At 62.9% G+C, this 57,671-nt stretch carries 51 protein-coding genes and 1 pseudogene (2 of these 52 only partly in view); 23 read left to right on the top strand and 29 right to left on the bottom strand.

From position 1 onward, the window contains the following. Together AC0KTM_RS12340 and AC0KTM_RS12345 are read left to right on the top strand one after the other, a co-directional pair. Positions 1 to 1,052 carry the 3' portion of an acyl-CoA dehydrogenase family protein gene (locus tag AC0KTM_RS12340; RefSeq protein WP_472415633.1) on the top strand. 130 nt of this gene lie to the left of the window's left edge, so only the last 1,052 of its 1,182 coding nucleotides appear in the window; its start codon lies beyond the left edge, outside the window; its stop codon occupies positions 1,050 to 1,052. A gap of 24 nt (positions 1,053 to 1,076) precedes the next feature. After that, positions 1,077 to 2,306 (top strand): CaiB/BaiF CoA transferase family protein, encoded by a 1,230-nt coding sequence (locus AC0KTM_RS12345; RefSeq protein ID WP_014384962.1) that lies wholly within the window; start codon positions 1,077 to 1,079, stop codon positions 2,304 to 2,306. Positions 2,307 to 2,565: 259 nt separating this feature from the next. Here AC0KTM_RS12345 and AC0KTM_RS12350 read toward each other — a convergent pair whose 3' ends face one another. Beyond that, positions 2,566 to 3,645 (bottom strand): CaiB/BaiF CoA transferase family protein, encoded by a 1,080-nt coding sequence (locus AC0KTM_RS12350; protein ID WP_081283834.1) that lies wholly within the window; start codon positions 3,643 to 3,645, stop codon positions 2,566 to 2,568. Positions 3,646 to 3,788: 143 nt separating this feature from the next. Here AC0KTM_RS12350 and AC0KTM_RS12355 point away from each other — a divergent pair, with 143 nt between their 5' ends. From AC0KTM_RS12355 to AC0KTM_RS12375, 5 genes are all read left to right on the top strand, one after another. Continuing rightward, positions 3,789 to 4,985, top strand: coding sequence for a CaiB/BaiF CoA transferase family protein (locus AC0KTM_RS12355; RefSeq protein WP_064939776.1), 1,197 nt, complete (start codon positions 3,789 to 3,791; stop codon positions 4,983 to 4,985). A 424-nt stretch (positions 4,986 to 5,409) separates the two neighbouring features. Beyond that, a complete protein-coding gene (locus AC0KTM_RS12360; RefSeq protein WP_014384966.1) occupies positions 5,410 to 6,000 on the top strand; it encodes a flavin reductase family protein in 591 nt (196 codons plus the stop codon). Positions 6,001 to 6,049: 49 nt separating this feature from the next. Continuing rightward, a complete protein-coding gene (locus tag AC0KTM_RS12365; protein ID WP_196771514.1) occupies positions 6,050 to 6,964 on the top strand; it encodes an LLM class F420-dependent oxidoreductase in 915 nt (304 codons plus the stop codon). A gap of 39 nt (positions 6,965 to 7,003) precedes the next feature. Beyond that, on the top strand, positions 7,004 to 8,155 hold the full coding sequence (locus tag AC0KTM_RS12370; protein ID WP_041785639.1) for an acyl-CoA dehydrogenase family protein: 1,152 nt from the start codon (positions 7,004 to 7,006) through the stop codon (positions 8,153 to 8,155). A 76-nt stretch (positions 8,156 to 8,231) separates the two neighbouring features. Next, positions 8,232 to 9,071 (top strand): enoyl-CoA hydratase-related protein, encoded by an 840-nt coding sequence (locus AC0KTM_RS12375; RefSeq protein ID WP_472415634.1) that lies wholly within the window; start codon positions 8,232 to 8,234, stop codon positions 9,069 to 9,071. A 113-nt stretch (positions 9,072 to 9,184) separates the two neighbouring features. Here AC0KTM_RS12375 and AC0KTM_RS12380 read toward each other — a convergent pair whose 3' ends face one another. Beyond that, positions 9,185 to 10,003: a TIGR03621 family F420-dependent LLM class oxidoreductase gene (locus AC0KTM_RS12380; RefSeq protein WP_041785642.1), complete on the bottom strand. Its 819-nt coding sequence runs from the start codon at positions 10,001 to 10,003 to the stop codon at positions 9,185 to 9,187. 171 nt (positions 10,004 to 10,174) lie between these two features. Continuing rightward, positions 10,175 to 11,191 (bottom strand): NAD-dependent epimerase/dehydratase family protein, encoded by a 1,017-nt coding sequence (locus AC0KTM_RS12385; RefSeq protein ID WP_238956030.1) that lies wholly within the window; start codon positions 11,189 to 11,191, stop codon positions 10,175 to 10,177. 149 nt (positions 11,192 to 11,340) lie between these two features. On the opposite strand from AC0KTM_RS12385, the gene AC0KTM_RS12390 reads away from it, so the two are divergent. Both AC0KTM_RS12390 and AC0KTM_RS12395 read left to right on the top strand, forming a co-directional pair. Then, complete coding sequence (locus tag AC0KTM_RS12390; protein ID WP_472415635.1) at positions 11,341 to 11,526, top strand: spirocyclase AveC family protein; 186 nt, start codon at positions 11,341 to 11,343, stop codon at positions 11,524 to 11,526. A gap of 14 nt (positions 11,527 to 11,540) precedes the next feature. Further along, a complete protein-coding gene (locus AC0KTM_RS12395; RefSeq protein WP_472415636.1) occupies positions 11,541 to 11,732 on the top strand; it encodes a hypothetical protein in 192 nt (63 codons plus the stop codon). Positions 11,733 to 11,748: 16 nt separating this feature from the next. Here the strand turns inward: AC0KTM_RS12395 and AC0KTM_RS12400 are convergent, their stop codons facing one another. The 4 genes from AC0KTM_RS12400 to AC0KTM_RS12415 all read right to left on the bottom strand — a co-directional run bounded on the left by AC0KTM_RS12400 (position 11,749) and on the right by AC0KTM_RS12415 (position 17,967). Continuing rightward, positions 11,749 to 12,978, bottom strand: coding sequence for a CaiB/BaiF CoA transferase family protein (locus AC0KTM_RS12400; RefSeq protein ID WP_472415637.1), 1,230 nt, complete (start codon positions 12,976 to 12,978; stop codon positions 11,749 to 11,751). A gap of 173 nt (positions 12,979 to 13,151) precedes the next feature. Continuing rightward, positions 13,152 to 14,765, bottom strand: a complete 1,614-nt coding sequence (locus tag AC0KTM_RS12405; protein WP_472415638.1) for an AMP-binding protein — start codon at positions 14,763 to 14,765, stop codon at positions 13,152 to 13,154. A gap of 883 nt (positions 14,766 to 15,648) precedes the next feature. Next, on the bottom strand, positions 15,649 to 17,175 hold the full coding sequence (locus AC0KTM_RS12410; protein WP_472415639.1) for a coniferyl aldehyde dehydrogenase: 1,527 nt from the start codon (positions 17,173 to 17,175) through the stop codon (positions 15,649 to 15,651). Between the two features lie 9 nt (positions 17,176 to 17,184). Then, complete coding sequence (locus AC0KTM_RS12415; protein WP_472415640.1) at positions 17,185 to 17,967, bottom strand: SDR family NAD(P)-dependent oxidoreductase; 783 nt, start codon at positions 17,965 to 17,967, stop codon at positions 17,185 to 17,187. 192 nt (positions 17,968 to 18,159) lie between these two features. On the opposite strand from AC0KTM_RS12415, the gene AC0KTM_RS12420 reads away from it, so the two are divergent. The 3 genes and pseudogenes from AC0KTM_RS12420 to AC0KTM_RS12430 form a co-directional block, all read left to right on the top strand. Further along, positions 18,160 to 20,604 carry a CaiB/BaiF CoA transferase family protein gene (locus AC0KTM_RS12420; RefSeq protein WP_472415641.1) on the top strand — a complete coding sequence of 815 codons (2,445 nt, stop codon included), beginning with the start codon at positions 18,160 to 18,162 and terminating at the stop codon, positions 20,602 to 20,604. Further along, on the top strand, positions 20,601 to 22,169 hold the full coding sequence (locus AC0KTM_RS12425; protein ID WP_472415642.1) for an acetyl-CoA acetyltransferase: 1,569 nt from the start codon (positions 20,601 to 20,603) through the stop codon (positions 22,167 to 22,169). The genes AC0KTM_RS12420 and AC0KTM_RS12425 overlap by 4 nt, the downstream gene beginning before the upstream one ends. Before the next feature lie 28 nt (positions 22,170 to 22,197). Continuing rightward, a pseudogene (locus AC0KTM_RS12430) lies at positions 22,198 to 23,301 on the top strand (NAD-dependent epimerase/dehydratase family protein); the annotation flags it as partial. Positions 23,302 to 23,360: 59 nt separating this feature from the next. Here AC0KTM_RS12430 and AC0KTM_RS12435 read toward each other — a convergent pair. After that, entirely contained in the window at positions 23,361 to 24,215 is an 855-nt protein-coding gene (locus AC0KTM_RS12435; RefSeq protein WP_472415643.1) for a hypothetical protein, read from the bottom strand. Positions 24,216 to 24,391: 176 nt separating this feature from the next. Between AC0KTM_RS12435 and AC0KTM_RS12440 the strand changes: the two genes are divergently transcribed. Next, complete coding sequence (locus AC0KTM_RS12440; protein ID WP_472415644.1) at positions 24,392 to 25,165, top strand: SDR family NAD(P)-dependent oxidoreductase; 774 nt, start codon at positions 24,392 to 24,394, stop codon at positions 25,163 to 25,165. 42 nt (positions 25,166 to 25,207) lie between these two features. Beyond that, positions 25,208 to 25,453 carry a CoA transferase gene (locus AC0KTM_RS12445; protein WP_472415645.1) on the top strand — a complete coding sequence of 82 codons (246 nt, stop codon included), beginning with the start codon at positions 25,208 to 25,210 and terminating at the stop codon, positions 25,451 to 25,453. 21 nt (positions 25,454 to 25,474) lie between these two features. Here AC0KTM_RS12445 and AC0KTM_RS12450 read toward each other — a convergent pair whose 3' ends face one another. After that, entirely contained in the window at positions 25,475 to 25,852 is a 378-nt protein-coding gene (locus tag AC0KTM_RS12450) for a hypothetical protein (RefSeq protein WP_472415646.1), read from the bottom strand. Positions 25,853 to 26,276: 424 nt separating this feature from the next. Between AC0KTM_RS12450 and AC0KTM_RS12455 the strand changes: the two genes are divergently transcribed. From AC0KTM_RS12455 to AC0KTM_RS12470, 4 genes are all read left to right on the top strand, one after another. After that, positions 26,277 to 27,443, top strand: a complete 1,167-nt coding sequence (locus AC0KTM_RS12455; RefSeq protein WP_472415647.1) for a cytochrome P450 — start codon at positions 26,277 to 26,279, stop codon at positions 27,441 to 27,443. Then, positions 27,443 to 28,672, top strand: coding sequence for a CaiB/BaiF CoA transferase family protein (locus AC0KTM_RS12460; protein WP_472415648.1), 1,230 nt, complete (start codon positions 27,443 to 27,445; stop codon positions 28,670 to 28,672). Before AC0KTM_RS12455 ends, AC0KTM_RS12460 begins: the two co-directional genes overlap by 1 nt. Before the next feature lie 10 nt (positions 28,673 to 28,682). Beyond that, positions 28,683 to 29,369, top strand: a complete 687-nt coding sequence (locus AC0KTM_RS12465) for a TetR/AcrR family transcriptional regulator (protein WP_472415649.1) — start codon at positions 28,683 to 28,685, stop codon at positions 29,367 to 29,369. Between the two features lie 626 nt (positions 29,370 to 29,995). Further along, positions 29,996 to 30,445 (top strand): AMP-binding enzyme, encoded by a 450-nt coding sequence (locus AC0KTM_RS12470; protein ID WP_472415650.1) that lies wholly within the window; start codon positions 29,996 to 29,998, stop codon positions 30,443 to 30,445. A gap of 11 nt (positions 30,446 to 30,456) precedes the next feature. On the opposite strand, the gene AC0KTM_RS12475 is transcribed toward AC0KTM_RS12470, so the two are convergent. From AC0KTM_RS12475 to AC0KTM_RS12500, 6 genes are all read right to left on the bottom strand, one after another. Further along, complete coding sequence (locus AC0KTM_RS12475) at positions 30,457 to 31,536, bottom strand: alpha/beta hydrolase fold domain-containing protein (RefSeq protein WP_472415651.1); 1,080 nt, start codon at positions 31,534 to 31,536, stop codon at positions 30,457 to 30,459. Positions 31,537 to 31,741: 205 nt separating this feature from the next. Continuing rightward, positions 31,742 to 32,035 carry an acyl-CoA synthetase gene (locus AC0KTM_RS12480; RefSeq protein WP_472415652.1) on the bottom strand — a complete coding sequence of 98 codons (294 nt, stop codon included), beginning with the start codon at positions 32,033 to 32,035 and terminating at the stop codon, positions 31,742 to 31,744. Beyond that, positions 32,032 to 33,195, bottom strand: a complete 1,164-nt coding sequence (locus AC0KTM_RS12485) for an amidohydrolase family protein (RefSeq protein WP_472415653.1) — start codon at positions 33,193 to 33,195, stop codon at positions 32,032 to 32,034. Before AC0KTM_RS12485 ends, AC0KTM_RS12480 begins: the two co-directional genes overlap by 4 nt. 17 nt (positions 33,196 to 33,212) lie before the next feature. Next, a complete protein-coding gene (locus AC0KTM_RS12490) occupies positions 33,213 to 34,658 on the bottom strand; it encodes an aldehyde dehydrogenase (RefSeq protein ID WP_472415654.1) in 1,446 nt (481 codons plus the stop codon). Then, the gene (locus AC0KTM_RS12495; protein ID WP_472415655.1) at positions 34,651 to 35,835 is read right to left on the bottom strand and encodes an amidohydrolase family protein; all 1,185 of its coding nucleotides are present in this window, start codon (positions 35,833 to 35,835) and stop codon (positions 34,651 to 34,653) included. The genes AC0KTM_RS12490 and AC0KTM_RS12495 overlap by 8 nt, the downstream gene beginning before the upstream one ends. Beyond that, complete coding sequence (locus tag AC0KTM_RS12500; RefSeq protein ID WP_472415656.1) at positions 35,832 to 37,127, bottom strand: cytochrome P450; 1,296 nt, start codon at positions 37,125 to 37,127, stop codon at positions 35,832 to 35,834. Before AC0KTM_RS12500 ends, AC0KTM_RS12495 begins: the two co-directional genes overlap by 4 nt. Before the next feature lie 199 nt (positions 37,128 to 37,326). Here AC0KTM_RS12500 and AC0KTM_RS12505 point away from each other — a divergent pair, with 199 nt between their 5' ends. After that, positions 37,327 to 38,454, top strand: coding sequence for an NDMA-dependent alcohol dehydrogenase (locus AC0KTM_RS12505; protein WP_472417455.1), 1,128 nt, complete (start codon positions 37,327 to 37,329; stop codon positions 38,452 to 38,454). Here AC0KTM_RS12505 and AC0KTM_RS12510 read toward each other — a convergent pair whose 3' ends face one another. After that, positions 38,455 to 39,141 (bottom strand): TetR/AcrR family transcriptional regulator, encoded by a 687-nt coding sequence (locus AC0KTM_RS12510; RefSeq protein WP_472415657.1) that lies wholly within the window; start codon positions 39,139 to 39,141, stop codon positions 38,455 to 38,457. It abuts the gene before it with no gap. A gap of 236 nt (positions 39,142 to 39,377) precedes the next feature. On the opposite strand from AC0KTM_RS12510, the gene AC0KTM_RS12515 reads away from it, so the two are divergent. Next, entirely contained in the window at positions 39,378 to 39,902 is a 525-nt protein-coding gene (locus AC0KTM_RS12515) for an SRPBCC family protein (protein WP_472415658.1), read from the top strand. Positions 39,903 to 40,470: 568 nt separating this feature from the next. On the opposite strand, the gene AC0KTM_RS12520 is transcribed toward AC0KTM_RS12515, so the two are convergent. The 4 genes from AC0KTM_RS12520 to AC0KTM_RS12535 form a co-directional block, all read right to left on the bottom strand. Continuing rightward, on the bottom strand, positions 40,471 to 41,190 hold the full coding sequence (locus AC0KTM_RS12520; RefSeq protein ID WP_472415659.1) for a FadR/GntR family transcriptional regulator: 720 nt from the start codon (positions 41,188 to 41,190) through the stop codon (positions 40,471 to 40,473). Between the two features lie 658 nt (positions 41,191 to 41,848). Beyond that, positions 41,849 to 42,088: a cytochrome C oxidase subunit IV family protein gene (locus AC0KTM_RS12525; RefSeq protein WP_472415660.1), complete on the bottom strand. Its 240-nt coding sequence runs from the start codon at positions 42,086 to 42,088 to the stop codon at positions 41,849 to 41,851. Continuing rightward, positions 42,036 to 42,746 (bottom strand): cytochrome c oxidase subunit 3 family protein, encoded by a 711-nt coding sequence (locus tag AC0KTM_RS12530; RefSeq protein WP_472415661.1) that lies wholly within the window; start codon positions 42,744 to 42,746, stop codon positions 42,036 to 42,038. Before AC0KTM_RS12530 ends, AC0KTM_RS12525 begins: the two co-directional genes overlap by 53 nt. Further along, positions 42,710 to 42,985 (bottom strand): hypothetical protein, encoded by a 276-nt coding sequence (locus AC0KTM_RS12535; RefSeq protein ID WP_472415662.1) that lies wholly within the window; start codon positions 42,983 to 42,985, stop codon positions 42,710 to 42,712. The genes AC0KTM_RS12530 and AC0KTM_RS12535 overlap by 37 nt, the downstream gene beginning before the upstream one ends. A 538-nt stretch (positions 42,986 to 43,523) precedes the next feature. On the opposite strand from AC0KTM_RS12535, the gene AC0KTM_RS12540 reads away from it, so the two are divergent. The 3 genes from AC0KTM_RS12540 to AC0KTM_RS12550 all read left to right on the top strand — a co-directional run bounded on the left by AC0KTM_RS12540 (position 43,524) and on the right by AC0KTM_RS12550 (position 47,604). Beyond that, positions 43,524 to 43,934: an aldehyde dehydrogenase family protein gene (locus AC0KTM_RS12540; RefSeq protein ID WP_472415663.1), complete on the top strand. Its 411-nt coding sequence runs from the start codon at positions 43,524 to 43,526 to the stop codon at positions 43,932 to 43,934. 386 nt (positions 43,935 to 44,320) lie between these two features. Next, positions 44,321 to 44,755, top strand: coding sequence for an MmpS family transport accessory protein (locus AC0KTM_RS12545; protein ID WP_472415664.1), 435 nt, complete (start codon positions 44,321 to 44,323; stop codon positions 44,753 to 44,755). Beyond that, on the top strand, positions 44,752 to 47,604 hold the full coding sequence (locus AC0KTM_RS12550) for an MMPL/RND family transporter (protein WP_472415665.1): 2,853 nt from the start codon (positions 44,752 to 44,754) through the stop codon (positions 47,602 to 47,604). The genes AC0KTM_RS12545 and AC0KTM_RS12550 overlap by 4 nt, the downstream gene beginning before the upstream one ends. Before the next feature lie 335 nt (positions 47,605 to 47,939). Here the strand turns inward: AC0KTM_RS12550 and AC0KTM_RS12555 are convergent, their stop codons facing one another. From AC0KTM_RS12555 to AC0KTM_RS12595, 9 genes are all read right to left on the bottom strand, one after another. Then, positions 47,940 to 49,328, bottom strand: a complete 1,389-nt coding sequence (locus AC0KTM_RS12555) for a linalool dehydratase/isomerase domain-containing protein (RefSeq protein WP_472415666.1) — start codon at positions 49,326 to 49,328, stop codon at positions 47,940 to 47,942. 222 nt (positions 49,329 to 49,550) lie between these two features. Next, positions 49,551 to 50,150, bottom strand: a complete 600-nt coding sequence (locus AC0KTM_RS12560; RefSeq protein WP_472415667.1) for a DUF3298 domain-containing protein — start codon at positions 50,148 to 50,150, stop codon at positions 49,551 to 49,553. A 224-nt stretch (positions 50,151 to 50,374) separates the two neighbouring features. Further along, complete coding sequence (locus AC0KTM_RS12565; RefSeq protein ID WP_472415668.1) at positions 50,375 to 51,109, bottom strand: DUF3329 domain-containing protein; 735 nt, start codon at positions 51,107 to 51,109, stop codon at positions 50,375 to 50,377. A gap of 11 nt (positions 51,110 to 51,120) precedes the next feature. Continuing rightward, entirely contained in the window at positions 51,121 to 52,389 is a 1,269-nt protein-coding gene (locus AC0KTM_RS12570) for an MlaD family protein (RefSeq protein WP_472417457.1), read from the bottom strand. Continuing rightward, positions 52,389 to 53,516, bottom strand: coding sequence for an MlaD family protein (locus AC0KTM_RS12575; protein ID WP_472415669.1), 1,128 nt, complete (start codon positions 53,514 to 53,516; stop codon positions 52,389 to 52,391). Before AC0KTM_RS12575 ends, AC0KTM_RS12570 begins: the two co-directional genes overlap by 1 nt. Next, positions 53,513 to 54,637 (bottom strand): MCE family protein, encoded by a 1,125-nt coding sequence (locus AC0KTM_RS12580; protein WP_472415670.1) that lies wholly within the window; start codon positions 54,635 to 54,637, stop codon positions 53,513 to 53,515. Before AC0KTM_RS12580 ends, AC0KTM_RS12575 begins: the two co-directional genes overlap by 4 nt. Next, positions 54,634 to 55,716: an MCE family protein gene (locus AC0KTM_RS12585; RefSeq protein ID WP_472415671.1), complete on the bottom strand. Its 1,083-nt coding sequence runs from the start codon at positions 55,714 to 55,716 to the stop codon at positions 54,634 to 54,636. Before AC0KTM_RS12585 ends, AC0KTM_RS12580 begins: the two co-directional genes overlap by 4 nt. Positions 55,717 to 55,722: 6 nt before the next feature. Further along, positions 55,723 to 56,763, bottom strand: coding sequence for an MCE family protein (locus AC0KTM_RS12590; RefSeq protein ID WP_472415672.1), 1,041 nt, complete (start codon positions 56,761 to 56,763; stop codon positions 55,723 to 55,725). Then, positions 56,760 to 57,671: the 3' portion of an MlaD family protein gene (locus tag AC0KTM_RS12595; protein WP_472415673.1), read on the bottom strand. The gene runs 585 nt beyond the window's last position; only the last 912 of its 1,497 coding nucleotides appear in the window; its start codon lies beyond the right edge, outside the window; its stop codon occupies positions 56,760 to 56,762. The genes AC0KTM_RS12590 and AC0KTM_RS12595 overlap by 4 nt, the downstream gene beginning before the upstream one ends.

The following is a 57,671-nucleotide window of genomic DNA, read 5'->3' on the forward strand; positions in this document are numbered from 1 at the left end:
CCGTCGGACTCCCCCGCGACCAGCTCGTCGCATTGCAGGCCAGGGCGCGCGAGCTCGGCCTGTGGGCGCTGCAGACGCCAGCGGAGTACGGCGGCGCCGGACTCAGCGTGCTCGGCCAAGTGGTGGTCGCCGAAGAAGCCGCGAAATGCCGTATGGGCGCGTTTTTTCCGGCTCTTGGGGCGTTCGGTGGCAACCCACCCAACATCATGTTCAAGGCCTCGCCCGACCAGTTCGCGAAGTACGCACAGCCGATCATCGACGGCACCATGAGCAAGGCGTACACCGCGATCACCGAGTCCTCCGGCGGATCTGACCCGGCGCGGGCCATCCAGCTCAAAGCGGTGCGGGACGGCTCGGGAGATGGGGGGTATGTGCTCAACGGCTCCAAGATGTGGATCTCCCATGCGCCCCAAGCCGACTGGGGCATCGTCTACGCGCGCACCGGCGAGGGGCGTAACGGAATCTCGGCCTTCATCCTCGAGAAGGACACCCCGGGAGTCACGTTCAGCCGTATCCCGGTCATGGCATCTTTCGCTCCATATGAACTGCACTTCGACAACGTCCGGATACCGGCCGACCATCTGGTCGGCGGGGAAGGTCGGGGCTTCGCGCTGGCCAGCGACTTCCTCGTGCACGGCCGCATCGTCTATGCCGCAGGCCCGATCGGCATCGCGCAATCCGCCTTGGACATGGCGTGCCAATGGGCGAAGGACCGCGACGTCTTCGGCGGCCGACTCGCCGACAAACAAGGCATCCAATGGATGCTCGTGGAAAGCGAAGTGGAACTGCGCGCCGCGCGACTTCTGATGTACCAGGCGGCATGGAACGCCGATCTCGGCCGCAACGTCCGCGTCGACGCGTCGGTCGCAAAGATGTACGGCACCGAGGCCGCCTACAAGGTGCTCGACCGTTGCATCCAAATCCACGGCGCCCTCGGCATCTCCACCGAACTCCCGCTGGAACGCTGGTTCCGCGACCTGCGCGTCAAACGACTCGGCGAAGGCGCGACCGAGGTCCAACGCGAAGTCATCGCCCGGTCGTTAATCAGATAGGGATGTTGATCAGATAGGGATGTCATGCAGAAGCCGATGACAGGGGTGCGCGTCCTCGAGGTCGCACAGTTCACCTTCGTTCCCTCTGCGGGTGCGGTACTTGCCGACTGGGGTGCCGACGTCATCAAGATCGAGAATCCGGTGACCGGCGATGCGCAACGCGGAATGGTCACGGTCGCGGGGCGCTCCGCGACGGCGCCCGGTGTCTCGTTTTCGCCCATGGTCGAGGCACCCAATCGCGGCAAGCGCAGCGTTGGGCTGTCCCTCGCGCTGAACCAGACGAGACCGGTGTTCGAGGAACTCGTGCGACGCAGCGACGTCTTCCTGACCAACCTTCTTCCCCAGGCGCGGGCCAAACTTCGCATCGATGTCGACGAGATACGACGGATCAACCCGTCGATCGTTTACGTCGCGGGCAGCGGGTATGGCAGCGAAGGACCACACCGAGAGACGGGCGCGCACGATGCGACGGCGTTCTGGGCGCAGGCTGGCAACGCCGCCGGCGTCACGCCGAACGACTCGGAGGTGCCGGCGGGCATGCCTGCGGGCGCGTTCGGCGACAACATCGGCGGCATCACCATCGCGGGCGCGGTGGCCGCCGCCCTCTACGGCAGGCAAGCAACCGGGCAGACGTCCGTCATCGACGTGTCGCTACTGGCGGTCGGGGCGTGGGCCAACCAGTCCAGCGTTAACCTGGCCATGCTCTACGGCTGCCCGCTGCCGAAGATCGACCATCGCACCCAGGCGCCGGGCAACCCACTCACCGGTGCCTACCGATGCGCCGACGGACGCTTCATCCAGCTGTCGATGCTGCAGCCGACCCGCTACTGGGCTCCCATGTGCCGACTCTTCGGGCTCAGATCCGCAGCCCTCGACGAGCGGTTCGCCTCGCTGGAGTCGCTGGCAGCACACGCCGACGAGGCCACCGCGCTGCTCGCCGAAGCCATCGGTGCGCGGACTTTCGACGAATGCACGCAGCTGCTGCAACATCTACACGGTCAGTGGGCGCCGGTGCAGGACGCCTGGGAGGTCGCCAATGACGAGTCGATGATCGCCAACGGGCGCATCGCCGAGGTCCGGGACGCCCAGGGCAACGAACAGCGCCTGGTGGCCAACCCGGTGAAGTTCGACGAGGCGGCCGGGCATCTGACCCGGGCACCGATGTTCGCCGAACACACCGACGAGGTCTTGCGCGAGCTGGGCATGGACGACCACGAACTCATCGAGTTGAAGATCGAAGGGGCCATCACCTGAACTAACCGTTGCCGTCGGTAAAAGCACGTCGGCACAGAGCGCTCGATGTCAGCGAAAACGGAGTCCACCCACTGTCCGAACGTCGCGGACGGGAGGTTTCCAGGCGTACGGCCGCGACCCCGGGAGGCCCACCGCGAGGATACGTAATCCGGTGCCTGACAATATAATTCCGCGACGACGAGATCCCAGCAGTCGGCGGCGTGTTCACCGCCGTACCGGAACGAGGCGGGCAGAGGCGTGGTTGCAGAATCCTGTTCCGTCAGTCAGTCCAGACATCGTCCGCTGCTTCGGCGTGCCGGGGCGGCTCCGATGGCAGGGGCTGGGGAGTCCTGGAGAACTGGGGTGCCGGCGCAGGTTGCGTCACGCCGTCGATCTCGATGAACACGCCCCGCTCCGTTAGGTGCGGGTCGGCGACCGCCTCCGCCAGGGTCAATACCGGTGTCACGCACGCGTCGGTGTTCGCGAAAAGCGCACTCCATTCGTCCCGCGTCCGCTGCGCGAACGTGTCTGACAGCAACGCGTGCATCGCGGGCCAGCCGGATTCGTCGCGCTGCGGACCGACGGTTTCGGGGTCGATGTCCAGAACCGCCAACATCTTGGCGAAGAACTCCGCCTCGAGCGCGCCGACGGCGACATAGGCGCCGTCTGCGCACTCGTAGGTGCGGTAGAACGGCGCCGAGCCGTCAAAGACGTTGGTGCCCCTGTCATCTGACCAACGGCCGTCGGCACGCATCGACCAGACGACCTGTGTAAGCTGGGCGGCTCCATTGACGATGGCGGCGTCGATCACCTGGCCGCGGCTCGAGGTCTGCCGCTCGACAAGGGCGGCCAGTACGCCGATGACGGCGGGCATCGATCCCCCGCCGTAATCACCGACCAGATTCAACGGCGGCACCGGGGGCTGTGAGGCGGGGCCGATCGCATGGAGCAATCCGGTGAGTCCGATGTAGTTGATGTCGTGGCCGGCCTCCAATGCACGTGGGCCGGTCTGTCCCCAGCCGGTCAATCGCAGGTACACCAGAGCAGGGTTGGTCGCGCAACAGACGTCCGGGCCCAGACCGAGACGCTCGGTCACACCCGGGCGAAATCCTTCGATCAGCACGTCGGCTCGATCGATGAGCCGACGGACCGCAGCGTGGTCGGCGGGATCCTTGAGGTTCGCCTCCACGACGCGACGCCCCCGCAGTTGCGGGTTTGCTCGTCCGGCGAGTTGACCGGGACGTTGAACCCTGATGACGTCGGCGCCCAGATCGGCGAGCACCATGGCTGCGTGCGGACCAGGCCCCATACCCGCCAGTTCGATGACCCGTGTGCCCGAGAGAGCGGCTGCCTGTGTCACCCCGCCACCATAGTCTATTCTGACATCTTGTACATATGCTCTATGCCGACTGTCATGCAATGACGACGCCAATTCATAGCTCCCTAGAAAGACTATCTGACGCTTATGTCATCTCGTGGCGCGACCGGGCGAAAGGACTTCTGATGGGCCCGCTGTCCGGAGTCACTGTCGTAAGCCTTGAACAAGCCGTGGCAGCGCCGTACGCCACCCGGCAACTCGCCGATCTCGGCGCCAGGGTGATCAAAGTGGAGCGACCCGACGGCGGCGATTTCGCCCGCGGCTACGACCGCAGTGTGCACGGCGACTCCAGCTATTTCGTCTGGCTGAACCGAGGCAAGGAGTCTCTGACTCTCGATCTGAAAAGCACTGAGGGACAACGAATCCTGCGCCGACTACTGACCGGCTCAGACGTGTTGGTGCAGAACCTCGGACCGGGTGCGACTACCCGATTGGGGTTGGACGCCGCATCGCTGACCACCGAGTACCCGCGGCTCATCGTCTGCGACGTCACCGGGTACGGCGGCACCGGCCCGTGGCGAGACCGCAAGGCGTACGACCTACTGGTCCAGGCCGAGGCCGGGCTGCTGTCGGTCACCGGAACGGGCGACGACGTGGCGCGTACGGGCGTGTCGGTCGCCGACATCGCGGCAGGAATGTTCGCATATTCGGGCATTCTCACCGCGCTTTACGTGCGCGCCACTACCGGGGAGGTACGCCCGGTGTCGGTTTCGTTGTTCGAGTCACTCGTCGAATGGGTGGGCCAGCCCGCCTATTACGCGCACTACGGCGGCACAGCGCCCATGCGCACAGGTGCCAGACACGCGACCATTGCTCCATACGGCCCGTTCACCGCCGGAGATGGCGGCACGGTACTGCTCGCCGTTCAGAATCAACGGGAGTGGCGCCGGCTGTGTAACGAGGTATTGGTGATGCCGGAGCTGTGTGACGACACGCGCTTCGTGACAAACCCCGAACGGGTGAGCAACCGCGACGAATTGGAGGCGATCATCCACGCCGCGATCGCGCCGATGACGGCGGACGAGTTTGCGCAACGGCTCGAGGCCTCGGGCGTCGCGAATGCGCGCATGAATGACGTCGGCGATCTGTGGTCACATCCCGTACTCACCGGACGTGACCGCTGGCGGGAGGTCCGCACGCCGGGCGGGCCGATCGACGCGTTGTTGCCGCCGGCGACGTTGGCCGGGATCGAGCCACCGCTGGGTGATATTCCTGCGCTCGCTGAGCACAGCCGAAAGATCCTGCGAGAGTTGGGCTATACCGACGAGGCGATCTCGGATTTGGTCACGTCGGGCGTGACGACCGACGGATCGGACCGCTGACTACGGGCACCGCCGTCGGTGTAGATCGTCCGACCGGTCACAAAGCCACATTCGTCGGATGCAGGAATGCGATCAGCGCCCCTGTTTCATCGGGCTGTCGCTGCCGATCCAGCACTGCGTCGAAACCGAAGTCCTCGCGCTACACCCGCTCGAGCGCGTCTTCGTAGGAGCAGGACGTTCACCATGCGCTCAGGATGCACTTCCGCCACCGTCCGATGAGCCGTCGCGTTGCACCTATGAGCCATATCTGACATTAGTGTCGTTCTACGCTGGGCGGCGTATTACCTAATAAACGCGCTATTTTCCCGCTCCTCTACGGACCTAGGCCAGAGACATAAGGCTTGATTCTGACAGTACTATGCGGTAATAATGTGGGCATACGGCTCGACGAATGCCGTGAGATCAGCCCCGAGGAGACACACATATGACGCTCGATGTCGCGGCCGCGGACAAGGTGCTGGCGGGTCTGCGCCCCTTCCCGGTGGCGGTCACCACGATCGACAACGGCTTCGCCAACGGCCTGATGTCGCTGTCGGCCGGCTCGGCCAGCATCGTGCCCGAACTACCCCGGGCCACCGTGAGCCTGACCAAGTACAACCGCACCCACGACATGCTGGTCAACTCCGGGATCTTCGTCATGCACATGCTCTCCGCGGGCCCCGAGGAGATCGACGCCTCGATGGACATCCTGATGACCCTGGGCGGCAGCTCCGGGCGCGACGGCGACAAGATCGCCAAACTGCGCACAAAGCGCGGCATCACCGGTGCACCCATCCTGCTTGACGCCCACAGCTACGTCGAATGCCGTATCAGCGGATCACTGGACAACGACGAGAACACCATCTTCGTCGGAGACGTCGTGGCCGCCGAAGTGTTCAGCTCCGCCCAACGCCTACGTATCGGCGAAGCCTGGGCCAAACTGCCCCACGAGTGGATCGAACGCTACGAAGCCAACCACGAACCACAACTCCAAAGCGCACGCGACCTACGGGCAGCCGCCGCAGCGCGGAGCTGACCTCGGGCGCGCGTATGCCCGACTGGCGCTCACAACTCAAGGATTGCCGGTGAACCTGCAGTACAACGTGATGTTTCCGATGCGCGCCGTCAAGCACTGGCAACGTTGGAGCGAGGGAGCCAGCCTGGGCGAGGTCGCCAAAGCGGTCGAAAGCGCTGGTTTTCAAGGCTTTTCGATGAGCGAGCATCCTTTCCCCGACAACCAGTGGTTGGCCAACGGCGGGCACCACGCCTTCGATCCGTTCGTCTCGCTCAGCTTCGCAGCCGCTGCCACCACCCGACTGCGACTCATGACTTACATACTGGTGTCCGGCTACCGCAGCCCTTACCTGACCGCCAAGGCCGCCGCCAGCTTCGACCTACTATCCGGTGGCCGGTTCACGCTTGGTACCGGCGCCGGATATCTGAAAACCGAGTTCGAGGCTCTCGGAGCTGACTTCCACCGTCGCGGAGCGCTGTTGGACGAGGCCATCGTCGCGTGGAAGGCCACCTGGGCGGGCGAGGAGCACCACGGGCCCGAGTTCGGGATCGCCGACCATGTGGCACTGCCCCTCCCCGCCACGGCCGGGGGACCCCCGATCTGGATCGGCGGGAACAGCAAGGCCGCGCAGCGCCGGGTGGTCGACACCGCCGATGGCTGGATTCCGATGGGCCAGTCTGCCGAGACGGCGGCGATCACGCGGACCCCGCCGCTTGAGGACATCGCCCGACTGGCCGAACTCATCTCGGGAGTGAACCAGCGACGGTCCGAACTCGGACGTGCACCCGCTGATGTGTCATTCGTTCCGTTCGAAGCCGCTCGGCTCGTGAGTGGCGACAGTGGAGATTTCGTCGAGTCAGTGAAGCCACGACTGAACGAGTACGCCGATGCCGGGGTGACTTGGATCACCGTTGAGCCGGCCAGCCGCAGCTTCTCCGACTTTCGCACCGACATCGAACTCATAGCCGGCGAGTTGATCAGCTAGATCCTTGTCCCCCAACGTAATCAATCAGGAAGCCCCGTGATCGCGCTTCTCAGCGAAGAAGAGACCATGCTGGTCCGCACGGTGCGTGACTTCGTCAATAGAGACGTGAAGCCTGCCGTCCGCGAAATCGAACACGCCAACGAATATCCCGAGGCGTGGATCGAACAGATGAAGCGCATCGGAATTTACGGCCTGGCCGTGCCTGAGGAGTACGGCGGATCGCCGGTCTCGATGCCGTGCTACGTCGAGGTGACCCAGGAGCTTGCCCGCGGCTGGATGAGCTTGGCCGGCGCGATGGGTGGGCATACCGTCGTGGCGAAGCTGCTCTCGTTGTTCGGCACCGAGGAACAAAAGCAGAAGTACCTGCCAGGCATGGCGACCGGTGAGCTGCGCGCCACAATGGCGTTGACGGAGCCGGGCGGGGGCTCCGACCTACAGGCGATGACCACGACCGCGCGTGCCGACGGGGACCAGTTCGTCATCAACGGCTCCAAGACCTGGATCAGCAACGCCCGGCGATCGGGACTCATAGCGCTGCTGTGCAAGACCGATCCCGGCGCCGTCCCACGCCATAAAGGCATCTCGGTGCTGCTGGTGGAGCACGGTCGGGGCCTTTCCGTGTCGCGGGATCTGCCCAAGCTCGGCTACAAGGGTGTCGAATCGTGCGAGTTGTCATTCGACGACTGTCGGGTGCCGGCATCGGCGGTGCTCGGCGGTGTGCCCGGTAAGGGCTTCGGTCACATGATGAAGGGACTCGAGACCGGCCGGATCCAGGTCGCGTCCCGCGCTTTGGGCGTTGCGACCGCCGCACTGGAGGACGCCCTGGCCTATTCGCAACAGAGGGAGAGCTTCGGCCAACCGATCTGGAAGCACCAGTCCGTCGGTAACTATCTCGCCGACATGGCCACCAAGCTGACGGCGGCACGCCAACTGACGCGGTATGCCGCCGAGAAGTTCGACAGCGGCGAACGGTGCGACATGGAGGCCGGAATGGCCAAGCTGTTCGCGTCCGAGATCGCCATGGAGATCGCGCTGAACGCCGTCCGAGTCCACGGAGGCTACGGCTATTCCACCGAGTATGACGTCGAGCGCTACTTTCGTGATGCCCCGCTGATGATCGTCGGAGAAGGCACAAACGAGATACAGCGCAACGTCATCGCCTCTCAACTGATTGCCCGGGGCGGCATCTAGCCCTGCGCTAAAAGCACCCGCGCGGTCGCACACCGACTGAACGACCTGATCGGGGCAACAGGAAGGACCCGGCAAAATGACCGAAAGGCCGTCCTACAGTGGGGATCACGGCGTCGTGCGCTATGAGCGCGACGGCGCGATCGCCCGTATCATCCTCAACTGGCCGGAGCGGGCGAACGCACAGTCCTCGGAGATGGTGAGCAAAGTGGATTCCTGCCTCGATGAGGCCCGCCAGGACTACGGGGTCAAGGTGGTGATCATCAAGGGCACCGGCAAGGGCTTCTGCGCCGGACATGTCATCGCCCCCGACGCCTACCCCGAGTTCGCCGAGTCACAGGCCAACATGGGGAGCAACTACCAGGGCGGAAAGGAATTGTTCCTCTGGCCCACGCTGCGATACTGGGAATTCCCGAAGCCGATGATTGCCCAGGTGCACGGCTACGCGATCGGCGGCGGAACCTACTGGGCGCTGCTGCCCGAGGTCACTATCGCATCCGAGGACGCTTACTTTCAGATGCCACTGGTCCCCGGCCTCGGCTTCGCGGGCGGGGAAACGATGATCGAGCCATGGGTGTTTATGAACTTCAAGCGCGCCGCCGAATACCTCTACACCGCACAGACATTGACCGCTGAGGACGCGCTGCGGATGGGGTTGGTCAATCGCGTCGTCACCCGCGACGAGCTCGAGCCGGTGACGGAAGCGTTGGCGGCCAAGATTGCCAGGGCCCCGCTGTCGACCTTGATGGCGACGAAGACCATGCTGGTGCGCGCCTGGGAGCAAATGGGCATGCGCCAGCACCTTCAGCTGTCGGCGGACGTGATGTCGGTGCTGGAGCACACGTCTGACGCGCAGGCGCTACGCGCCGAACTGCAGACCAGCGGGAAACTTCCCCGCGACCGGGCTCGCGATGGTTAGCGTCCATTGAGAGTGTCCTTCAGGTGTGGCCACCGTCTCCGGTCCGGCCGTGAACGCCCCGACGCCACAACGGAGCACCGACACGCTCGGACGGCGTGCAGCGCCCCGACGCCTCAACGAATTTGAGCGATCACCTTGCTGAATGCCTCGGCGTGCAACTGCGGAACACTGATGTATGTGATGCCATAGTCCTCGACGTAGCGACACAATGTATCGGCCATGGTGCGGGGCGAACCAGCAAGCGTCGTTGGTGAGGCGAGTATCTGCTCCTCGGAAAGACTCTGTCCAAAGCCCGATGTCCGCAACACTTTCGGGACCCCGCTGTCATCGTGCGGCAACGCCGTAATCATCAGGTTCAACTCGATGTCGTCGAAACGGTCTCCTGCCCGGTCGCGAATGAAACCCACCAAGTCGTCTAGCGGATCGGCCGCAGTGCTATTTGCGCGGCTGCCGCTGAGACCAATGATGTTGGCTTGCCTCGCTGCAAGTGTCAGCACTCGATCACCTGATCCGGCGATCATGATCGGCACAGTGGGGACATGCTCACGGAGATAACCTGTCATGTGGCTGAGGTGATCGACGCGGCCCCGAGCGCTGGGAAACACCAATTCCGCTGCTTCGAACTCTTCCTTCACATAACCTGCACCCAACCCAAGCTCGAATCGATGGTCGGTGAGCAGGTCGATGGCCGCGACATCGCGAGCCAGCAATGCCGGTTTGTAGAACCCGGCGTTGAGTACGAACGGGCTGAGTCGCATCGTCGTGACTTCCGCGGCGGAAAGCAACGCGGCAAATGGCGCAGGCGTGACGAGATGGTCCGGCAAATGCAGAACGTCGTAGCCGAAGTCCTCCACGCGCCGTACGGCGTCCCGCCATTGGGATCGCGACTTCAGCGTCGACAGCGCAACACCGAACCGAAAACTCTTCGCCACGAACGTCACTCCCTTCCATCCGAGGACCCGAAGCGAACGGCGCCGCTGAACTGCCTGTGGCCCGCGGTGCGTGAAAGGACCTCATTCTTGTAACACGATGCGCTTATCTGATGACTTGGCGGTGCCTTCCTGTTGGACCCCGTACTACTGCGCCGACGTATCGTCACCAGGTCAACGCCGCGAGAAAGGGTGCGGCGGCTGGCGCGCTTGGTAGAACGCCACGGCGCTACGGATCGAATCGTGGATCGGCTTCGGTTGCCACCCAAGCTCCCGCACGGCCTTGCCGTGGTCCATCGGGGACATGATGTGCATGAGCCGCACGGACAGAGTGGACAGCAGTAGGTCGCGCCGCAGCACCTTTGCGGCCACGTCTCCAGCAAAACCCAACGCGTACATAACCTTCAACGGAACCCCTAACCGCGGCGGTTTCGCTCCTCCCGCCTCGGCAGCCGTACGATAGAGCTCGCGAGCGCTGATGAAGCGCTCGGAGATGATGTACCTCTCGCCCACGCGGCCCTTCTCAGCGGCGAGTATCAACGCGCGAGCCGCGTCCTCGATGCCGACCACTTCCATCGACATGTCCTTGACGTACACCGGCATCTTGCCGCGGGCCGCCGCGGCCACCAGTGAGCCATGCGGGGTCGGCTGAAAGTCAGCGGGGCCGTAGGTGTTTGCGACGCACAGTGCAACTGCGGGCAACCCACGCTCGGCGACGTACTGTAGGACGAGCCGCTCTGCTTCGACGCGGGAACGGATGTAGCCCCCACCCTTGTCGAGCCAGTTGAACGGTTTGTCTTCGGTCACTGGCAGGCCGTCGGTACTCAGCGCGATCGTCCCGATGGTGCTGGTGAAGACGAAGCGCCGCAGATCCGCATCTGCTGCAGCATCGAGTGCGTGACGCAACCCCTCCACGTTGGTGCGGAACAACGGCGTCGAGTCCCGCAACCAGGCCCTGGTGTCGACAACGCAATAGAACACGTCGTCACAACCCGTCATCGCGTCACGCAATGCCTCATCGTCGAAGACGTCTCCATAGCGGCGTTCGACGTCAAGGTCATCGATCGCCACGGTAGGACTGGTGCGCCGCAGCAGGACTCGGACGGCATCGCCGCGCTGCACCAGTTGCCGCGTCACGTGCGAACCGAGGAAGCCACTCGCGCCGATCACCAGCTTCAGCGGACCTGCCACGTCAGCACTCTCCAGGGCCGTACGGTTCGAGATCTATGACAGTACACTGTCACATTTCTGCGCCGGTCATACGTTGCGGATCGCTTCGGCTAGTTCACCTGGCGCATCCTAAGAGTGAATCCAGAACCAGCGCGCGTGCCAGGTGATGGTTGGGCTCGATCTTCAACGGCACTGCGCACCAATTTCCGCTCATCTGGGAGGCCGCGTTGTTCGGCATCATGCTGTCGGTTGCCGCGCCGCTGATGTGGGTCGACGACACCGGACGCACCTGGTCGGAGACCGTTGCGAGGCGCACCAGGTATTCGCGAACCGCCCTTATGTCGGCGCGTTCGTGATCGCGTGGGCAGTGATGAGCGTCGTCTACGTCGGCTACGGCCTCTCCTTCGGTATCATGCGGGCCACCGGCATCGCCACCTCGACCGCTCTGCACTGGCGCTATCCCGAGACCAAAGTGTTTGATCCGCAAGGGTATTTCCAGGCCAACGGCGAGGCCGGCCCCTTTATGATCGGCACCTGGGCGGGTTGGGAACGCAAACGGTGATGGGGGTCGCAGACGCTCAGGTGATGGCACCCTCGATCTTCAGCTCGATCAGCTCGTGATCGTCCATGCCGAGTTCCCGCAGCACCTCGTCGGTGTGTTCGGCGAACTGCGGTGCACGGGTGAGGTGGGCGGCGGCTTCATCGAATTTCACCGGGTTGGCCACCAGCCGTTGATGATTGCCCTGGGCGTCCCTGACGTCGGCGATGCGGCCGTTGGCGATCAACGACTCGTCGTGGGCGACCTCCCAGGCATCCTGCACCGGAGACCACTGGCCATGGAGAAGGCTGAGCAGCCGCGTACAGTCGTCGAAGGTTCGCGATCCGATCGCGTCGGCGAGCAACTCGGCGGCTTCATCGGCGTTGGCCGCCAACGACTCGAGCGAGGCGAATCGCTCGTCCACTGCGGCCGCGTCGAGTCCGAAAAGTCGGCAAACGGGGGTCCAGTACCGCGTGGGCTGAAGCATTGAGAGCTGAATAAAGCGACCGTCCGAGCATCGGTAAGCACCGGTGAGCGGGTTGCCCGGGGCTTGCGTCCGCTGATCGATCTTCGGCAGCGGACAACCATAGAGCATGGCGAGGTTGACGCTGGACTGATTGGCCCACGCCCCGACCGCCAACAAAGACACATCGATGACGGACGTCTGTCCCGTCATTTGTCGGCCGTAAAGCGCGGCGGCGACCGCGCCTGCGATGGTGATGCCACCGATGTTGTCCCCGAATGCGCCCGCCGGCATTCCCGTTGGTACCTCGGATTCCGTCGGCGTGACTCCGTCGGCGTTACCGGCACGCGCCCAGAATGCCGTTGCGTCGTGTGCGCCTGTCTCACGATCGGGGCCTTTGCTACCGAAGCCGCTGCCCGCGACGTAGACGATGGACGGATTGATCCGCCGTACCTCGTCCAGGTCGATCCGTAGTTTCGCCCTCGCTTGCGGCAGCAGGTTGGTCAGGAAGACATCACTGTGCCGGATGAGCTCCTCGAACACCGGCCGGGTCTGCTTGAGCGCCAGGGATAGTCCGACACTGCGCTTACCGCGGTTGGGGGCTTCGACCATGGGCGAAAACGAGACTCCCGCTGTGGTCGAGGAACGACCTGCGACGGTGACGAGGCCTCGCTGCGCATCCCCCGTCACCGGGTTCTCGATCTTGATGACGTCGGCGCCCCAGTCGGCGAGGACCGCGCCCGCAGTCGGCACGAAGGTGAAATGCGCGACCTCGAGGACACGCACACCGGTCATCGGTTTCTGCATCCGCTCACCTCTGTCCTGCCGCCACGCTGCTTAGTGCCAACATAGGTTACTAGGTAAGCAATGTCGAGGGTCCACCATCAACGTGCGCTTTCCACCCAGAGACCTGCGCGCGACAAAATACTGAGTCGAACACGACCGTGTTGAGCGCGACCCGACAGTCCGGACCGACGACATCAGACGCCATAGGGAGATGTTTCGGAAGCCATGACGCCGAAATGGTCACTGCGCAGTTGCGCTTTGCGCACCTTGCCCAGCGACGTGCGCGGTAATTCGCCGACGATCGCGAGACGTTCAGGAGTCTTCTGCCTTGCCAGCCCGGATGCGACGAAGTGCGCCCGCAACCCGTCGAGGTCGAGCGCACAGCCCGATTTGAGCACCACGACCGCGGCGACCACTTCGCCGTAACGCGGATGTGGCGCAGCCACGGCCACGCCGTCGGCGACTGCAGGGTGTGCGTTGAGGACCTCTTCGACCTGACCCGAGGAGATGGTCTCACCACCGCGGATGATGACGTCCTTGATCCGGTCTGTGATGGTCAACCTGCCCTGAGCATCGACATGACCAAGGTCGCCGGTGCGGAACCAGCCATCGACGGTGAAGGCATCGGCGTTGAGCGCGGGATCCTGATAGCCGATGAACTGGTCGGGACCGCTCACGACCACTTCACCGTCCACTCCCGCGGGGCAGTCCGCGCCGTCCGGTCCGACGATGCGGATCTCCGACCCTGGCAGGGGTTTTCCATCGGTGCTCAGCCGGGCCCACTCCGGCTCACCCTCGTGTTCGCCAGTGACGGTCGGATGTTCGGTAGCGCCGTAACTGCGGAAAGTGCTGATTCCGGCTTTCGCGGCGCGGCGGCCGATCTCCTCGGCGACCGGCGCGGCGCCCACCAGAAACTCCCGCAGACTTGCCAGCTTGTTCCCGGTGTCACCCAGATCCAGGATGCCCGCGAGGTGAAACGGTGTGCCCGCGGTGCAGGTCACGCCGAAACGATGTACCACCTCGACCGCCAGGGCAGGGTCCCAGCCGTCGATGAACACGGTTCGGGTGCCGTTGATCAGTGGTCGCAGCATCGACCCCACCCCCGCGATGTGGCCGGGCGGAAAGGAAACAAGCGACACATCGTCCGGCTTACCCGCTAGTAACGCCGGCATGGTCTTCTGCTCGGCGAGAACCGTGTTGTGGCTGTGCTGAACACCTTTGGGCGCAGAAGTGGTGCCTGAGGTGTACAGCAGCAGGCATACGTCGTCGGCATCCACTGCGGGGCGCCGGTACTGCGCGACGGGGCCATCGAGTTGCGACCACGCGAGGTAGCCGTCGCCGGGCTGGGCGTCCAGCACGACGACGTGTTTTAAGGAATCGATGCGCGAAAGCTCGTGTAGCCGTTCGCTGTAGACGATCGATCCATGGCGTTCGGGCATCATCAGCACCTTCGCGCACGACTGCTTGAGAATGAACGCGACCTCGCGCACGCCGTAGATGTGCACGATCGGCACCAGCACCGCGCCGCACCACAACACCGCTTGGTAGGCGACCGCACACTCGACCCGGTTGGGCAGCTGAACCGCGACCGCGTCGCCGCCACGCACCCCAAGTCGCTGCAATGATGCCGCCGAAGCAAGGGCTCGGTCGTGGATGTCGCGGACTGTCCGATTGCATACCGCGTCCCCGGCAACGAACGTCACAGGCACACAGCCGTTTTCAGCCGCCCCGGCTTCGAAAGCGTCCAAGCAGGTGCGGTCGGAATACCAACCATCGCGATACCACCTGGTGCGGTGGTTGAAAGGCATCAGATCGAGGTTACCGTCGGGCACGGGCGCTCATCAAAGATCCGGAGGCGGGGCGATCAGGCAGACCTAGTCCCATGCGAGTGGTGTTCCTTTCGCTTTGGGGCGAGCGTGAACCGTCTGACGGCGGGCGTACGTCGATGAAGTACCTACTCGGGTTGGACGCGGATTTCGTTGCGGCGTTCAAATCGATGCTCACCTGGGCGCGACCCTCGGCGTCGGCGATGAGCGCGTCTGATGTGGCTCCGGTGACCCGGTAACGGCGATCAGGTTGCAAACGCGCGAGATGCAACACCTCGGTTGAACGCTCTCGCCCCGGACGAAGGACCAAGTGCAAGTCGTCGCCGTCGCTGGTGGCGCGGGCGACCAGGGCACCGGGATAGGCGACCTCATCGAGGATAGGACCTGAGCGGGCGGATTCCGGAGTCGGATCGATGACGGTTCTGCGCAAGAAGTCCCAGCCGGCGAGAACCGCTGAGCCCACCCGGACTGTGATCGGGCCGGTGGTCATGCCGGCACCGACCCAGGCCACTGCGCTGAGCACGAAGGTGACCAGCGAGACGACGGCAGATCCCCATCGGCGGGGCGAACAGAAAGCCCGCCCCTGGAAGGCTGAGGCCGAGCCCCACCGCCTTGGCCCGAGACGAGCGCACCAGAACCGTCGGTAGGAGTGCGACCACTTGCAGAACCGTGAACGCCCGTCTGGCTCGACGTTGCCGCCCGCGCGATACCGGGCCGATGCCTAGCGGACGCAACGGAATCAACGGAGACAGCGGATGATTCGCCACCTGGGCCGTTGTCCTTAACGCGCTGGACGAATCGGTGCCCGGACAGGATGGCGCCGAGGACGCGTCGTGCCCTAATGGGGTCTGTGCGTTACCTGTACTCACGGGTTCGTCGACTGACGATCGGCCTTACGGGACTTGCGCAACCGCCGACGTATTGACTGTCGCTCGAGGGCAGTCATGGCCCGAAGCCCGCGCTGTTTGATCCCGGTGTAGGGGGCCGCGAGCGCGGCCGACATCGAGAAACGTGGTGGGGCGTCCATTACGCCGCGGCCATGGCTGAAGGCTTCGAAACCCGAGCGTCCGCGATAGTAGCCCATGCCACTTTCGCCGACGCCACCGAAGGGCATCCCCGCTACGGTGTAGTGCAGGGTAACGTCGTTGAGCGTCACCCCGCCCGAGTACGTGCGGGTCAGGAAGCGTTGGCGCGCAGCATCATTGGGCCCGAAGTAGTAGGCCGCAAGGGGTTTCGGTCCGGAGTTGATGTGGTCGATCGCGTCATCGATGCGCTGGTACGTCACGATCGGCAACACGGGACCGAAAATCTCCTCTTGCATAACGCGCATGTCCTTGGTTGCTCCGACCACGAGTGTCGGCGCGATCTTGTATGGGGCCTGAGTTGAGAAGTCCTCTGCTGCAGGGTTGATCGTGATGATCTGCGCGCCCTTGGCGTTAGCATCATCGATCAACCTATGGATTCGGTCGAAATGGCGCTCGTTGACGATGGAGGTGTAGTCGTCGTTGTCAAGGATCCGCGGGAACATCCGGGCGACGCTGGCGCTGACGCTCTCGACGAACGCGCGTTCCTTGCCGCGAGGGATCAAGACATAGTCCGGCGACAGACAGAGCTGGCCGGCGTTCATCGTCTTGCCGACCATGACTCGATCGGCGACCACCTTCAGATCGGCCTCCCAAGAGATCACCACCGGAGACTTGCCACCCAGTTCGAGAGTTACCGGAACGAGGTTGTCGGCCGCTGCCCGCTGCACATGTCGGCCCGTTGCCGGCGATCCGGTCAGCAAGATGTGGTCAAACGGAAGCGCGCAGAACTCTGCCCCGACGTCGGCCCCACCGGTGAAGGCCCGCAACTCGTTGGCGTCGAAGCGTTTTACGATCTCTGCGCGCATCAGCTCCGAGGTGTTCGGAACATACTCCGAGAGCTTCACCATCACCGCATTGCCCGCCGCGAAGGCCTGCGTTACGGGGTCGAAGGTCAGACCCACCGGAAAGTTCCACGGACTTATCACGCCGATGACGCCCAGCGCCTGCCAGTCCACCCATGCTCGCGCCCCGACCAACCGCATCGCGCCCGCTCCGTAGCGGGTCGGCTTCATCCAACTGCGCACGTGCTTGCGAGTGTGCTTGATACCCGGCAATGGACCGAGCACGTCGGACATCATCGACTGCGTCCGGGAGCGGTGGCCGTAATCGCTGACCAGGGCATCGACCAGCGCGTCAGCATTGGAAACGATGAGCTCGATGACGCGGTCGATGCGGTCGATCCGGGTGGCCGCCGAAGGCGGCCCAGCCGTCAGGAAGGCGCGGCGCTGCTCTTTCAGCGTCGAGCGCATGTCGGTCGCGGCATCCGCACGGCCGCGGGCTGGGATTGCAGCGGAGTTGGACGCCACGACTGCCTCTCAGTCCTTATTCATCAGGTGCACAAGCCGCCAAAGCAGAGCCGGCGAGAGTCGGCGGAGCATCCAGGTAGCGCGCGCCTCGAGCCCGGGTACCAGCACCGTGGTCCCTCGCTCGAGACCTTTCTCGATGCGATCCAGAATGACATCGGGATCGGCGGCCCGCCCAGAGCTGACGGCATCCAGCAATGCCTTGGGTCCGCCCGCGACGGCCTGCTCAAGCAGCGGCGTCTTGACCGCCGAGGGCGCCGCAAGGATCATCCGCAGGTTGGTATGCCGATGTTCGTGGATGAGGATCTCGCCGTACGTGTTCACCGCGGATTTGCTCGCGCAGTAGGCGGAGAAGTTGGTCGACGACGAGTAGCCGGCGATCGACCCGAACAGCACAACATCGCCGTGGTCGCGTGAAACCATCCCCGGCAGGACGGCTTTGGTTACGTGGACCGTGCCGAAGTAGTTGATCTTCATCGGTGCCAACAACCGCTCGACTGGCGTGTCGAGGATGCGACCCGCCGGCATTATTCCGGCCGCGTGTACCAGCCGATCGATGGGACCGTGGGTGGCCTCGATCTTTTCTACCGCGTCGCTGACGGCGTCCGCGTCGGTGACATCGCATTGGTAGGGGACGATCCGGTCCCCGCCGAGCCGTTGCGTTTCCTTCATTCCGGTCTCGTCGACGTCGACGACCGCAACATCGGCTCCCTGGTTGGCGAGCCGCACCGCGGCGATCCGCCCGATACCGCTGCCGCCGCCGGTCACCATCGCCACTTGCCCGTTGAACACCATCGTTCTCCATCGTCGGAGTAGGCCGCGCTAGCGTCACACTAGCGCCACATAGATAACTTAGTTTACTTTATGAGGGAGTTCGGCACAGAAGCAAGACGAGCAAACCAACGAGCGACCGTAGCGATACCAGAGCACCGCACGGGGGGCGCACCCCGGATAGGACGGATCCAGCGCGGGTGAAGGCGGACAATGATGTCAAGACCATTGGGTGATGATCTACAGCATCAGGTCGAACTGCCCCTGTACGGAACGCGTGTCATCGACCTGACAGACGGCGTCGCCGCCTCGTCGACACGTCTGCTGGCCGAACTGGGCGCTGGCGTGGTGCTCGTCGAGCCGCCTGAGGGACTCGCGTCACGACGTGCACACCCCCGACACGACGGTGCCGGACTTTCTTTTCTCACCGCACATGCCAACAAACGGGGCGTAGTCCTCGACTTGGGTACCAACCAGGGTCGCGCCGACCTGCTGTCGCTCGTGGACGGCGCCGACATCGTCGTCGAATCCTTGCCTCCCGGAACGCTGGACGGCCTGGGTGTGGGGCCCAGTGTCATGCGAGAGCGCAACCCGGCACTCGTCGTGGTGTCGATCACCGCCTTCGGGCAGACCGGCCCCTACCGCAACTGGCGAGGGACTGAGGCAGTGCAGATGGCGATGTCGTCCGTCTTGACCCGATCCGGCGCTCCCGATCGAGAGCCCCTGCTACCCCCCGGCAACCTCGCCACCGAGGCCGGTGCCGTCCAGGCGGCGTACGCCGCGCTAATCGCCTACTACCGCGCACTCAAGACAGGACTAGGCGATTATGTCGACTGCGCCCTGCACGACATAGCCGTGCAAGGGCTGGACCCCGGCTTTGGAATGGCCGGCACCGCCGCCATGGGGCGCCCGATCTCTGAGCTTCCTCCAGGGCGACCCGACGCCCGAATGCTTTACCCGATCTTTCCGTGCGCGGACGGTCACATCCGGCTGTGCATGCTCGCGCCCAAGCATTGGCGGGCGATATTCAATTGGCTCGGCGAGCCCGATGAATTCGCGGATCCTTCGTTCGAACAACTCATCACCCGGTTCATGTCCTGGGACAAACTGCGCAAAGTGATCGCCGAGCTATTTGCCGACAAAGCTCGCGATCACATTGTCGGACGGGGCATCGAACTCGGCATCCCCATCGCTGGTGTGAACACCCCGGCCGAGGCAGCGACAAGCGACCACGCGACGGGCCGCAACTCGTTTGTCGATGCCGAAGTCGCACCCGGACTCATCGGCCGAATGGCCAACGGTTACTTGGAACTGGGCGGCAAACGTGCTGGATTCCGATTCCGCGCACCTACTTTGGGCGAGCACACCGATGAAGTGCTCGGCGGTGTCGGCGGTGGTGTGCCGGCTGGATCTGTGAGTTCACCTTCGCCCGTGCCCCGGTCTCGCCCGCTAGAAGGGCTTCGCGTTCTGGATCTCGGAGTCATCGTGGTGGGCGCCGAAACCGGACGCTTGCTCGCCGACCAGGGGGCCGAGGTCATCAAGGTGGAGAACCGCGCGTTCATGGATGGCGCACGCCAAGCCGACACCCCAGAACGGGTCAGCCACGCCTTCTCAGTAGGTAACCGAAACAAGCTGAGCTTGGGCCTGAATCTGCGGGATCCGCGTGGGGCCGAACTGATGCGCGGCCTGATCGCCAAATCGGACGTCCTGTTGACAAACTTCAAACCCGGCACGATGGAGTCTCTCGGATTCGACGACAACACTCTGCGCGAGCTGAATCCCGCCATCGTAGTGGTCGAAAGCAGTGCGTTCGGCAGCAGCGGACCGTGGAGCAAGCGCATGGGTTACGGCCCGCTGGTGCGGGCAGCAGTCGGGCTGACCACCCTGTGGCGGCACCCAGACGCACCCGAAGGGTTCGGTGACGACATGACCGTCTACCCCGACCACGCCGCGGCGCGGGTCGCTGTTACAGCCATCATCGCCGCCCTAGTGGCTCGCCGACGCAGCGGCAGGGGCACCAAAATCACTGTGGCACAGATGGAGACGGTTTTCGTCCAGTTGTGCACCGACTATCTGCGCGAATCGCTGCAGCCCGGCACGATGACCGCCCGGGGCAACGTCGGTGAGTTCGATGCGCCCTCCGGGGTATATCGCTGCCACGGTGAGGACGCCTACTGCGCCGTGACGGTCGACGGTGATGCCGATTGGCTCAATCTGGCCGCAGCGATCAGTAGAGAGGATCTCGCGCAGCGCGAGGACCTGAGCACTGCCGACGGCAGGCTGGCTCACCGCGAGGAGCTCGCCCGAGCCGTCGAGCAGTGGGCCATGCCGCTCGATCCGCAGGACGCTGCGGCACAACTGCAGGCGGCTGGCGTCGCGGCCGGCGCGGCTGCGCATGTCAAGGACCTGCTCGACGATCCCCAGCTGGCGCATCGACACGCGTTCGGTCAACTGCGGCAACCTGGTTGGGACGAGCCGCTCACGGTCGAGACCGGCATCGCGCTCTTCGATGCCATTGCGCCACCGCTATTGAACCCGGCACCAGTCATGGCACAAGACACCCGGTCGGTTTGCCATGCGGTGCTGAAACTCAGTGATACCGAGATAGATCAGCTTGCGCGGGAGGGAGTCCTCGAATTGTCCGACGAGTCAACGGGATGAGCGCTGCCATCGATCCCCGGACACCGGTGATCGTCGGTGTCGGCCAATCCAGCGAGCGGATCGACGATCCCGACTACCGAGGACTGTCGGCGGTCGAGCTGGCGGCGGGGGCCGCGCGCGCCGCCCTCAGGGACTGCGGCGCCGACGTGAACGCTGTCGCGCGCCGGATCGACACCGTTGCCGGAGTCCGTCAGTTCGAAATCTCCACCCCATGGGTGAGCGCCCCGCTGGGACGATCCACGAACTACCCGCGTTCCGTCGCACGACGCATCGGAGCAAACCCTACCGACGCCATCCTCGAAGTTGTGGGCGGCCAGGGTCCCCAGCACCTCGTCAACGAAATGTCGGGAGCCATCGCCGCCGGCGAGCGCGACGCCGCACTGCTTTTCGGCTCCGAGGCCATCTCCACTATCCGTCACCTGATGTCCGGTGACGAGAAGCCCGACTTCTCCGAAGCCATCGACGGACAATTGAACGACCGCGGATACGGATTAGAAGGCATGAGCGGTCCCGAATTCGTCACCCACGGTCTGGTCGACGCGCCATCGCAGTACGCGCTTCTGGACAACGCCCGCCGGGCACGACTGGGCTTGACCCGCGAGCAGTACCGGCAGCAGATGGCTCAGCTGTTCGCGCCGTTCACCACCGTCGCCGCTACCAACCCGTTCGCCGCGTCGCCGGTCGAACGCAGCGTCGAGGAGCTGGCCGCGATCACCACGTCTAACCGTATGATCGCCGACCCCTATCCGCGTTTGATGGTGGCGCGCGATCGGGTGAACCAGGGTGCCGCAGTGCTCCTTATGGCGGTAAGCACCGCCATGGAACTCGGCGTGCCTGTGGATCATTGGGTATTCCTGCACGGCCATGCAGACCTACGCGAACGCAATCTGCTCTACCGCCCTGATCTGAGCCGGGCGCCGTCGGCCGTGGTTGCCGCTAAGGAAGCCCTGCGCGTCGCTGACGTCGACATCGACGGGATAGCCACGTTCGATCTCTACAGCTGCTTCCCGATCGCGGTATCCAACGTTTGTGATGGGATGGGCCTTTCGGCCGACGACCCCCGGGGACTGACCCTAACTGGTGGTCTGCCCTACTTCGGTGGCGCGGGCAATAACTATTCGATGCACGCCATTGCCGAGACGGTCCGTGCGATGCGTGAACGCCCGGGTTCGCACGGGCTGGTCGGCGCCAATGGTGGGACCCTGTCGAAGTATTCGGTCGGCATCTACTCGACGACGCCCCGCACTTGGCGAGCCGACCGAAGCGCCGCCCTCCAGTCCGAGCTGGAGGCTCGGCCCGTCACCGAGGTGGCGCAGGTCCCGGAGGGAGACGCTCGCATCGAGACGTACACGGTTCGTTACACCAAATCGGGTCCCGTCGGCATCGTCGTCGGCCGCCTCGATGCGGACGACCGCCGATTCCTGGCCAACCCCGCTGAGGGCGACCATGACCTTCTCGAACTGCTCATCGGCGGCGAACCGATCGGCGCCCCGATCGTGGTGCAGCCGGACCCGACCGGCAACAAAGCGGCGCTGAGCACTGCCGGAGTTCGGGGAGTGCGTTAGATGAAAGTGCTGGTGGCCGGGGGCGACGGGACTGTTCGGCCGTGCCGTGTGTCGGCGCTTGGTCGCCGCGGGCCATGACGTCACCGCTATGGCTCGCAACAGGCCGCAGACTCTCGTCGACGGCGTCGCGTTTACGGCCGGCGACGTCCGTGACGCCCGTGCGGTGGCCAACGCGGTGTCTGGATGTGGCGCGGTGGTGCATTTGGCGTGGGTCGTCGCTCCGCTCAAGACGGAGGCCGCCACCGAAGAGATCAATCTCGGCGGGACCCGGAATGTGTTGGACGCCATGGCCGCAACGGGCTGTCAACGGCTGGTGTTCTCATCGTCAGTGCTCGCGTATGGAGCCGTGCCCGGTCATCCACCGATGTTGACCGAGACCGACGAGCGGCGACCGCCTCGCGAGCACTTCTACGCGGCGCACAAAAAGGAGGCGGAGGACCTGATCGTCCGCAGCGGTGTGGACGCGGTGATGGTGCGCGCGGGCATCATCGCCGGACGGGAAGTCGACAACACCATCTTCCGGTTCTTCTCCAGTCCGCATTACCGGTTCCCGATCCAGACCGGCACCAACAGTTCGTGCACACCGACGACGTTGCGCGTTTCACCGCAGAGGCGGTGTCGCACACCCCTTAGCAAACTGTTCTTCAACACGGCCGCCCATCCGGCGACATTCGCATCCGCGGCGAGAGCAATTGCCCGGGCTGACGACAGCGCGACCGCGCTGAAAGCACTACGGAGGGCCAACACTCGGGTCGTCATCTGCCACGGCGAGCAGGACAAAATCGTCCCTCTCGCGTCCGCAGTCGATACGGCAAGTCTTAGTGGAGCGTTGTTGGTGACGCTACCAAAGGCCTATCACTCATGGGTGCTCAACACCCCGTGGACCTTCGCCGAGATCCTCAGCGGGCTGATCGCCGAGAACCGGCTCGGCGAGGACCTACGATCGGCAATGTCACCACCGAGGCGGGGAGTCGGACCTGACAGCGGAGGTATGTATAGGCCCGGCGCGCTTGTCCACGACCTGACCCCCGAGATCAGTGTCCTTGGCCGTGCGTATCCGCAACGGCGCCGCATGTATCACCGGTATCGAATCTGGGATCCCCTGGAGGTAGCGGACTTTGCAGCGAGTTAAGCCCCGACGGTGACTGTCATCTGACTTAGCGGGATGCATTGGCTGATGGCGTGCTGGAATCAGCTATGCAGACGCCGGGCGATCGGAATGGCCACCGCCGCACACGTCACCAGCATGACGAGCCCGCCGAGTGCTTGATCCCAGGCGACAGAAATCCTCAAAGGGCCAGCGGCGCCCGGCTCGTCCCACGCACCGAATACGGACAGCAGCCCGACGAGCGCGGCGATTTCTTGCGCTGCGAGTAACGAGATACGGCGAATCCTCAATGGAAGGACTGCGGCTGTTCGGAGCACGCCAAACCAGTACGCTATGCCGATCATCGATGCGGCAATGGCGAGCCACAACGGCACGACGTTCCTTGCCCCTCCGTGGTGATGTTCTCCTGGAAGGTGGATCGCGATGAGCAGTGCCGCGTAAGCCAGCGCCGATCCCCCGGTCAACAGCATCCACGCAGCACGGCGGCAACCGGTGCGCCTGGTGTCTGCGGCGAACGGCAAGACCGTGAGTATCCAGAGCGGGACCGCAACCAACTGCACCTCGAGAACGATCATAGCGACCAAATGCGACTGCGCAGTGAGCACACGAACTGGGTGAGACGCCATGCAAATAATGGCGGCGGTGGCGCCCAACGCGGCAACGATGATTTGCCGGCGCGACACCCACCAGACGAACGCGGCTACGGCCAGCACACCGACGGTGAGCACGGGCCACGCCCATTGCACCTGTGGCGCAGATGGTTTCGGCACGTCTGGCATGGGCGCCATAGCGTGCGTCGGTGCCATGCCCTGCTCATGGCGGTGAGCCGCAGGGCGGTCGGTCCATACCAAGATGCGGGCCAGCACGAGTACGCCGATGAGCTCTGCCGCTGCGATGATCCAGATACGCGCCGGTGGAGCGCCACGCCGGTCAGTCATGCGCCGACCGGCGCCAGACCACCAGGGCCTCTTTCCCCAACCGGCCATCCATGCGGCTCAGTATATGGTGAACTAGGTTAGATAAGTACGATCAGTCGCGGTCCACTACTCCCGGCACAGAGTCCTGCTTCCGGACGCGTCGTAAAGGTGGACAATGCCCGACTTGGAGGTGGCGCGTGACGTCTCTGCAGACCCCCGGTGAGCTCTTCGATTTGAGCGGCCAGGTTGCCGTCGTGACCGGAGCGTCCAGCGGGCTCGGCGACCGGTTCGTCCGAGTGCTACACACCGCGGGTGCCTCGGTCGTCGCCGTGGCCCGGCGCTCGGATCGACTCACCGTGCTCGCGGACGAACTCGATCGCGTGCTCCCGGTCACCGCCGATCTAGCTGACGACTCCGCAGTCAAGGAGATCGTCCCGCAGACGATGCAGCGCTACGGTCGGCTCGACCTCGTTGTGAACAATGCCGGCTTCGGCTCTCCCCTACCAGCGGTTGAGGAACCGATCGATGCCTTCCGGCGCACATTGGAGGTCAATCTGGTCGGCGCCTTTCATCTCGCCAGGCTGGCCGCCGCGCCGATGATCGCCGCGGGAAGCGGCTCGATCATCAACGTCTCCTCGATCCTCGGTCTGGTCGCCGCCTGGCCGATCCCGGACGCCTCATACAGCTCCTCGAAGGGAGCGCTGGTCAGTCTCACCCGTGACCTCGCGTGTCAATGGGCACGACATGGAATACGGGTCAACGCTCTGGCGCCGGGCTTCTTCCCCAGCGAAAGCTCGGCTCCGATGATGGAGGACGAAGCAAGCCGGCGCTATCTGCGCACGGGATGCCCGATGGGACGAATGGGTGAACCCGACGAGCTCGACGGAGCTCTCCTGTATTTGGCATCGCGGGCCTCGACATACATGACCGGGCAGGTGTTGACCGTGGACGGCGGGTGGACGGCGCATTGACGTTGCCGAAATCCGCCACCCGTCCGGAGATAGGAGGCGACGATGACTTTTCTGGCTGGCTGTCGGGTGTTGGACCTGACTGACGAACGCGACCTGTTGACCGGCCGGATCCTGGCCGATTTGGGTGCCGACGCGGTGGCAGTCGAACCCGCCGACGGCTCGTCGGCGCGGCGATGCTCCCCGCGTCGCGGCGACACCTCATATGTCTGGGACACCTTCGCCGCCAACCAACGCGGAATCACCGCCGACCTCGACACCTCTGTACCGCTACCCCGCCGCGAGCGCTGAGCTGAAGATCCAATGGGTGCGCTACTCGTCGTACCCTTGGCGGTCGATGATCAGGTCGGATAACTCGACGGCCTTCAGCGACACGTAATCGCCCCTATCGAGATCTTCGAGGATGACACGCGGCTCGGACCCGCTTCTATCGAGCCACAGCCGCACAGCGGCGGCCCTGTCGATGAGGATTGCCAACTCGCGGGGCTGCCGTCGCTTCAGCTTCTCCCAGCTGCTGCGGACGGAATCGACCCGGCCGACAGTGCCATCGCGAGGACCGACGGAGAACGCCGGCGCGTCGCATCGGTAGCGACGGTCCATCGTTTCCGCCCCGACAGAAAATCTTTCCTCGGGTTGGCCGGCGGTCGCCGCATTCGGATCGATCGAGTCATCCTTCGGCACGTCTTTCATCGGCCAACCACTGTGATTCCTCCACCCGATGACGGGTTCGCTCTGTCGCCATCCGATCGATTGCGACCGTCGCAGCTCGAGCGCTCGTGGCACCGCACGTCGCCAACGGCACCACCCTGGCGTCGCACCGACATATATTACTACGTGTACCATGTAACTACTGACTTAAGCCCCTGGCCTGCGCTACGAGACCATCACTCTAGCCAGACCCAAAACCTTGCTGGCCGAGGGTGATTGGCGACCAAAACCGCCCTGCCGGGACACGTTCGCAACGGCTAACGTCGAGCCAGCTGTGACCTGGGTCTCGCCCTGTACCACTGCGCCTGATACTCTCAAGTCGGCCAGTCGCAGAAATGCGCCATCTAGCCACGAAAATCGCAGGTACCCGGAGGAGCACGTGACAAAGAGTGAGCAGGCGGCGACGGTGCCGGTCGTCACCTTCGACTACACCGCCACCGAGCCTGAGGGAACCTGGTTCGCTAAATACGACGCCCTGCGCGCTCAGTTTCCCTGGTACCGAAACGAATTCGGGCCTGGCTTCTGGACGGTCTGCAACTACGAGGGAATCCTGCAGATCATGCAGAACCCAGAAACTTTCTCCAACAGCGTGGTCACCGCGCTGGACCCGAATCCGCCGATCAAGTGGATCCCCGAGATGCTGGACGGGGACGAGCACAAGCAATGGCGGCGACAGCTCGGTCCACTCTTCTCACCGGGCGCCGTCGAGAAAATGGAATCGATGGTGCGCCAGCGCGCGATCGATATCATCGACGGGCTCGTCGACCGCGGCTCTTGCGACTTCATGGCCGACTTCGCCGCTCGCTTTCCAACCACCATCTTCCTGGAGATGATGGGTTTGCCAGTCGACGAATTAGACCAGTTCCTAGCGTGGGAGCATGACATTCTGCACGCCGGCGGCAGTGACGAAGAGAAGCTGCGACAGCAGATGGCGGCGATGATGTCGGTGATGGGCCGGTTCTCAACCGTCATCGCCGAGCGCCGTGCGGAACCACGCGACGACATCGTCAGCAGCGCCCTGAAGTACGAGATCGATGGGGAACCGGTCACTGACCAGGACCTGCTGTCGTTCTGCTTGCTGATGTTCATGGCGGGTCTGGACACCGTCTCGGTCACGCTTGGCTGGATGTTTCTTCACCTGGCCCGCAACGACGACGACCGGCAGAGGATCGTGAACGAGCCGGCCATCATCCCCACCGCGGTCGAGGAGTTCGTCCGTGCCTACGCGATCGTGATCCCCGCCCGCAAGGTGATGCGGGACATCGAAGTTCAGGGCTGCCCGATGAAGGCCGGTGACATGGTGAACATCCCGCTGGCCGCGGCGACCCGCGACGATGCCGCCTTTGCCAACGCGACGTCGGTGGACATCACTCGTAAACCGAATAAACACATCGGCTTTGGTGCCGGCCCACACCGATGCCTAGGCTCACACTTGGCCCGTCAGGAACTCAGAATTGCCCTGGAGGAATGGCACAAGCGGATCCCCGACTACGGGGTGGCTGCGGACGCGCAGATGCTCGAAAGCGGCAGCCAGTTGGGACTGGAAAGCCGGCCGCTGGTCTGGGACATCTGATGCGCAAGCCCCTCGACGGTGTCCGTGTCCTTGAGGTGGCCCAGTTCACCTTCGTGCCTTCCGCTGGGGCGGTGCTGGCTGATTGGGGTGCCGAGGTCATCAAGATCGAGCATCCCGTGACCGGCGATGCCCAACGCGGGCTGGTCAAGGTGCTCGGCGCAGCGGCAAGCAAGCCGGGCTCCTCGTTCGCCCCGATTATGGACGCGCCCAACCGCGGTAAGCGCAGTGTCGGGCTGGCGCTGGACAACGCCGAGGCGCGACCGGTCTTCGATGAATTGGTCCGACGGAGCGACGTCTTCCTCACCAACTACCTGCCCTCGGCTCGGGCCAAACTGAGCATCGACGTCGCCGACATCCGCAACGTCAACCCCGACATTATTTTCGTGGCGGGCAGCGGATTCGGCATGAACGGACCGGACCGCGATGCTGGCGCATACGACGCCACAGCGTTCTGGGCCCGCGGCGGCAGCGCAGACGGGCTCAATCCTCCTGACGCCGACCAATCGGCATTCATGCCCGCAGGCGCCTACGGCGACAACATCGGCGGCATCACCATCGCAGGCGGGGTCGCGGCCGCGCTCTACGGCCGGCACGTCGCCGGAGAGCCGTCGGTGCTCGACGTCTCGTTACTCGCAGTGGGCGCCTGGACCACACAGTTCAACGTCAACATGGCAATGCTTATGGGCGGACCGCTACCGAAAGTGGAACGGCGGACGCAGGCACCGGGCAATCCGCTGACCGGTGCCTACCGCACCGCAGACGGGAGGTTCGTTCAACTGTCGATGCTGCAGCCCACCCGGTACTGGCCGGAGTTCTGCCGGCTGATGGGCCTAGACCAATATGTCGAGGACCCCCGGTTCGATTCGCTTGAGTCGATGGCCGCCAACGCCGATCTCGCCTATGGGATCGTCCACGACGCCATAGCCAAGTTGAGCTTCGCCGAGTGCAAGGAAATACTGAGCAAGAGCACCGGACAGTGGGCTCCGGTTCAGGGCGCCTGGGAGATGGCTAACGACCAGGACCTACTCGCCAACGGACGAATCGCCAATGTCATTGACGCCGAGGGCAACCCGCAACGGTTGGTGGCCAACCCGGTGAAATTCGATGACGACCCGGCAGCGCTTGGCCGCGCCCCGCAGTTCGCCGAGCACACCGACGACGTCCTGCGCGACCTCGGGCTGGACGACGAGCGACTCATAGAACTCAAGATCGCCGGTGCCATCACGTAGTCTCGGCCCCGTGGTGACGGTCGACGCGATCTCCGGTGACGACGGGACCGTCAGGGACCGACTGATCAGAGCCGCCGACAAGGAGATCGCCGCCCGGGGCACCAGCGGCGTACAGATGGAAGTCGTCGCCAAGATCGCAGGTGTCTCGCGGGCCACCGCCTTCCGCCAACTCGGCAGCGTCTCGGAGATGCTGGTTCAGGTCGCCCTGCTAAGAGCCCGCCGACATGTCGCGGCGGTAGAAGCGCTGATGGCAACCAAGACCGGGGTCTTCGCGAAACTGGAAGCCGCTCTTGTGTATACGGCTCAGGAATTACCGTCCGACCCCTCGATCTCGGCCCTAATCGCGCAACACGCAGCCAGCGTGCACGACCCCCGGGTACACCAGGTCGCCATGGATGCGATGGGCCCAGTGCTGGCGGAGGGCCAACGACACAGCCAGATACGCACCGACATCGGCATCAACGAAATGGTCGACTTCCTGGTGGAACAGACATATCTCGCCGCCGAGGAGATCGACAGGTCCGAAGACGAGGTGCGGCGTCGCTTTCGCCACTTCGTCATCCCGGGGCTGGCTGCGCCGAAAGGCTATGGCGGTGAACACGTTTCCCGGACCATGGAGGTCCAGGAAGCGATCACCACCGCGATCGAGGCACTGAACAATTTCGCCGAACAATTCCGTCGCGCGCCCTCCGAGTGAACGCGGCGGTAATCGGCGCGGTCAGCGCCAAGGCCGGGATCGCCAGGGTGAGCATTCCGTGCTGCGCCGATGGGTGCAGCGGTGGTTTAATATCGAACGGGTATGCCATGACTCGCGGAATCCAAGTGTCCGAACGTTTCCTCCTGTCTGATGCGGGACTCACGGTTTCTACGGAAAGAAGGCGGCGTGGGGACACGAGATCGTCGGACCTCGGGGTCACCCGCCGAGAAGTCGCGAGCCACCGGAACGTGTATCCGGACTCGATACCACCTTTCTGGCGATCGAGACTCCGAGCAGTCAGATGCATACATTATTCCATCCTCGAGTCGAACGACGGCAGCAGATCTCTACGTGAAGTCCGTCATCGCGCAGTGCAGAATCAACTGCACGCAGTGCCCTGCTACGCCCAGAGGTTGAGGTTCGTTTCGTTCGACCTTCACCACCCGCTGCTGGTCGGCGCCGACGATTTCGACATCGCCAACCCATACACGTCAGGAAGTGTCCACGCCGGGTGGCAGAGCCGAACGGGACGGCGTGATCGCGGAGGTCTGCGGCGGCAAGCTTGACCGTCGCAGACCGCTGTGGGAACTCTGGATCCTCGATGGCCTCGAACATGGCCGAATCGGTTGCCTGCCAAACTGCATCACAGCATCGCCGACGGCAGAGTGGCATCCAATCAGCTGCTCGCCCTCACCGGCGCCAGACGGGCTGAGCTGCGAATCAGTGACACGCCAATCAGCACCAGCCAGTTGATCCTCGGTACCCTGTGGGATCGCGGTGACAAAGTTTATCCCGTCGAGGTCGAGCGGCTGCGTGGCTCACATCCCAGCGTCGTGGAGGCTGCCGTCGTCGGTGTATCGGATACTCACTTCGCCCAGCGGCTCTATGCGTTCGTCGTGCCTAAACCTGGCGTCAGCTCGGATGAATTGCCCGACGAGCTCCGAAGTTACGTGCGCGACAACCTTGCCTGGCACAAGGTTCCTCGGTCCGTCGAGATCGTTGCCGAGCTTCCCCAAAAGCGACCGGCAAATCGCCAAGAAGGAGCTGGTTACTCGAGCCGCCGGTGGCACCGTTGACGATAAAGCGGTCACGGACTCCTGGCACCCGAACGGATGAAGTGCACATAGGTCAAAAATCGGTCTACCGCGGTTATGGCTGCGGCGGTGCGGATAGTAGGCAAGGCGTCGAACATGTGCTGAGCGCCGGGCAGTTCGGCGTAGGCCACGGGATTACACGATACCGCTTTGAGTGAGTCGACGAATGCGCGGGCCTGTTCTGGGTTGGTGAACGTGTCGATGTCGCCGTGGAGTACGAAGAACGGCGGCGCGTCGGCATTCACCCAAGACAACGCCGAGCCCTGGTTCCACACGTCGTACGCATCCTGCGCGGAGGATCCGATCACGAACCGACGAAGGAAAGCTTCCTGTTCTGGCGGTGAATCACCGTTGCGGTCAAGCAGGTCGTAGACCCCGTAAAACGGGACCGCCACCGCCACCGAGGTGTCGGCCTCCTCGAAGCCAGGCTGCAGCTCCGGTGCTGACGGGCTAAGCGCCGCGAGCGCCGTGAGGTGTCCACCAGCGGAACCTCCGGTCATCGCAATGAAGTCGGGATCGCCCCCGTAGCAGCCGATCTCGCGTTTGATCCAGGCAATGGCGCGTTTGGTATCGATGATGTGGGCCGGCCAGTACGCCTTGGGCGCCAGTGAATAGTTGATAGCGACACATACCCAACCGCGCTCGGCCATGTGCGCCAGTAACGGGTAGGCCTGCCCGCGCTTTCCGCCCTTGACCCACGCACTGCCGGGGACCTGCAGCAGGACAGGGGCCTTACCGTCGGCGGGCAGGTCGTCGCGGTACCAGATGTCTAGATGGTTACGGACTCCAGCGTCGCCGTAGGACAGATTCTCGTGTCTCAAATAGCGTTTGCGCTCGCTGAAGCGAGGAAACCACTTCTTTCGCAAGCCGGCAGGTGTCTCCGCATAGCGCCGATCCGGCAACGCCTCTCGATACCCGCTACCCAACGCAGCACGTAGCGCCTGATCCGTCACCTTCGGTGTGCGCACGGCGTCGCGGTGCGATGCGACCAAGCCTGCCCACGCGGCAACGGCAACCACCATGGCGAAACGCCCTGACGGATGCCGCAGCGCACCCCTGGCCACCAAACCCATCGCCACCGCCGCCTCTGCCGCGAGTACGTGCAACGGAAACTCGCTGACCCACAGGCTAACGGCCGCCAACGGAACCACGGTCGCGGAAACAGCCAGACCAGGCAACAACTTTCGTAACGCTCGGTCAGGTCGTCGTGATCGGGCGATCGCGCTGCAGAACGCCCACGCCACCGCCGCTCGCAACAGACGACGCCCGGGGTCATCACTAATCATGGGCTGTGGTGAAATTGCGGCAAGCGGTGCCCCCATAGCCGAAGAACGTGTCGAAGTTGGTGTCGCCGATGGCGGGCGCCGAGTTGCGGGCAACGGCCTCCTCCAGCGCGCGCAGCCGCTTTCGCGCCGTCGCGAGTTCGGATTCGGAGCCCTCACCCGACTCCAGCGCGGCAATGCGCTGGCGCATTTGAGCCATACCGGAGTTGAGGCGGGCACCCCCCTCGCCGAACGTCAGCAGGTCGTGGTCGTCCTCCTCGAGTCGTCCACCACGGTCGGGCGCCGTCATCGCGGAAAATGCAGCATCCGACGGGCATTGGTTTCGGCGATCATCTCCACCTCGTCGTCGGGCACCGATGCCAGGACTTCAGCCGCGCGTTTGCGGCTGTTGGGCCAGTTCGAGTCCGAGTGAGGATAGTCGGCCTCCATGGTGATGCGGTCGACGCCGATCTGATGCCGGTTGGACACACCGTGCTCATCGTCGATGAAGCACCCGTAGAAGTGCTGGCGGAACAGATCCGAGGGCCGCGCATCGAAATCGATCTGTTGGTAATAGCGGTGCCTTTCCCACCCGTAGTCGCACCGCTCAAGGATGTAGGGAATCCATCCGATTCCGCCTTCGGCGAGCGAGAACTGCAGCTTCGGGAAACGCTGCAGCGCACCGGAAAACAACAGGTCCACCGTCGTCCACATCAGGTTCGACGAGAACAGGATCATCGCGACGACGAACGGCACCTTCTGGTCCAGCATCTGCGGACCGACGCTGGTGCTCTGGAAAGGAAAGCCCGGGACGTAGGAACTCGACCCGAAGTGCAACGACAGCGGAACCTCGGCATCAGAGCAAATCCGCCACAACGGATCCCAGTGCTTGGTGTAGAACGACGGCAACCCCAGGGGTTGAGGACTATCAGGGAACGACAGGGTGCGCGCACCTTTGGCAATCACCCGCTCTGCTTCGTCGGTCGCCAGGTCGATGTCCCAGACGGGAAGAATTCCTATCGGAATGAAACGGTCCGGCGCGGTGCCGCACCATTCGTCGATGTAGAAGTCATTCCATGCCTGGACGCACAATAAGGCGAGGTCTTTGTCCCGAGCGCGGAAGAACGTCCCGCCACCGAACCCCGGGAAAGACGGAAAGCACACTGCCGCTTGGACTCCGTCGAGGTCCATGTCCTTGACGCGGGCGGCCGGATCGTAGCAGCCGGGGATCATGTCCTCGTAGCGCAACGGGTCGACGCCCCATTCCTCCGGTGGTTTGCCCGCGACCGCATTGAGGCCTAACGTCGGGAAGACCTGCCCGTCGTAGGACCATTGATGGTTGCCGTTGGTCTCGATGATCCGCGGACCGTCGTCGCGGTACTTCGCGGGTAAACGGTCTTGCCAGACTCGCGGTGGTTCGATGAGATGATCATCTACAGAGACGATCTGGTGGTGGTCTTGTAACGGCACTTCGGGCTCCTGTTTTCTCAGGCGTGCTCGCGCACGCCGATCGATTTGTATTCGAGGTAGGCCTCCAGCGCTTCGCTGCCGCTCTCACGCCCGATGCCCGATGCCCTGACTCCCCCGAAAGGCGCGACCGACTCGGGCATCGAATAGTTCACGTTGATCGTGCCGGTGCGTACCCGGCGCGCCACCGCCAGCCCGAATTCGGCGTCCTGGGTCCAGACCGATCCCGACAGGCCGTAAGCGGAGTCATTCGCGATGTCGACGGCTTGGTCGATGCCGTCGTATTCGATCACACAGATGACCGGACCGAAGATCTCTTCCTGCGCGACCGTCGATTTCGGGTCGACATCGGTAAGCAGGGTGGGTTGGACGAAGTAACCTTTGCCGTCCACATCGGTGGCGTGACCACCGGTGGCGATCGTCGCGCCTTCCTTGACGCCGATCCTCACGTAGTCCAACACCCGCGAGCGCTGCTCTTCGGAGACCAGCGGACCGATGTCGGTATTGGGGTCCAATGCATTGCCCACCGTCAACGACTCGTACGCGGCGACGATCGCGTCGGTGACCGCCGCCTTGCGCGACCGGGGAACCAGCAGGCGGGTCTGTGCGATGCACGCCTGCCCGTTGATCATCAGCATCGCCGGAAGCAGTTGCGGAAGGACAGCACTGAAGTCGGCGTCCTCTGCGATGATGGCCGCCGATTTGCCGCCGAGTTCCAAGGTGCATCGGCGGATGTCGGAACCACAGATAGATGCGACGTGTCGGCCCGCCTGAGTCGAGCCGGTGAAGGACACCTTGTCGACGTCGCGGTGGGAGACGAGATGCTCAGCGGCCTCGCGGTCCGCAGGTACCACGCTGATGACACCGTCAGGAAAGCCGGCGGCGACCACCGCCTCGGCGAGATAGGTTGCGTCTAGTGCGGTCTTGGGGTCGGGCTTGACGACGACAGTGCAGCCCGCGGCCAGCGCGGGCGCCATCTTCATCATCGCGATCGTCAGCGGCACGTTCCATGGCACGATCGCCGCGGCCACACCGACGGGCTCACGGGTCACCAGCACCGGGTTGCCCATCATTCCCGTCCGGGTTTCCTCGAATTGCATGGTACGGGCGAGGCGCGCCGAAGCGGCGACGGTGGCCGCGGCCGACATCGCCTGTATGGTTGGGCTGGTGGCGATGCTGCAGCCGTTCTCTTGGCTGACAGTGGACGCAATTGCGTCGCAGCGTGATTCAAGCTCGACGCTAAGACGGTCGAGCGCGTCGGCGCGCTGGCCAGGGCAAAACGACCGCCACTCTCCGTGATCGAAGGCCCGACGGGCGGCGGAGACCGCTCGGTCGATGTCGGTTTTCCCCGCCAGCGGAACCGACGCGACCGACTCCTCCGTGGACGAGTCGACGATGTCACGCCGCTCGGCGGAGTGCGGCGTCACCCAGGCGCCGCCGATCATCAGCCGCTTCGTTTCAGGCATTGTTACCTACCAATGTGCGCAAGGGAAAGTCATACAACGTCGAGACGTTCTTCCAGGTAATCGCTTCGACGAATATCGGATCGGCGCAGGCGAGTTCGGCGGTGAACAACTGCTGGCTGCGGGGCCATACCGATTCCATGTGGGGGTAGTCGACTTCTATGGTCCAGTTGTGGAAGTCGAGCTGTTCTGCGAGCCGGTACGCGTTGGCCGCTTCGAGCGTGCTCAGCGTGTAGGTTTCCCGCAGCATGTCCAGCGGAGTCCGGTCCAGGTCCGGCCAGCCTTGCCGGTGCAGCAGCGAATAGTGCACACACCAGTCGAGCCGTTCGATCAAATGCGGCAACCAGCTGCCACCCGACTCGGCGATCGTCACTTTGATTCCGGGGAAGCGCACACCGAGACCGGCCCAGATGAAACCCGCGAGTGCTTCCATGGCGCTGCTCTGGAACAACGTGCTAGCGAAGCCGTAGGGAATGCTGTCATAGTTCTCGGCGAAGTTGACGTTGGGCCAATGCGGAAGATCGTTGGTGTGATGGGAGATAACGGTGCCGGTCTCCTGACAGGCGCGCAGGAACGGATCCCACGAGGTGTCACCCAGCCACGGCAACCCGAGATCGGTTGGGTTTCGAAACATGACACCCTTGAAGCCCCGCTCGGCATTGCGATAGATCTCCTCGGCGGCGACAACGGCGTCGCGATACCAGGTGAGCTGTAGTGGGATGAAACGGTTTGGCGCTGAAGCAATCCAGGTCTCCAGATACCAGTCGTTCCAAGCCCGCATCGCCGCGATACCCAACTCGGGATCCCTAGCCGAAGCGAATAATTCACCTCCGAAACCGACGCCCGCCGGCGAGGAGTAAAGCGCAGTGGCCCAGACACCATCACGATCCATGTCGGCAATACGCGCCGCGGGCTGGTAGCAGCCTTTGCGGATTTCGTCGAAGGTGACGACTGGTGTACCGAGCCATTCCTCGGGTGTCATTCCGGCCACAGCGCAACTACGCCACAGCGGGACGCGCCGGTCCTCAAAGACCCAATGCTGGCCGCCGCCATCCAGTTTCACCAAACGGGGGCTGCGGTCTGCCCACTTTGAGGGCATGCGGCCTTCGTAAACGTCGGCCGACTCGATCAGGTGGCAGTTGGCGGAGATCAGAGTCAGGGGATCGGACACGCCGGTCACCAACCTCCTGACAGCACGTCGTCGGGATAACGGTGCTCCCGCGGGCCCGGGGTGAAGGTGGCCGGCACCTTTCGATAGGTGAAGATGACGCCGCAATCCTTGCTTAATTCAGCCTCGCCAGGGTCGACGCGGAAATCGGCGAGTCGCCTCAAAATCTCGCCGACACCCACGACCAAAGATGACCGTGCGATGTGAGAGCCAAGGCACCGGTGCACCCCAAGTCCGAACACGCTGTGACGATTGACATGTGGTCTGTCCAGGTCGAACTCCGTGGGATTGTCGAATTCACGGGGGTCACGATTGGCCGCCGCCCACGAGATCAGCACGTTGTCACCGGCCTTGATCTCGGCGTCGCCGATCGTAATGTCCTCCTTCGCAACTCGCAGCAGGTGCGTGGTTGGCGACTCGATGCGCAGTGACTCCTCAACGAAATTCGTAATGAGGTCCGGATTTTCGCGCAAACGGTTCTGGAGCTTCTGGTCCTGTCCGAGCCGGTGGCTCATCACGGCAAGCGCGGCGGCGGTGGTGTCAAGGCCTGCTTCGTAGATGTTGTGAACGATGTGAGTCAGCCGGTCTGGCGGTATTTTCTCGCCGTTGATCTCGGCGTCGACGATGCGGGCGATGATGGACTGTCCGCGCACATCCGGCGGCGTGGCTCTGATCTTTTCGATCTCGGCGCCGATCTTCTCAAACAGCCACTGGTAGCTCGCCATGAACTGCGGAAGCACCTCGGCCTGCTCCGCTTCGGGCAGGATGGTCAGCCATCCGCGTTCCTGCAGCAGATGCGAAAGCTCGGTGTACTTCGACCAGTCCGTGGCGTCCAAGCCGAGCAATCGCAAGGTGATGATAGCGGCGTAGGGCGACGCCAACTGCGCATAGACATCACATTTGCCGGATTCGATGAACTGGTCGATGAGATAACCGAGAACCTGTCGCGAAGTCTCCGTACGGTCACCGACCTCGCCAGGGGAGAACAGTGGAGTCAACAACTTGCGATAGGGCACGTTCTCGGGCGGGTCGAGACTCACCGGAATCATCAGGTCGGTGTCGGGGATGAGCGCTGGGAACGCAACGCCGGCGCAATTCGAAAACACCGCCGGGTTGTGTGCCACTGCCTTGGCGTCGGCGTGACGCGTGATGACCCAAAAGCCACCGTGCTGCTCACTGCGCGATACCCGGGTGGCTTCGCGGCTGGCGTCGAGCTTCGCGTAAGCGCACTTGCCGAACGAGGGATCGTGCGGATCAAAGTCCGCCCCGATCGGCTCAACCTGGTCAGCAGACGGTGTGTCCATTGTGGTTTCGTTCATGTGGGTCCCTGACATCATCGTGGGTTCGGGGTTGTGGTTCGCGAACGGGCGTGCGCAGGTCGCGATGGTCCAGGCCCGAGTTCAATTCGAGTGTGGAACAGGTCACATCGGCATGTCAAGGCTGATACCGTATGACATACGAACCGAACGTCCGATCGGTTGGCTGTCGATTGAGGAGAAACCATTGCAGACCAGAGCCGCGCTGCTATGGGCGCCGGAATCCCCGTGGAGCGTAGAGACGATCGAACTCGACCCGCCCCGACACGACGAAGTACTCGTCAGGATGCATGCAGCTGGGCTGTGCCACACCGACGAGCACAACGTGACAGGCGACCTCCCCGGCCCCTATCCGTTCATCGGTGGCCACGAAGGGGCCGGCATCGTGGAAGCCGTCGGCGCTGCGGTAACGTCGGTGGCGCCCGGCGATCACGTCGCGATGAGCTTTATCGCCTCTTGCGGCCGCTGCCCGTCGTGCGTCAAAGGCATTCAAAACCTCTGTGATCGTGGGATGTTCATCGCCGAGGGCCGTCCGATCAGCGACGGCACCTTCCGAGCCCGCGCGCGTGGGAAGGAATTAGCCACCGGAAATCTGCTCGGCGCATTCGCCCACCACGCCGTCGTCCACGAGTCATCCGTGATCGCCGTAGATGCCGATGTCCCACTGGAACTCGCAGCGTTGGTCAGTTGCGGCGTCGCCACTGGCTGGGGCTCCAGTGTCTACGCGGCGCAGGTACGTTCAGGAGAAGCGGTGGTCATCGTCGGGCTCGGCGGCATCGGGATGAACGCCGTACAAGGGGCGCGATCAGCGGGCGCCGCAGACATCATCGCTATCGACCCGCTGGACTGGAAACGCGACCGGGCCAAGGTGTTCGGCGCCACCCACACGGCGGACTCCGTCGAATCCGCACTCGGCCTCGTTGCCGAGGTCACCCAGGGCCAGATGGCGGACTGCGCGGTCATCACCACTTCCACCGCGCGCCCCGAATTGATGGGTCCGACACTCAATCTCGTCGGCAAGCGGGGCCGGATGATTGTCACCGCCGTAGCCGAGGCTGGCCAGACGAAGATCGACTTGAGCCTGGCGGAGTTGATGTTCTACGAGAAGACCGTTCGAGGCGCTTTATACGGATCCGCCAACCCTCGCTACGACGTGCCCAATCTACTCCGTCTGTATTCCCGCGGAGAGCTGCAACTCGACGAGCTCATCACCAGACGGTACCGCCTAGACGACATCAACGAAGGTTTCGAAGATATGCGGTCTGGCAAGAACATTCGCGGCGTCATCATGATGGACGACGGCTTGGTCGACTAGTCAGTCGTCAATCGTGGACTTCAGTCCGCGCAGGACCAAGTCGAGCATCGTGTCGAACTCATCATCCGAACCGAACCGCACGTCAGGCGTCTCGCCTTCCGGGAGGCGTCCGACAGCTCGCAACGTCTGTTCAATCCGCTCCCGGTACTCGGTCGATTCCTGGAGATCTTCGTCGCGCAGGGCGGAAGCGAGCGTGAAGACGGACAGGCCGTAGAACGATCGGACCGCCAAACTCGGTTCGATCCCGCCGTCGATCATGGCGTCGACGTGGCGGCGGACGTGGGTCACGATCTCGTCGCGGGTCTCATTGCTCGCCGGCAGCACCTGGGCCCGATAAAACAGCAGATCCGCCAGTGTGGGATGACGCTTCAGACTGTCCCGCACGGCGTGATAGTGGGCCCGCAACTCAACATCCCAGTCCACGCCCTGGAGATCGACGTGTTGGTCATACAGCTCAATACCGGCGCGACGGGCCATCGCGTCGAGTAGTGCATCACGGTTACGAAAATACGAGTAGAACGTCATCGCGCCCACGCCGAGTCTCTCAGCGAGCGCGGCTATGGTCATTTTGTCCAGGCCGGCCTCACGCGTAAGTTCCAAGGCAGCCTCGACGATTTGACCCTCGGTCAACGAGCGCTGCACGCCGCCACGCCGAGGCTTGGCCGACCGTCGCGACGACGAACTCATGACCTACTCATACCCCATCACCGGCCACCTAACGTCCTCCACACTACGCAGCGGCACCACGGTCGAGTCCTCAGCCGACGTCCGGCGCCATTCCCGGAACCTTCAATCCGTATCTCATACGGTATGCGCATTGACACGTTCTCGCGCCAATGCCACGCTAATTCTGGACCCGGCCGATCGGCCACCGCATCCGCAGTCAGCCCGATCAAGTCGTGTTGAGCCGAACGACCCGACAAATGGAGCAGCTCGCCATGGGAATTCTGAAGAGCGTCGGACCGGATTTCATCGACAGTGCCCCGGTGCGCGTGCAACGCAGCAGTGTCATCAATGCCCCGTTGGGCGAGGTGTTCGCGACGGTCGCGGCTGACCCTTCCAGCTGGGGGCAGTGGTGCCCCGGCTTCTCCACATCCAGTCGGTGGACCTCGTCCCCGCCCTATGGCGTGGGCAGTGAGCGCACGATGCACGCCTTCGGATCGGACATCGTGGAGGAGATCCTGATCTGGGACGAGAACCGTCGGTGGACGTTCCGGATCAAGGAATCCGGCATGGGTGCGTTCAGTGCATTCGCCGAGGACTGGAGATTCGAAACGGTCACGCCCACCTCGACTAGGGCAACTTGGTCGATGGCGGCCGACAGCCCGATGCCGAAGCCAATTCTTAAGGCGTGGTTGTCCATTCAGATTGTGGTCATGATGCAGGTCGCTTCGCGACGGCTGGAGAAACTGCTGCGCGGGAACTCGGCACCGCATGGCGGCCAGTGACGGCATGGGCGGTCGAACCCGAAAACATCACGAATACCGTGTGCTGGTTCGGCCACCGCGGCCACCCGGCCCCAATACGGTGCTCGGGCTGCTGTCGCGCTGGGGCGAGGGCAGCGATCCGGCGTCGCCGCCCCGCGGCGAGCAACCGGGGCCGCCGGCCGGTGCACACCCGATAACAACTGCTGGGGGCGAGCACCACGAATAGCGAGCTGGTAAGCAACAGAACGGTGTTGGCGGTGCCCACGCGATGTTCAGGTGGGCGTGATCCTCGGCGAAGGGGGCGCGGTTCTTGCCCGGGAGTGCATGAATGTCGGGAAAACAACGCGAATACCGTCATGCCGCCAAGGACGAAAACCCAAATCCCTTCCTCGCGGGGGATTCTAGGCATGGCGACGTGACAGCAGTCGGCACCCGCGCCGCGTTGGCCAGCCAACCTCGCTATTGTGCTGATAAAACGCGACATTTAAATACCGCGTCGCCTGGCTCGCTCAACTGGCTAGCAGGTAAGTCTCTCTCCCCCCCCCCATTGGTTGGAGAAATACCTCGAGCCGTTGTTGGATCGCGAGCGTCACTCCTCGCCGAAGAGGGCCGACTGTCCCATGAAGTAGACGTTTAATGATGCTTGCGCCCGTCGTGCCTTGCTGACATTGCCTTTTCGGATCGCGCTGGCCAGCAGTTTGTGCCCATCGCGTAGCTGTTGTGTGTAAGCGGTGAGCAATTCCGGTGAGATAACGGGCGCGACTGCGGGCTGAAGGTCGACCACGAGGTCGATTAGCACCGATTCGAACAGTGCCAGCGATGGGCTATCGCAGAGTTCGGCGAGCAGGCGAGCCGCCTCGACCGTGATTTCGAAGACGGTGTCGAGGGTCATCTCGGCGTCGTTGGTCCAGACCTCATCGACATAGTCGGCAAACCGGTGCCGTGCCGATTCGTCGGGATTAGCTGCTGCGCTTGCCGCCGCCTGAGGCCCGATTAGCTCAACGCAACTGAGCAGATCGGCGACATGAGCGCCCTGGCGCCGTAGCAGGGCCGAGGCGGAACGAGAAACCACCCGAACAGACGGTGTGCTCGCAAAGAAACCACCGCTGTTGCCAGGCCGGACCAACACGAGTCCTTCGAATTCGAGTGCCCGCATTGCCTGGCGGATCGTCGGGAGGCTGACCTCAAAGCGGTTGGCGAGGTCGTCTGCAGAACCGATGTGATCACCATCGGACAACTCACCGATGATCTGAACCCGCAAACGCTCGGCGATCGCCTCAGCGGCGCTCGGCTCTTGACGTTGCCTCATCAACACAGTCTCACAGACGCTGGCATTGGTTTGACCGGCTGCTGCCTCGCGCCACCTCGGTTTTCTCCCGCGACCGGACGTCTCGCGTGATTCCCGACCGCCGTCGGACTAGCCATGGCCTGCGAAATCGTCAACGAGCTCGGCGAGGTCGGTTCCGTCGGCGGCCCCGGGCGGGCCCGAAGAGTGGCGCCCTGCGGGCACGGCGAGCGTGCCCAACACCCTGGCAGCAATGGCGACCGGGGAGTACCCGACGCAAGGTGATGCACCTAACGCCGAAGGCACGGATGAGCCGGTCTTTGACTGTCCCGTCCTCGGATTCGCACGAAATCGTCTTGACCGCGGCTGCTCCAATTCGCCACCTCGGTGGCGTAGTGCTGTGGCGTCTCGGGATCGCCCAACGTCATCGGCATAACTCGGACGACGACGGACGTGACAGTGTCCGCGAATTGCCCGAGATGGTCACGATGGCCCTCTAGTGAGATCGTGTCGTTTGTCAGGAACGCGCTGTGCGGGGATTGCACCCGAACCTCGATGTCGGCTGGGTCGCGGCCTTCGGCCGCGAGAAGTCCCTGGAGATCCTTGATCGGCGTGGCGGACAATCCACTAGTTGTGAAGCGTCGCCCGCGGACGAGTACACGACCCGGCGCGCTCGCACTGGCTACTGCACGACGAGGCCGAGAGTGACAAGCACGAGGAACACCGCGAGCACGTAACCCTCGAAAACCATCCGTAGAGGTTTGGGCGCAATCCGCAGGTCCATGAAATGGATGCCGATGAGTCGCACCTTGAATAGCGCTATGCCGATCAGCACCACGGCGGCTGCCGAGGTGACAACACTGCCTTGCTCAATCCTGACGACCGATGAGGCAAACGTGAGCCCCAACAACGCCAACCACACCCCGGTCACTCGATGTGTCGCGGTCATCGAGCAAGTAAAACAGTGCGAACAGGACAACCCACAGCAGATCGACCATGTGCCAAAAGATTCCGCAGGTCTCAGAAAGCACGGTCTGGCGATCGGTCAGCTCTCCGTGTCGAGTGATCGCGATGAGCCGGGTGAGCAACACGCATCCGATGAGCACGTGGCCTAGGTGGATGCCGGTGAAAATGAAGTAGTAGGAGAAGTATTCGCCGCTGCCCACCGTCTTGCCGCCGACAAACAGGTGGGACCACTCCACGGCCTTGATCGCCACGAAACCGAGGCCGCAAGCCAGGCCCGCGGCGAGCAATCGTGGCGCCGACCGGTGTAGACCGGATAACACGCGGTGGACGGCGAGCACCACGAATAACGAGCTGGTAAGCAGCAGAACGGTGTTGGCGGTGCCCAACGCCATGTTGAGCTGGGTGTGATCCTCACCGAAGCGGTCGGGGTTCTTGCCCCGGGAATACATGAATGTAGCGAAGAACAGCGCGAACACTGTCATGTCGCCGAGGACGAAAACCCAAATCCCTTCCTCGCCAGGAATCCTAGGCTTCGGCGACGTGACAGCAGTCGGCACCTCCGAGCGCATCTCCGAGATCATGCCAGAGTTCTTTCGAACGGCGCTGATCCGCACGCTCCCTCAGCCGCGGCGGTCGGCTGCGCTTCGATCGTCGCCGGCAGCTCCGAGGTGATCAGCGCTATCCACGCGCCGAAGACCATAGCCAGCATCCAAAAGCCGAGTACACCATCATGAGCGAACACGCGGGTTATGAACAGCAGGGGAACGCCGACGAAGAGGAATGCGCAACAGAAGCCGGGAGCACGAAGGCCGCACCGCTCCAACGCCATTGCTTTCTGCACGCCAGTCGCCATTGTGGATCTCCCCGTCTCTACGCGGCGGGTTGTGCACGACGCCGTCGAGCTGGTCCAACCGCCATTGTGCTAGTACAATACTCCTATTCAGATGCCGCGTCTTGACAAGCTCAACGGGTGCAGCGGGGCCTCCCCGCGTTGCGGGTTGGATGATTGGTTCGAGTTGGTTTTGGGTCGATTGGGTGTCATTGCTCGGTGGTAGGGCCCGACGGTGCGATGAGATAGCTTCACGATGCTTCGGCCCGTCGCGCGTCGGTGATGTTGCTGTTTCTGATTGCGTCGGCCGGCAATTTGTGCCCGTCGCGTAACTGCTTTGTGTAAGCGGTAAGCAGTGCTGGTGAGACCACAAGCACGATCGGCTCACGAACCGGCCGCTCGTGTGCTTCCTCCTGCCAGTCAAACCATGCGTCGCGAAATCGTCAAAAGGCGCGGCGAGGTCGCCACCGATGGCGGCCGGGCCCGATCAGCTGCGCCTTGCGGAGTCGCGCCGAAGTGCTTAAGATCATCCTGCTAACACAATGGCCACGGGGAGGACGCGATGGCGGGCGTCGACGGCGGCACCGGAGTGCACGCGTCGACCACCCGCCCAGTAATGGCCGGCGAGATCTTCGGCTCGATCGTTCCAATCCAGACCGTCGAATCTCCAGATATCGCAGGCGAATTCGTCAACTCCAGGCCAAGTCCGCTGAGCCTGTGCGCGTTCGCTGCACCGTCGTCGCAACGCGGCTCTGAACTCGTCTCTCGCCTCCTGTTGGGGGGCGTATTGATCAGCCTGGCGATGCACTGCCTGGTTCCACAGCTGCCGTTCGGCGGCGTAGCTTCCAGCGGCGTGGGCGCCCATCACGGCCGCTGGGGGCGGCAGACCGAGACCCACCGCCGCTTCGTACTGCTTAAGCCAGCAAAACCCGACCCACGATGGTTTATCTGCCACATGCCGATCCGGCGCTGAGCGACCCTGACCGAAAGCGGACCGCGAAATGCCGACCTGCCTATGTCATATCTGACCGCCAAGCTTACAACAGTGTTCTTGCAAAGTAATTCGCCCTCAATGTTGAGCTCTGCGGTTGTGTTGATGGCCCTTCATCACACCGACAAGTCGCATTCAACGAGTCCATATGACCCCAGCCCGGGTCAATGGGTAATCGGCGCTATCGGGATTACACAGCAACCGCTTTCCACACGTGGCGTGGAAGGGCGCTACTTCGCGGCCCAGCGTCCGACCGAATCCCATCGCCCTGCGGCTGCACTTCGATGCGCCTGCGCCGAAGGAGGGCCAATGACACGCACATTCACTGATCCAATTCAGCCCAATCACCGCTCGATACAGGGAGTCTCATGCTGAGGAGAGTCCGCCGGTCCTGGCTGCCGCTGCTGGTACTGGTGGCGTTCGCGATCGGTGCGTTCGTGGTGTACCGGATGCACGGGGTTTTCGGGTCGGACAACGAGATCACCCGCGACGGTTCGGGCATCGCCGACGACGCCGCGCTATTTAACCCCAAGCGGGTGACTTATGAGGTGTTCGGGACGGCTGGGGCGATCGCGACGATCAATTACCTTGACCTGTCGGCAAACCCGCGAAGCGTCAAGCATGTGCCACTTCCGTGGTCGCTCACACTGTCGACCACATCGCCGGCGATCAGTCCGATCCTGATCGCTCAGGCCAGCACCGAGACCATCGGCTGCCGTATCACTGTCGACGGCACAGTCAAGGACGAGAAGTCGACCCAGGGCGTCGATGCTTTCACCTTCTGCCAGGTGAAATCGGCATGACCACCGACACCATGGGCACTCGACCGATCATCCCCCGTTTCATTCGAACGTTCGCGGTGCCGATCTTGGTGGGGTGGGTAGCGCTGGCCGTATTGCTAAGCGTGGCTGTCCCCTCCTTGGAGGACGTGGGTCAGCAACAGTCGGTGTCACTCAGTCCCACGAATGGTCCCTCGATGCAGGCTATGAAGCACATCGGACATGTTTTTAAAGAATCCGACACCGACGCCACGGCGATGATCGTGTTCGAAGGCGACCAACCACTGGGGGACCAGGCCCACAGTTATTACGCAGACCTGATCAAGAAACTCAAGGCCGACACCGCGAATGTCGAACACGTGCAGGATTTCTGGGGAGACCCCCTGACGGCCGCCGGAGCACAAAGCGGCGATGGCAAGGCCACCTATGTGCAACTCAATTTGGCGGGAAACCTAGGCGAGGCCCGAGCCAACGAATCCATCGCCGCGGTGCGCCAGATCATTGCCAGCACACCAGCGCCGGCCGGCATCCACGTATATCCAACCGGCGCTACCGCACTGATCGCTGATCAGCACCACGTCGGCGACAAGAGCCTCAAGTTGATCACGGCGCTAACCCTGCTGGTCATTTTGGTCAGCTTGTTTATGGTCTATCGGTCCATCACCACCGTTGCACTCGTGCTGGTGATGGTGATCCTGGAAGTGATGGCCGCACGCGGTGTGGTCGCCGCCCTCGGGCACTACAACCTGATCGGATTGTCGACCTTCTCGGTGAACCTACTGACCGTGCTGGGCATCGCGGCGGGCACCGACTACGCGATCTTCGTCCTGGGCCGGTACCACGAGGGCCGCAATATCGGCGAGGACCGCCAAGCCGCCTTCGACACGATGTATCGCGGCACCGCCCATGTCATCCTCGGTTCGGGCCTAACGATCGCCGGAGCGACATACTGCCTGCACTTCACCCGGTTGCCATACTTCGAGACGCTGGGTGTTCCATTGGCGATCGGCATCACGGTAGCGGTGCTGGCATCCTTGACCATGGCGCCGGCGATGCTGGTGATCGGAAGCCGGTTCGGACTCTTCGAGGCGAAACGGGCCGCGCGGACCCGTGGCTGGCGACGGGTGGGAACGGCCGTGGTCCGGTGGCCGGGGCCGATCCTGGCCGCGGCCTGCGCGCTGGCGCTGGTTGGGCTCCTCGCGCTGCCCGGCTACAAGACCAGCTACAACGACCGCAGGTATATGCCGACCAACATTCCCTCGATGCAGGGGTTCGTCGCTGCCGAACGGCATTTCTCCCAGGCCCGGATGAATCCTGAAGTCCTGATGGTTCAAACCGACCGGGATCTACGCAATTCCGCGGACATGCTGATCATCGAACGCATTGCCCGCAACGTCTTTCACACCCAAGGAATCGCGCGGGTCCAGACCATCACGCGGCCGTTGGGTGCCCCGATCGACCACACCTCCATTCCGTATCAGATCGGCACGCAAGCGGTGAGCCAAGAGTTGACGCACGACTACATGCAGGCCCAGACGGACAACATGCTGGTCATGGCCAGCCAGATGGACACCATGATCACCACCATGGAAACCATGATCGGGATCATGAAAGAGCTCACCGGAGCTACCCATGACATCGTTAAGCAGACGAAATCCATGGTGACCGAAGTCAACGAATTACGGGACCACATCTCAGATTTCGACGATTCCTTCCGGCCGGTCCGCAGCTATTTCTACTGGGAGAAGCACTGCTTCGACGTCCCGGCGTGCTGGTCACTGCGGTCGGTGTTCGACACCTTGGATGGCATCGACACGCTCAGCGACGCCATCAGCGAGCTGATACCTCAGATGGACAAACTCGACTCGATCATGCCCCAAATGGTGAAGATGCTGACACCGATGGTCACGACAATGAAGTCGATGCACGCCATGATGCTGTCGGTGCACAGCACGATGGCCGGACTGCAGGACCAAAGCGCCGCGATGCAGGGCAAAGGCAATTCGATGGGTCAGGCCTTCGACACATCCAAGAACGACGACTCGTTCTATCTACCTCCGGAAGCGTTCGACAACCCTGACTTCAAACGGGGCATGAACATGTTCATCGCACCGAACGGAAAAGCGGTTCGCTTCATCATCTCTCACCTAGGAGACCCCGCCACCGCCGAGGGCATCGCCCACGTCAATGCGATCAAGAACGCCACCTTCGAGGCCATCAAAGGCACACCACTGGAGGACGCGCGCATCTATATCGCCGGCACCGCGGCCACCGCCAAAGACATGAAAGAGGGATCCACCTACGACCTGTTGATCGCCGGAGTAGGAGCACTGATCCTGATCTTCATCGTCATGCTGATCTTGACCCGCGCCGTCGTCGCCGCAGCAGTCATCGTTGGCACCGTCCTGCTCTCCCTCGGGGCGTCTTTCGGACTGTCCCTGCTTTTCTGGCAGTACCTCCTGGGCTACGAGTTGCACTGGTTCATCCTGGCAATGTCGGTGATCATCCTGCTGGCGGTTGGATCGGACTACAACCTGCTACTGGTATCCCGATTCAAAGAAGAAATCCACGCCGGTATCAAGACCGGCATCATCCGGTCGATGGCCGACACCGGCGCCGTCGTCACCTCGGCTGGTCTGGTATTCGCCTTCACCATGATCTCCATGGGAGCCAGCGCCCTTCTCATCCTCGGCCAGGTCGGCACCACCATTGGCTTAGGCTTGCTGTTCGACACACTCGTGGTGCGATCTTTCATGACGCCCTCGATCGCCGCGCTGCTGGGCCGCTGGTTCTGGTGGCCTCAACGAGTACGTACCAGGCCCATGGCAATTCCACCTGCACCTCGACGTGAAACCCGATACGTCTCAGCATGATTCGGGAGTATCCGGCGGCGATCGTGGCCTCAAAACATCAGCGCCGCAACATCTCACGTGTTGAAGAACAACACCTCGCTGTGTCGCGTCCCGGTTCTTACGTAATCCGAGAGATGTAGTCGATATCTCACTGCCGTCTGAACTTGCTCAGCGGCCAGCCGTCGTGGTAGTTGACTTAATTAGCTTGCGGTTCGGGTAGCGTACGTCCTTTGGCCCCCAGCAGAACTCTTTCTGCGGAGACAAGAATATCCGTTCACGCCGATTGTCAGCGCTGGACCTATGACGATGGCCAGTTTCCAGCGTCAAGCTGGAGCAAGAGCGCTGTCCATCTAGCGTTAGGTCGATGGCCCGGCGGGACTGATGACGATTTCGGTGCGTTCACTCAAGTCCATATCTAGGTATCCGCGGCCGGCGCCGTCGGCGGCCAGCTCACTTGCTGTAGACCCGGAAATCCGATAGCTGCTCCCCGGGCGCAGACGGTCGATCCCCAACCGGACGCGCCGTGCCCCGTCACCAGGACACAGGACGAGGTCAAGTGCGAGTCCGTCGGTTACTGCTTTTGCGACCAGGACATCGGGATAGGCCACCCCGACCAGGCGCGGACCCGTGCGCCAGTGATCAGGCAAGTTCCCGTTGACTAGATCCTGCAGCGCATGCGGTCGAGCGAAACTGGCGAAGGCGCACATGGCATGGGAGAAATTGGATTCGCCCTCGCAGCGGCGGGCGCCGTTCTGCCACACAGGAGTAGCGTTGTCATCCAACGATTCTCGCAACGCATCACCAATGGCGGTTTCTCCGATCTCCATGGCGGCCGTAGTCAGCGCCGCCTTGATGACCCGGTCCTTGATCAGCTTCCACGCCTTGCCGCGCAAAGTAACTGTGCCACCGTCGAACTCGATGAATTTATCCCGGATCACCGTCCAGGTGCGTTCGGCCAGGTCGGGCATGATCGGACTGAGCGTGTACACCATCCCAGCGTCGTTCGCCAACACAGGTCCTGCGAGGGTGATGGAGGGCCCCAAGCGAATGGTGACGAATCGGCCGTTCTTCCGCAGCCATTTGTCTTTATGGTAGCTGTCGCGAACTCGCTGAATCAGGGATGCTCCGATATCGTCGTTGTGCAGTCGGTCATGGAATGCGAGAGTGTTCATTGCGAACGCATTGCACATTGGGTAGATCAGGTGTGGCTCACACGGGTATTGAGCGCTTTTCTTGTTGGCCAACATATTGGCGCGCACGGCCTTGGCAAGCCGGACGAAATCGTACTCGTGCACGATTTCCTCATTCCAGCGCAGCGGCAGTGATCCTGGACGGCTAAAGACATCATCATTGAGGGTTTCATACAGCCCCAACATGAAGCCGAACCATGCGCTGTACATCACGTTGGCATGCTTAATCGGATCGGTCTGCCAGCGCAAGTATCCCAGCAGGCTTTCCCTCGCCCAATAATCCCACACCCGCTTATCGCACGTTTTCAGGATGAGATTACGTTGGGCCTCCGCGAGATACCCCGAAAAAGCGGGGGTACGCGTGTACTGGTACATCGCCAACGCGTACTGAGAATAGTACAGCTGCATGCGATAACATCGCAGTCCAAATTGGCTCCCGTGGTCAAAGCCATCGAACTGCCCGAGAGGCTGCAGACCCAAATCCAACAAACTGCGTAGCGTGCCTAGGTCGTCAGCGGTGGCCTCACACACGGGCGACGAGAGAATGTTCGACATGCCCACCTCGTATCTGTTTATGCGGCCGGAAACGCCGCGTTGTCAATCTCCGGGCCGCGGCGGCGCGAAAGAGGAGCAAAACCTGGCGCAACCGCTCGCCTACCAGTCAGACGCCGCAATCCCCGAAGTGCAGCGCCAAACAGATAAGTCATCGCCAAGCAGCACGCCATCGGTCTCCTAGTCCGTGCTTTGTAGTCACGTCCGATACCGCCGAACTCGGGGTCAGCTCATGAGCGGCAGGAATTCCGGTGCTATGAGGTCTTGTATGTTGACCCAGGGCACTGTGATCACTTTGAGCCCCCGTCCGAATTGGATATCGGGGAAGTGCAACTCGACTCCTTGCGCGGTGGGAATCCAGTTCTTGAAGTTGATATCGAGCGGGGCGAGTCCGCCACCGCGGCCCCAGTCGCCGGGGTGAGGCGGCGGATAGACGGTCGGCAGGATCGCCGCGGTCTGTTCGGACAGCCGAGTCAGGCCGGCCGTCTTATCGCGAAACAGATTGTCCCAGGTGATGAGGATTCCGCTGCGGTTGTCGAACACTACGGTGGCCACCGTGGGCAACGGCATATTGGGTTCAGCGGTGTTGTATCGGCCGACAAAGAGCTCCGAAACCGTGATCGGGCGGACGGAAGCCGTGCCGGTCGCGTCGAAAGTCCAGAAGTGCTTTGTCGATGCGTCCCACGTGTATTGCTGCACCTCTCGCATGGCCTCGGCGTCAATGCCAGCGTTGATGGCGGCGCCGACATCGGGGTTACCGCCGTCGACCCGTTGATAGTGAACGCTCCAGGTACCCAAGCCATCAGGGCTGGCGCCGGCCACCATGCCAGGCACAACGGCCAAGCTGAGCCCATTGGCGATGGGTTCGGCCCGGGCCGCGGTCACCGCAGACAACGGGATCGCAGCGACCGTCGCTAATACCAACAACAATCGACGAGGTATCCGCATAGCGTTCACGCCGACTTACCTCCACTTTCCGCAGACGACACTGCTGTTCGTTGTATTCAGGGAGAACCGCGCGTGGCTTTCGCAGTATTGAGTTGATGGAGCTATTTGAGGTCAACTTTGCTTGCTAGCCAACGGTTGTCGATGAGTTCCATCGTCATCGCAACTCTGCTGCGGTCGATACGCGGTTGGGGATTGGCGGTGTTCCTGATCGATTGATCGATGAAGATCAGGACCTCGACCTTCGTCTTGGTCGCCGATTTGATGGCCGACTCGATGACGATGCCCTTGCTCATGGCCTTGTTGTCGATAAGGAGTTGGCGCAGTTGGCTGGCCGACTGGCTGTACATGTCTTTGAATCCGCCGGTGGCGCCGTCGAGCACCTGGGTGAAATTCTGGTCGACATTATTGGTGTCAATGCTCGTCAAGATGACGGCATATTTTTGGGCTGCTGCCAGGGCGGCGCGCCCGGCCGCGGCGGTGTCGTTCTGCTGTTTGAGTTGCCAACCCAGGAACCCCGACAATCCCAATGCCGCAACGAAAACAACGCCCGCAGCCGCGGCAAGAATGCGTCGAAGCCACCGTCGGCGACGCGAGGGTAGCGGGGTCTCACTGTCGACAACGTTGTCGGCGTCTTCACCGTCGTCAGTGGCGTTGGGATGGTCGGCACCATCGGCATCATCGTCGGGTAACCCGGTTGGCTCGCTGGAACCGAGTTCCGTTGTACTACCGGCCTTTCCGATTTCTTCAGGCGTCGCCTCGGTGTCCGGCGGACCGTCTTCAGTCAGCTTATCGAAGACGCTTTGTCCATTTGCTCGCTTGAAGATCTTTGTCGCCATAGCGGTGTCTCCTAGTTGGGTACTTTCAAGGGCAGCTGCGGCCCGCCGTATGGTGTGGGCATTGTGTTGGGGCCCACTGGTGTTGGGTCGGTTTGCGCGAGGGGGTCATAGCCCGGGGGCGGGCCCGCGGTGTCATCGCCGGGCGGTCGTGGCGCATTGCGGGCACCGCGAATCAGCACAGCGGGGTCGGGATCAGCGCAATACGTGTAGAGGTACGGCTCGGGGAAATCGGGCACGGTGGGTGGCCGTCGCGGCAGGTTGTAGTCGCAACCGTAACGCGGGTAGATGTCCGCGATCGCCCAGAAGGCGCCGTCGTGGATAATGCTGCGTAGGGCATCTAACGCCGACGGCCGCGGGGCGGCTAACAGTGCCTGCAACGCGGGAATATGGGCATACGATACCTGTGCGATTGTGGTGAGATTGACCAGCAATTGGGCCATGGTGTCGGAATTGTCGGCAAAGATCGAGTCTAGTGCGGTCAAGGGCGCACTGCCGCGATCGAGCAGACGGCGAACGCCGCCGTCCATCGCATTAACCCCACGCAGGATGTCCTGCAGGTTCTGAGACGTGTGATGCAGACCCGGGCTGACGTCGGCCAGCGTCGTTAACACAGTGCGGCTGGTGCGCAGGACGCTAACGGTTTGCGGCAGTACCGAATCGAGCGTCGAGATTAAAAAGGCGCCGCCGTCTAACAGTGCTGCCAGCTTCTGCGGACCCTGGTGTCCCACCCGCAGCTCATCGGTGATGACGGCAAGTTTTCGGGGATCCAGCTGAGCCAGCAACCCGTCGCCGCCAGCGAGCAGTCGCGCCAACGACACCGGAACGGCTGTCTGGTTTTCCCCGACAACGCTGCCGTCGGTCAATGCCGGTCCCCGCTCGCCCACCGGCCGAAAATCCAGATACTGTTCGCCGGCCGGCGACAGACCCGAGACACGCACGGCGCTGTTCTTGGGCACTCGCACGTTGGCGTCGATTGCGGCGAGCGCCACCACACCGGTGCCGCTGAAGTCGACCGACTCGACCCGGCCGATCGGTACTCCGCGCAGCGTCACGTCCTGGTTGGGTAACAACCCACCCGACTCGGGCAGGAGCACCCGCACCGAGATCGTCGAGCGTGCTGGATTGATGCCCAACGATCCCACCACGATGTAGGTCGCGGCGACGAGCAGGGTCAAGACAAGACCGCCCACCGACGCCGTAAGCCGGCGGCGCGTCAGCGTCCGGACGGAGTCGATGATCAGACGCGCCGACCACTCCAGCGGATTCGTTGACACAACCATCACCGGGGCCGATGCTCCGGTCCGTATATCCGGCTCAGCAACAGGTTCCACTCGTATCTGAGGCTGCCGACCATGGCATGCCAATCGGTGCCGTCGGGCAAGTGAAATTCCGGATCACCAGGGTAGTTCTTGTCGGGTAAAGCACCGATGGCGAGTTGCGTAACGATCCCATCGGCGTGTATCGCGGTCGAATCGGTCCATTTGATGAATTCCCCCATTATCGAATTGAACGGGGTCAAGCTGAGATTGGGATCGACGCTGACGTCGTTGAACATCGCCGACAAGCGGTTGAGGTCCGCAATCGCGCTGCGGGTGTCGGTGCCCCGCAAGGATGGGAACCGATTGAGCTGCTTAGTGATACGTGCGACCGCCTCGACGGTGTCGGCCAGCTCTGCGGTATTTTCTCTGATCGCGCTGGTCGCCGGCGCCGCTGCCGTGATGGCCTCATTCAGGGTGTCCCGACGTGCCGACAGGCTGGTGGCCAATTCATTGGTACTGCGCAGTGCACGATCGATCTGATTCGAGCGAGCGTTCAGCCGCGATATCAGAGCGTTGGAGTGCTGCAGGAGCGCGGCAACCTTCTCGCCGCGTCCGCCGGCCGCCGAACCGGCGCCGTTGACGACCGACACCAGCCGGCGGATGGCACCTCCGTTAACCAGCAGCGCCGCCGAAGAGAGGACTTCTTCGATGGGCGCCGAGGCGGATGTGGAGTTCAATGCGATTGTGTCGCCGTCGCGCAACAACGGCGCACCGGGAGTTTCGTTGGGGCCGGGTCGAATTGCGACGAATATGTCACCGAGCGGAGTAGCCGAACGCAGCTCCGCGGTGGCACCGACGTGCAACCGGACATCAGTGTTGACCCGCATCCTCACGTACGCGGTGAAGTTGTGTGCACGTATTGATTCCACTTCACCGATGTCGGCGCCGTTGAGCTTGACCTTCGCCTGTGCAGGCAAATTCAGCGCGTCGGAGAATAGAGCAGTCAAGGAGATACCGGCGCCGGCGCGACCGGGTGCCGGCAACGGCACACTGTCCAATCCGGTGGCGCAGCCGGCAAGCAGCATGGTCAACCCGGCCGCCACCACACTTCGCCAGCCGCGGCAGAGGACATCTGCGCCGTGCGTCACGGACGCCCCCCCGCCATTTTTTCTAGCATGCCGACTACGCCGTCGCCCAGGAAGCGCATGCCGAAGTCCGGTCCGTAATCGGTGATCGTGCCCGTTGCGCATCCCAAGTCTTTGATTGCCGCGAGATTGCAGACCTCCTTTGTCAATTGGGAATCGACGAGGAGTTTGTCAACGAGTGCGTGTGCGCGGATGGCCCCGAAGTTGCTGTCGATCGAGTTGTAAATGTTGTCGGCAAGCAGGGGCAGAACGTCGAGCGTCTCTGCTAAGTCGCGGCGATGGTCGGACACGGCCTTGGTGAGGATTTGGAAATCGCCGACGGCGCCCTTGAGTCGATCGCGGTTGGCTTGCAGCAGCGAGTCCGCTTGAGCCAGTATCTGATTGAGCTTAGCGCCGGTGTCGCCCGTGCCCACGTGCTGGTCGGCGAGGATGTCGCTGAGCTGGCGGATGTTCGAACCGAATCCGCGTATAGCGGTGTCGTTGTCGGCGGCTGCCTGTGTCAGCTCCGCGAGATTAGTCACGATCGCCTGGATGTCCTTCTTGGTCTGGGCTCCGTTGTCGGCGCCCAGACGCAGCGCCTGCGAGAGCTGATCGAGGGTCGCTTTGATGTTCGCTCCCTTGCCGGTGGCCATTTGGTCGCCGATGGTGACCAGATCGGCTACCGGCCCGGACCCCCTGCCGTCACCGCGCAGGGCCAGCGAGAGTTTATTGACCATTGCCAGTGTCCGGTCGAACTCGACCGGTGTGCGAGTTCGGGTCAGGCCCAGCACGTCGCCGTTCTTCATCTTCGGCCCGCTGCGGTAGGCGGGGGTCAGTTCGATGTGGCGATCGGTCAGGATCGACGTGGAGACGGTTACGGCTTGAACATCGGCGGGGATGTCGACACCCTTGTCGATCTCGAGTTTGACTTCGACGTAGCTGTCTTTGGGGACGATGCTGGTCACTTTCCCGACCGGCATGCCCAACACGGACACGTCGTTGCCCTTGTAGAGCCCGATGCTGTCCTCGAACTGGGCCGTCATCGTCATGCGCCGGTCGACATCGCCTGGTATCACGGCGAAGCCTGCGACAGCTAGCCCTGTTGCGATCAGCGCTGCCACGGCTGCTACACGCGTGCGGCTCATCGCTGCGCCCTTGCCGGATCGGGCGGGGGCCAACCGGGAAATGGATCTGGTGCTGGTTGGCAGTCCTTGAAGTATTCGGGCAGATTGAACTGTTTGGCGCGTGCGCTGAGCGCACACATCCATGAGTCGATGAAGATACCGGCAGGAACGTTGAGGTCGAGCGAGGTCCCGCTACCACTGACGTTGGTGAGGTTACGCAATGGCAGCGGCATGGCTTGGAGTGTGTTGCGGAGTAGTGCGTCTTTTTCAGCGATCATGTGGGAGAAGTCCCGCATATTTATCAGCATGCGGTTGATCGCCGGCGAGTCATCGAGGATGGTCTTGATCGTGTTGACCAACGCGGTCGCGCTGGCGAACAGCCGCTGCACCGCGGCACGCCGGGAGACTATCTCAGCCAACAGGTCTCGACCGTCTAGGACCAGTGATCCAAGATCTGCTTTCTGATTGCGGATCAGCGCGGTGACAGTATCGACACTCCTGAGTAGGGAGCCGATCTGATCGCGCCGCCCGGAAATGACAGCGGCGAGCGATTTCACGTTATCCAGTGCTTGGGGTAGCGCGTCGGGCACACCGGCGAGGCCGTGGGACAGGGTGGTCATCGATTCGGCGACGCGATCGGCATCCAGCTGTTCGAAGGTGGTCGTCGCATCCGTCAGCGTCTTTTGCAGATCGTAGGGAACCGATGTGTTTGCCAAACCGATCCTGTGGTGATCGAGGTCGCCGGCACCTGCCGGGGACAACTCGAGGTAACGTGATCCCAGCAGGGTGGTCAGTTTGATCGCAGCCCGCGTGTCGCTGCCCAGGTGAATGTCGTTGCGTACTTTGAATTTTACGATGACACGGTCGCGGGCCAGGTCCACACCCTTGACAGCACCCACGGGAATCCCAGCGATCGTGACCTGGTCGCCCGGATGAATCTGGGCTGCCTGGAGGAACTCGCCCTGATAGCCGTTCTGACTCAACGACATTCGGCCGATCCCAACGACCACTACCACCACCACCGCGATGACGGCCACCGAGATGGTACCCAGCCAGATCTTGTTGTATCCCTCGATGGGGCGCTTGAACCGCTCAAACATGGTGTATCACCTACAAACCGATGAATGCTGGATGATATTGCCCGGTGACGCAAGTCGAACAACGGCGGGAATCAGCCGACCAAGAAATGCGAAGATCGTGGAATTGACGTCGCATATGTAAGCGTCGGCATAGCTTCCCGCCTGGCTTACCCGAGCAAGGCCCTTTAGCAAGATAATGGTGTTCGCCCCCATATAAGAGAAGCGATCCCGACCTTCACCGGCGAGGTGCCCGAGGATTCCAGGCTCACGGCTAATGAGTTCCCGCAGATCGGGATAGATGTTGTTAGTGATCGTCGCCAGCCGAGCCACCGCCGCGTTGATCGAACCCGCCGATGTCACCAACTGATCGCGCCGGTTCGCGAGAATCACCATGATATCCCGGGTTTGATGAATCACTGCGTTCAGGTTGCCGTCCTGTTTCGCCAGATTGCTGACCACGTCGTTGAGGTTGCTGATGACCTCGCCAAGGACTTGATCGGGCCCGGCCAGCGACTCGGCAAGCGCCGACGTTTGTGTGATCAGTGTCAGTACTGATCCGGAATCGCCTTGCAGCGCTTGGATGATCGCGGTCGTGAGGTTGTCCACTTGCCGAGGGTCCAGCAGGGTGAACAGCGGTTCGAACCCGTTGAGTAGGTAGGCGATGTCAAATGACGGCTTGGTGTGTTTGAGGGGGATCTGTCCACGGTTCGTCAGCAGTCTTCGGTCACCCGAGGTTCCCGGTGACAGTCCGAGATATCGCTGTCCGATGATGTTCTGGTAGGTCACCGATGCGACGGTGTCGTCGTAGACCGGTTGGTCGCGCTGCACCTGGAAGGTGACTTTGGCGAGCGTGCCGTCCAGGTCGACTCGATCCACCCGTCCGACACGAACTCCGGCCACCCGAACGTCATCACCGGCGTGCAACCCGGAAACATCGGTGAAGGTCGCCGAGTAGATGTTCGTTGGGCCGGCGACCTCACGGCGCAGCGTTACCAACACCATCCAGGTCGCCACTGTCGCCACTGCCAGGAATAGGCTCAGCCCGATCAACGGCTTGCGATAACTCATCGTCCACCCCCGGGATCCGGCGCAATATGCGCCGTCGCTCCACGCGCCAGCGGCCCTAACAGCAACTCAGTGGCGGCATTCGCGTGACCACCCACGATGAAGCTCAACTGGTCTCTCTCCTGACGACTACCGACTGGGCCGACGTTGCCGCCGATGACGGCCGATTGCGGTTGCAAACTCGGCAGACCGGGTTGGGCCGGAAGCCCCTGTGGCGGTGGGGATTCGGCCGGGAGCATCGGTTGGGGTCCGGGTGTGCCTTGTTCGGGAGCAGGCGGACCTTCGCCGACCTCGCCCGCATGCGTCATCGATTCTCGCGGCGGGGCCAGGTTGGGCCGATTCTCTGAGACACCCGGCGGCAGCGGCAGGCCCCGAGACCCCAGTGCCGGCGTCAACGACGGGGCGACCGGCACCTCCGGTGCCGTGAAGCAGCTCGGGCCTTTCAACTCTCCGTAGCGGGGGCAGTCCGCGCGCACGTACGTCCGGGAAGGCGTGAATGAGATAACCGCCTTGGCAACTCCCGAATGTGTTCGCGGATCCACCGCGGTGTTGAACTCGCCCATAGTCTTTGCCATCCGGCCAATGATCGTGCGGGTGATGTCAGAGTTATCGGCGAGCACACCCAACATAGGCGTCAGCTGGGTGCTGATGTTGATCAGTCTGTCAGTTTGATGGTCAAAGGCATCGGCGACCTCTCCTACCGTGTTCAGCCCGGCGGACAGGAAATCAGTTAACGCGGCACGCTTCTCGGCAAGGGTCTGCATTGGTTTCACCGCGCTCGCCAGGGCGTCGAAAAGGTCGGGCGCGGCCTTCCGCAGGCTGTCAGCGGCGGCAGTGAGGGAGGCAATCGTGGACGGGCCCGTGTCGTCACCGACAACGGTATTCAGCTGGTTGACAATGTCATTCAGGTC

This window comes from Mycobacterium sp. NTMscope_Eco_3 (genome assembly GCF_976985685.1).

Excerpts from the sequence above, each read along its gene's own strand:
- AC0KTM_RS12445 (WP_472415645.1), top strand. The coding sequence starts at position 25,208 with ATGACTTTTCTGGCTGGCTGTCGGGTGTTGGACCTGACTGACGAACGC.
- AC0KTM_RS12435 (WP_472415643.1), bottom strand. The coding sequence starts at position 24,215 with ATGACTGACCGGCGTGGCGCTCCACCGGCGCGTATCTGGATCATCGCA.
- AC0KTM_RS12475 (WP_472415651.1), bottom strand. The coding sequence starts at position 31,536 with ATGGGTTTGGTGGCCAGGGGTGCGCTGCGGCATCCGTCAGGGCGTTTC.
- AC0KTM_RS12585 (WP_472415671.1), bottom strand. The coding sequence starts at position 55,716 with ATGTTTGAGCGGTTCAAGCGCCCCATCGAGGGATACAACAAGATCTGG.
- AC0KTM_RS12425 (WP_472415642.1), top strand. The coding sequence starts at position 20,601 with ATGAGCGCTGCCATCGATCCCCGGACACCGGTGATCGTCGGTGTCGGC.
- AC0KTM_RS12545 (WP_472415664.1), top strand. The coding sequence starts at position 44,321 with ATGCTGAGGAGAGTCCGCCGGTCCTGGCTGCCGCTGCTGGTACTGGTG.
- AC0KTM_RS12565 (WP_472415668.1), bottom strand. The coding sequence starts at position 51,109 with ATGGCGACAAAGATCTTCAAGCGAGCAAATGGACAAAGCGTCTTCGAT.
- AC0KTM_RS12580 (WP_472415670.1), bottom strand. The coding sequence starts at position 54,637 with ATGAGCCGCACGCGTGTAGCAGCCGTGGCAGCGCTGATCGCAACAGGG.
- AC0KTM_RS12535 (WP_472415662.1), bottom strand. The coding sequence starts at position 42,985 with ATGGCGACTGGCGTGCAGAAAGCAATGGCGTTGGAGCGGTGCGGCCTT.
- AC0KTM_RS12590 (WP_472415672.1), bottom strand. The coding sequence starts at position 56,763 with ATGAGTTATCGCAAGCCGTTGATCGGGCTGAGCCTATTCCTGGCAGTG.
- AC0KTM_RS12400 (WP_472415637.1), bottom strand. The coding sequence starts at position 12,978 with ATGCAGAAACCGATGACCGGTGTGCGTGTCCTCGAGGTCGCGCATTTC.
- AC0KTM_RS12420 (WP_472415641.1), top strand. The coding sequence starts at position 18,160 with ATGTCAAGACCATTGGGTGATGATCTACAGCATCAGGTCGAACTGCCC.
- AC0KTM_RS12450 (WP_472415646.1), bottom strand. The coding sequence starts at position 25,852 with ATGAAAGACGTGCCGAAGGATGACTCGATCGATCCGAATGCGGCGACC.
- AC0KTM_RS12560 (WP_472415667.1), bottom strand. The coding sequence starts at position 50,150 with ATGGTGGCCGGCGCCAGCCCTGATGGCTTGGGTACCTGGAGCGTTCAC.
- AC0KTM_RS12480 (WP_472415652.1), bottom strand. The coding sequence starts at position 32,035 with ATGACGGCGCCCGACCGTGGTGGACGACTCGAGGAGGACGACCACGAC.
- AC0KTM_RS12395 (WP_472415636.1), top strand. The coding sequence starts at position 11,541 with ATGAGCGTCGTCTACGTCGGCTACGGCCTCTCCTTCGGTATCATGCGG.
- AC0KTM_RS12515 (WP_472415658.1), top strand. The coding sequence starts at position 39,378 with ATGGAGCAGCTCGCCATGGGAATTCTGAAGAGCGTCGGACCGGATTTC.
- AC0KTM_RS12490 (WP_472415654.1), bottom strand. The coding sequence starts at position 34,658 with ATGCCTGAAACGAAGCGGCTGATGATCGGCGGCGCCTGGGTGACGCCG.
- AC0KTM_RS12555 (WP_472415666.1), bottom strand. The coding sequence starts at position 49,328 with ATGTCGAACATTCTCTCGTCGCCCGTGTGTGAGGCCACCGCTGACGAC.
- AC0KTM_RS12510 (WP_472415657.1), bottom strand. The coding sequence starts at position 39,141 with ATGAGTTCGTCGTCGCGACGGTCGGCCAAGCCTCGGCGTGGCGGCGTG.
- AC0KTM_RS12460 (WP_472415648.1), top strand. The coding sequence starts at position 27,443 with ATGCGCAAGCCCCTCGACGGTGTCCGTGTCCTTGAGGTGGCCCAGTTC.
- AC0KTM_RS12500 (WP_472415656.1), bottom strand. The coding sequence starts at position 37,127 with ATGGACACACCGTCTGCTGACCAGGTTGAGCCGATCGGGGCGGACTTT.
- AC0KTM_RS12520 (WP_472415659.1), bottom strand. The coding sequence starts at position 41,190 with ATGAGGCAACGTCAAGAGCCGAGCGCCGCTGAGGCGATCGCCGAGCGT.
- AC0KTM_RS12415 (WP_472415640.1), bottom strand. The coding sequence starts at position 17,967 with ATGGTGTTCAACGGGCAAGTGGCGATGGTGACCGGCGGCGGCAGCGGT.
- AC0KTM_RS12550 (WP_472415665.1), top strand. The coding sequence starts at position 44,752 with ATGACCACCGACACCATGGGCACTCGACCGATCATCCCCCGTTTCATT.
- AC0KTM_RS12375 (WP_472415634.1), top strand. The coding sequence starts at position 8,232 with ATGACCGAAAGGCCGTCCTACAGTGGGGATCACGGCGTCGTGCGCTAT.
- AC0KTM_RS12360 (WP_014384966.1), top strand. The coding sequence starts at position 5,410 with ATGACGCTCGATGTCGCGGCCGCGGACAAGGTGCTGGCGGGTCTGCGC.
- AC0KTM_RS12355 (WP_064939776.1), top strand. The coding sequence starts at position 3,789 with ATGGGCCCGCTGTCCGGAGTCACTGTCGTAAGCCTTGAACAAGCCGTG.
- AC0KTM_RS12345 (WP_014384962.1), top strand. The coding sequence starts at position 1,077 with ATGCAGAAGCCGATGACAGGGGTGCGCGTCCTCGAGGTCGCACAGTTC.
- AC0KTM_RS12405 (WP_472415638.1), bottom strand. The coding sequence starts at position 14,765 with ATGCCTTTCAACCACCGCACCAGGTGGTATCGCGATGGTTGGTATTCC.
- AC0KTM_RS12540 (WP_472415663.1), top strand. The coding sequence starts at position 43,524 with ATGGCGGGCGTCGACGGCGGCACCGGAGTGCACGCGTCGACCACCCGC.
- AC0KTM_RS12570 (WP_472417457.1), bottom strand. The coding sequence starts at position 52,389 with ATGGTTGTGTCAACGAATCCGCTGGAGTGGTCGGCGCGTCTGATCATC.